The sequence below is a fragment of the Pelotomaculum propionicicum genome (assembly GCF_004369225.1).
Taxonomy (GTDB): domain Bacteria; phylum Bacillota; class Desulfotomaculia; order Desulfotomaculales; family Pelotomaculaceae; genus Pelotomaculum_B; species Pelotomaculum_B propionicicum.
The window spans coordinates 1-56779 of record NZ_QFFZ01000019.1; the positions used below are offsets into that span (position 1 = coordinate 1).

59 protein-coding genes, 1 tRNA gene and 2 pseudogenes are annotated in these 56779 nt (G+C 46.6%); 33 read left to right on the top strand and 29 right to left on the bottom strand.

The genetic code is table 11. The annotated features are described in order from the left end of the window. Window positions 1-207: 207 nt before the first annotated feature. Window positions 208-776 (bottom strand): annotated as a pseudogene (locus Pmgp_RS09735) (fumarylacetoacetate hydrolase family protein); the annotation flags it as partial. Window positions 777-1010: 234 nt separating this feature from the next. Beyond that, window positions 1011-1199, bottom strand: coding sequence for a ferredoxin (locus tag Pmgp_RS09740; protein WP_134213799.1), 189 nt, complete (start codon window positions 1197-1199; stop codon window positions 1011-1013). Between the two features lie 157 nt (window positions 1200-1356). Here Pmgp_RS09740 and Pmgp_RS09745 point away from each other — a divergent pair, with 157 nt between their 5' ends. From Pmgp_RS09745 to Pmgp_RS09810, 14 genes are all read left to right on the top strand, one after another. After that, entirely contained in the window at window positions 1357-2490 is a 1134-nt protein-coding gene (locus tag Pmgp_RS09745; protein WP_134213800.1) for a sensor histidine kinase, read from the top strand. Window positions 2491-2529: 39 nt separating this feature from the next. Next, complete coding sequence (locus Pmgp_RS09750; protein ID WP_134213854.1) at window positions 2530-3177, top strand: response regulator; 648 nt, start codon at window positions 2530-2532, stop codon at window positions 3175-3177. Between the two features lie 183 nt (window positions 3178-3360). Next, window positions 3361-3528, top strand: coding sequence for a Flp family type IVb pilin (locus tag Pmgp_RS09755; RefSeq protein WP_205078005.1), 168 nt, complete (start codon window positions 3361-3363; stop codon window positions 3526-3528). 41 nt (window positions 3529-3569) lie between these two features. Beyond that, window positions 3570-3761, top strand: coding sequence for a Flp family type IVb pilin (locus tag Pmgp_RS09760; protein WP_134213801.1), 192 nt, complete (start codon window positions 3570-3572; stop codon window positions 3759-3761). Window positions 3762-3849: 88 nt separating this feature from the next. After that, complete coding sequence (locus Pmgp_RS09765) at window positions 3850-4359, top strand: A24 family peptidase (RefSeq protein WP_134213802.1); 510 nt, start codon at window positions 3850-3852, stop codon at window positions 4357-4359. Then, window positions 4356-4766 (top strand): TadE/TadG family type IV pilus assembly protein, encoded by a 411-nt coding sequence (locus Pmgp_RS09770; RefSeq protein ID WP_427910028.1) that lies wholly within the window; start codon window positions 4356-4358, stop codon window positions 4764-4766. Before Pmgp_RS09765 ends, Pmgp_RS09770 begins: the two co-directional genes overlap by 4 nt. 11 nt (window positions 4767-4777) lie before the next feature. Next, window positions 4778-5737, top strand: a complete 960-nt coding sequence (locus Pmgp_RS09775; protein ID WP_192902873.1) for a pilus assembly protein TadG-related protein — start codon at window positions 4778-4780, stop codon at window positions 5735-5737. Between the two features lie 21 nt (window positions 5738-5758). Beyond that, the gene (gene cpaB, locus Pmgp_RS09780) at window positions 5759-6490 is read left to right on the top strand and encodes a Flp pilus assembly protein CpaB (protein WP_134213804.1); all 732 of its coding nucleotides are present in this window, start codon (window positions 5759-5761) and stop codon (window positions 6488-6490) included. Window positions 6491-6508: 18 nt separating this feature from the next. Continuing rightward, a complete protein-coding gene (locus Pmgp_RS09785) occupies window positions 6509-7732 on the top strand; it encodes a CpaE/TadZ family protein (RefSeq protein ID WP_134213805.1) in 1224 nt (407 codons plus the stop codon). 13 nt (window positions 7733-7745) lie between these two features. Continuing rightward, window positions 7746-9086, top strand: a complete 1341-nt coding sequence (locus tag Pmgp_RS09790; protein WP_134213806.1) for a TadA family conjugal transfer-associated ATPase — start codon at window positions 7746-7748, stop codon at window positions 9084-9086. Window positions 9087-9106: 20 nt separating this feature from the next. After that, the gene (locus Pmgp_RS09795) at window positions 9107-10078 is read left to right on the top strand and encodes a type II secretion system F family protein (RefSeq protein ID WP_134213807.1); all 972 of its coding nucleotides are present in this window, start codon (window positions 9107-9109) and stop codon (window positions 10076-10078) included. Window positions 10079-10090: 12 nt separating this feature from the next. After that, window positions 10091-11011, top strand: a complete 921-nt coding sequence (locus Pmgp_RS09800) for a type II secretion system F family protein (protein WP_134213808.1) — start codon at window positions 10091-10093, stop codon at window positions 11009-11011. 12 nt (window positions 11012-11023) lie between these two features. Further along, on the top strand, window positions 11024-11398 hold the full coding sequence (locus Pmgp_RS09805; protein ID WP_134213809.1) for a DUF192 domain-containing protein: 375 nt from the start codon (window positions 11024-11026) through the stop codon (window positions 11396-11398). Continuing rightward, on the top strand, window positions 11388-13070 hold the full coding sequence (locus tag Pmgp_RS09810) for a methyl-accepting chemotaxis protein (protein ID WP_134213810.1): 1683 nt from the start codon (window positions 11388-11390) through the stop codon (window positions 13068-13070). Before Pmgp_RS09805 ends, Pmgp_RS09810 begins: the two co-directional genes overlap by 11 nt. A gap of 16 nt (window positions 13071-13086) precedes the next feature. On the opposite strand, the gene Pmgp_RS09815 is transcribed toward Pmgp_RS09810, so the two are convergent. Further along, complete coding sequence (locus Pmgp_RS09815; protein WP_134213811.1) at window positions 13087-14715, bottom strand: histidine kinase N-terminal 7TM domain-containing diguanylate cyclase; 1629 nt, start codon at window positions 14713-14715, stop codon at window positions 13087-13089. Between the two features lie 262 nt (window positions 14716-14977). Between Pmgp_RS09815 and Pmgp_RS09820 the strand changes: the two genes are divergently transcribed. Further along, window positions 14978-15055: transfer RNA gene (locus Pmgp_RS09820), tRNA-Pro, on the top strand. A gap of 148 nt (window positions 15056-15203) precedes the next feature. Here the strand turns inward: Pmgp_RS09820 and Pmgp_RS09825 are convergent. The 5 genes from Pmgp_RS09825 to Pmgp_RS09845 form a co-directional block, all read right to left on the bottom strand. After that, a complete protein-coding gene (locus Pmgp_RS09825) occupies window positions 15204-15932 on the bottom strand; it encodes a class I SAM-dependent methyltransferase (protein ID WP_134213812.1) in 729 nt (242 codons plus the stop codon). Window positions 15933-16275: 343 nt separating this feature from the next. Continuing rightward, on the bottom strand, window positions 16276-17277 hold the full coding sequence (locus Pmgp_RS09830) for a potassium channel family protein (RefSeq protein ID WP_134213813.1): 1002 nt from the start codon (window positions 17275-17277) through the stop codon (window positions 16276-16278). 128 nt (window positions 17278-17405) lie between these two features. Beyond that, a complete protein-coding gene (locus Pmgp_RS09835) occupies window positions 17406-18494 on the bottom strand; it encodes a mannosyltransferase family protein (protein WP_192902874.1) in 1089 nt (362 codons plus the stop codon). 18 nt (window positions 18495-18512) lie between these two features. Then, window positions 18513-18935, bottom strand: a complete 423-nt coding sequence (locus tag Pmgp_RS09840; protein WP_134213815.1) for a GtrA family protein — start codon at window positions 18933-18935, stop codon at window positions 18513-18515. A gap of 47 nt (window positions 18936-18982) precedes the next feature. Next, window positions 18983-19720 carry a glycosyltransferase family 2 protein gene (locus Pmgp_RS09845; protein WP_243119799.1) on the bottom strand — a complete coding sequence of 246 codons (738 nt, stop codon included), beginning with the start codon at window positions 19718-19720 and terminating at the stop codon, window positions 18983-18985. A gap of 221 nt (window positions 19721-19941) precedes the next feature. On the opposite strand from Pmgp_RS09845, the gene Pmgp_RS09850 reads away from it, so the two are divergent. The 3 genes and pseudogenes from Pmgp_RS09850 (at window position 19942) to Pmgp_RS09855 (ending at window position 20728) form a co-directional block, all read left to right on the top strand. Further along, entirely contained in the window at window positions 19942-20169 is a 228-nt protein-coding gene (locus Pmgp_RS09850; protein ID WP_192902875.1) for a DUF378 domain-containing protein, read from the top strand. 97 nt (window positions 20170-20266) lie between these two features. Further along, a pseudogene (locus tag Pmgp_RS20285) lies at window positions 20267-20449 on the top strand (terminase); the annotation flags it as partial. A 6-nt stretch (window positions 20450-20455) separates the two neighbouring features. Next, entirely contained in the window at window positions 20456-20728 is a 273-nt protein-coding gene (locus Pmgp_RS09855; protein ID WP_243119802.1) for a nucleotidyltransferase domain-containing protein, read from the top strand. A 31-nt stretch (window positions 20729-20759) separates the two neighbouring features. Here the strand turns inward: Pmgp_RS09855 and Pmgp_RS09860 are convergent, their stop codons facing one another. The 6 genes from Pmgp_RS09860 to Pmgp_RS09885 form a co-directional block, all read right to left on the bottom strand. Beyond that, window positions 20760-21080 carry a hypothetical protein gene (locus Pmgp_RS09860; protein ID WP_153189202.1) on the bottom strand — a complete coding sequence of 107 codons (321 nt, stop codon included), beginning with the start codon at window positions 21078-21080 and terminating at the stop codon, window positions 20760-20762. Between the two features lie 356 nt (window positions 21081-21436). Then, the gene (locus Pmgp_RS09865) at window positions 21437-21868 is read right to left on the bottom strand and encodes a universal stress protein (protein WP_192902876.1); all 432 of its coding nucleotides are present in this window, start codon (window positions 21866-21868) and stop codon (window positions 21437-21439) included. A 20-nt stretch (window positions 21869-21888) separates the two neighbouring features. Next, window positions 21889-22473 carry a TetR/AcrR family transcriptional regulator gene (locus Pmgp_RS09870; RefSeq protein ID WP_134213818.1) on the bottom strand — a complete coding sequence of 195 codons (585 nt, stop codon included), beginning with the start codon at window positions 22471-22473 and terminating at the stop codon, window positions 21889-21891. A gap of 51 nt (window positions 22474-22524) precedes the next feature. Further along, window positions 22525-24123 (bottom strand): DHA2 family efflux MFS transporter permease subunit, encoded by a 1599-nt coding sequence (locus Pmgp_RS09875; RefSeq protein ID WP_134213819.1) that lies wholly within the window; start codon window positions 24121-24123, stop codon window positions 22525-22527. 9 nt (window positions 24124-24132) lie between these two features. Beyond that, complete coding sequence (locus tag Pmgp_RS09880) at window positions 24133-24828, bottom strand: HlyD family secretion protein (RefSeq protein ID WP_134213820.1); 696 nt, start codon at window positions 24826-24828, stop codon at window positions 24133-24135. A gap of 39 nt (window positions 24829-24867) precedes the next feature. Beyond that, a complete protein-coding gene (locus tag Pmgp_RS09885; protein ID WP_134213821.1) occupies window positions 24868-25995 on the bottom strand; it encodes an efflux RND transporter periplasmic adaptor subunit in 1128 nt (375 codons plus the stop codon). 263 nt (window positions 25996-26258) lie between these two features. Between Pmgp_RS09885 and Pmgp_RS09890 the strand changes: the two genes are divergently transcribed. The 4 genes from Pmgp_RS09890 (at window position 26259) to Pmgp_RS09910 (ending at window position 28845) form a co-directional block, all read left to right on the top strand. Beyond that, the gene (locus Pmgp_RS09890; RefSeq protein WP_134213822.1) at window positions 26259-26534 is read left to right on the top strand and encodes a type II toxin-antitoxin system Phd/YefM family antitoxin; all 276 of its coding nucleotides are present in this window, start codon (window positions 26259-26261) and stop codon (window positions 26532-26534) included. Next, window positions 26515-26820, top strand: a complete 306-nt coding sequence (locus tag Pmgp_RS09895) for a type II toxin-antitoxin system RelE/ParE family toxin (protein WP_134213823.1) — start codon at window positions 26515-26517, stop codon at window positions 26818-26820. Before Pmgp_RS09890 ends, Pmgp_RS09895 begins: the two co-directional genes overlap by 20 nt. A 276-nt stretch (window positions 26821-27096) precedes the next feature. After that, window positions 27097-28314 (top strand): 6-phosphofructokinase, encoded by a 1218-nt coding sequence (locus Pmgp_RS09900; protein ID WP_134213824.1) that lies wholly within the window; start codon window positions 27097-27099, stop codon window positions 28312-28314. Window positions 28315-28437: 123 nt separating this feature from the next. Then, window positions 28438-28845, top strand: a complete 408-nt coding sequence (locus Pmgp_RS09910) for a hypothetical protein (RefSeq protein WP_134213825.1) — start codon at window positions 28438-28440, stop codon at window positions 28843-28845. 77 nt (window positions 28846-28922) lie between these two features. Here the strand turns inward: Pmgp_RS09910 and Pmgp_RS09915 are convergent, their stop codons facing one another. From Pmgp_RS09915 to Pmgp_RS09925, 3 genes are all read right to left on the bottom strand, one after another. Then, the gene (locus Pmgp_RS09915) at window positions 28923-29300 is read right to left on the bottom strand and encodes a hypothetical protein (protein WP_153189203.1); all 378 of its coding nucleotides are present in this window, start codon (window positions 29298-29300) and stop codon (window positions 28923-28925) included. A 72-nt stretch (window positions 29301-29372) separates the two neighbouring features. Further along, window positions 29373-29879, bottom strand: a complete 507-nt coding sequence (locus tag Pmgp_RS09920; protein WP_134213827.1) for a BON domain-containing protein — start codon at window positions 29877-29879, stop codon at window positions 29373-29375. Between the two features lie 159 nt (window positions 29880-30038). Beyond that, window positions 30039-30734: a CAP domain-containing protein gene (locus Pmgp_RS09925; protein ID WP_192902877.1), complete on the bottom strand. Its 696-nt coding sequence runs from the start codon at window positions 30732-30734 to the stop codon at window positions 30039-30041. Between the two features lie 557 nt (window positions 30735-31291). Between Pmgp_RS09925 and carB the strand changes: the two genes are divergently transcribed. Then, window positions 31292-34516 carry a carbamoyl-phosphate synthase large subunit gene (carB, locus tag Pmgp_RS09930; protein WP_134213829.1) on the top strand — a complete coding sequence of 1075 codons (3225 nt, stop codon included), beginning with the start codon at window positions 31292-31294 and terminating at the stop codon, window positions 34514-34516. A 291-nt stretch (window positions 34517-34807) separates the two neighbouring features. Then, entirely contained in the window at window positions 34808-35911 is a 1104-nt protein-coding gene (locus Pmgp_RS09935; RefSeq protein WP_134213830.1) for a GGDEF domain-containing protein, read from the top strand. Window positions 35912-35987: 76 nt separating this feature from the next. Here Pmgp_RS09935 and Pmgp_RS09940 read toward each other — a convergent pair whose 3' ends face one another. From Pmgp_RS09940 to Pmgp_RS09960, 5 genes are read right to left on the bottom strand one after another with little or no spacing between them, the layout of a single operon-like run. Then, complete coding sequence (locus Pmgp_RS09940; RefSeq protein WP_134213831.1) at window positions 35988-37037, bottom strand: two-component system sensor histidine kinase NtrB; 1050 nt, start codon at window positions 37035-37037, stop codon at window positions 35988-35990. Between the two features lie 50 nt (window positions 37038-37087). Beyond that, the gene (locus Pmgp_RS09945; RefSeq protein ID WP_134213832.1) at window positions 37088-37369 is read right to left on the bottom strand and encodes a hypothetical protein; all 282 of its coding nucleotides are present in this window, start codon (window positions 37367-37369) and stop codon (window positions 37088-37090) included. Further along, complete coding sequence (locus Pmgp_RS09950) at window positions 37353-38369, bottom strand: V4R domain-containing protein (RefSeq protein WP_134213833.1); 1017 nt, start codon at window positions 38367-38369, stop codon at window positions 37353-37355. The genes Pmgp_RS09945 and Pmgp_RS09950 overlap by 17 nt, the downstream gene beginning before the upstream one ends. Further along, a complete protein-coding gene (locus Pmgp_RS09955) occupies window positions 38366-39085 on the bottom strand; it encodes an RAD55 family ATPase (RefSeq protein WP_134213834.1) in 720 nt (239 codons plus the stop codon). Before Pmgp_RS09955 ends, Pmgp_RS09950 begins: the two co-directional genes overlap by 4 nt. 4 nt (window positions 39086-39089) lie before the next feature. After that, the gene (locus Pmgp_RS09960; protein WP_134213835.1) at window positions 39090-40475 is read right to left on the bottom strand and encodes an ATPase domain-containing protein; all 1386 of its coding nucleotides are present in this window, start codon (window positions 40473-40475) and stop codon (window positions 39090-39092) included. Between the two features lie 417 nt (window positions 40476-40892). Here Pmgp_RS09960 and Pmgp_RS09965 point away from each other — a divergent pair, with 417 nt between their 5' ends. From Pmgp_RS09965 to Pmgp_RS09995, 7 genes are all read left to right on the top strand, one after another. Continuing rightward, the gene (locus Pmgp_RS09965; protein ID WP_134213836.1) at window positions 40893-42512 is read left to right on the top strand and encodes an ABC transporter substrate-binding protein; all 1620 of its coding nucleotides are present in this window, start codon (window positions 40893-40895) and stop codon (window positions 42510-42512) included. 101 nt (window positions 42513-42613) lie between these two features. Continuing rightward, window positions 42614-43480 carry an ABC transporter permease gene (locus Pmgp_RS09970; RefSeq protein ID WP_192902878.1) on the top strand — a complete coding sequence of 289 codons (867 nt, stop codon included), beginning with the start codon at window positions 42614-42616 and terminating at the stop codon, window positions 43478-43480. A gap of 1 nt (window position 43481) precedes the next feature. Next, the gene (locus Pmgp_RS09975) at window positions 43482-44276 is read left to right on the top strand and encodes an ABC transporter permease (RefSeq protein WP_134213838.1); all 795 of its coding nucleotides are present in this window, start codon (window positions 43482-43484) and stop codon (window positions 44274-44276) included. A gap of 19 nt (window positions 44277-44295) precedes the next feature. Then, entirely contained in the window at window positions 44296-44934 is a 639-nt protein-coding gene (locus Pmgp_RS09980) for an ATP-binding cassette domain-containing protein (protein ID WP_134213839.1), read from the top strand. A 7-nt stretch (window positions 44935-44941) separates the two neighbouring features. Continuing rightward, complete coding sequence (locus Pmgp_RS09985) at window positions 44942-45736, top strand: ABC transporter ATP-binding protein (RefSeq protein WP_134213840.1); 795 nt, start codon at window positions 44942-44944, stop codon at window positions 45734-45736. Beyond that, window positions 45705-47303 carry an aldehyde ferredoxin oxidoreductase N-terminal domain-containing protein gene (locus Pmgp_RS09990; protein WP_134213841.1) on the top strand — a complete coding sequence of 533 codons (1599 nt, stop codon included), beginning with the start codon at window positions 45705-45707 and terminating at the stop codon, window positions 47301-47303. The genes Pmgp_RS09985 and Pmgp_RS09990 overlap by 32 nt, the downstream gene beginning before the upstream one ends. Next, window positions 47300-47680, top strand: coding sequence for a hypothetical protein (locus tag Pmgp_RS09995; protein WP_134213842.1), 381 nt, complete (start codon window positions 47300-47302; stop codon window positions 47678-47680). The genes Pmgp_RS09990 and Pmgp_RS09995 overlap by 4 nt, the downstream gene beginning before the upstream one ends. Window positions 47681-47763: 83 nt before the next feature. On the opposite strand, the gene Pmgp_RS19730 is transcribed toward Pmgp_RS09995, so the two are convergent. The 6 genes from Pmgp_RS19730 to Pmgp_RS10020 all read right to left on the bottom strand — a co-directional run bounded on the left by Pmgp_RS19730 (window position 47764) and on the right by Pmgp_RS10020 (window position 53876). Beyond that, window positions 47764-47919, bottom strand: a complete 156-nt coding sequence (locus Pmgp_RS19730) for a hypothetical protein (protein WP_192902879.1) — start codon at window positions 47917-47919, stop codon at window positions 47764-47766. 39 nt (window positions 47920-47958) lie between these two features. After that, window positions 47959-49305: an NADP-specific glutamate dehydrogenase gene (gene gdhA / locus Pmgp_RS10000; RefSeq protein WP_282432896.1), complete on the bottom strand. Its 1347-nt coding sequence runs from the start codon at window positions 49303-49305 to the stop codon at window positions 47959-47961. A 92-nt stretch (window positions 49306-49397) separates the two neighbouring features. Further along, entirely contained in the window at window positions 49398-50723 is a 1326-nt protein-coding gene (locus tag Pmgp_RS10005) for a glutamine synthetase family protein (RefSeq protein WP_134213844.1), read from the bottom strand. Window positions 50724-51104: 381 nt separating this feature from the next. Next, window positions 51105-51806: a response regulator transcription factor gene (locus Pmgp_RS10010; protein ID WP_134213845.1), complete on the bottom strand. Its 702-nt coding sequence runs from the start codon at window positions 51804-51806 to the stop codon at window positions 51105-51107. Next, complete coding sequence (locus Pmgp_RS10015; protein WP_134213846.1) at window positions 51796-53073, bottom strand: sensor histidine kinase; 1278 nt, start codon at window positions 53071-53073, stop codon at window positions 51796-51798. The genes Pmgp_RS10010 and Pmgp_RS10015 overlap by 11 nt, the downstream gene beginning before the upstream one ends. A gap of 287 nt (window positions 53074-53360) precedes the next feature. After that, window positions 53361-53876 (bottom strand): hypothetical protein, encoded by a 516-nt coding sequence (locus Pmgp_RS10020; RefSeq protein WP_134213847.1) that lies wholly within the window; start codon window positions 53874-53876, stop codon window positions 53361-53363. A gap of 228 nt (window positions 53877-54104) precedes the next feature. On the opposite strand from Pmgp_RS10020, the gene Pmgp_RS10025 reads away from it, so the two are divergent. After that, window positions 54105-54941: an aminotransferase class IV gene (locus Pmgp_RS10025; RefSeq protein ID WP_134213848.1), complete on the top strand. Its 837-nt coding sequence runs from the start codon at window positions 54105-54107 to the stop codon at window positions 54939-54941. Window positions 54942-55197: 256 nt separating this feature from the next. On the opposite strand, the gene Pmgp_RS20875 is transcribed toward Pmgp_RS10025, so the two are convergent. After that, a complete protein-coding gene (locus Pmgp_RS20875; RefSeq protein ID WP_205078006.1) occupies window positions 55198-55326 on the bottom strand; it encodes a stalk domain-containing protein in 129 nt (42 codons plus the stop codon). 257 nt (window positions 55327-55583) lie between these two features. Here Pmgp_RS20875 and Pmgp_RS10035 point away from each other — a divergent pair, with 257 nt between their 5' ends. Then, on the top strand, window positions 55584-56771 hold the full coding sequence (locus tag Pmgp_RS10035) for an MFS transporter (RefSeq protein WP_134213850.1): 1188 nt from the start codon (window positions 55584-55586) through the stop codon (window positions 56769-56771). Window positions 56772-56779 lie beyond the last annotated feature (8 nt).

A 56779-nucleotide genomic window follows, 5' to 3' on the forward strand; every position in this document is an offset into this window, starting at 1 on the left:
AAATTTTGCAATACCACAAATAAGGTCTGAATATACAACATTAATATACCAAAAAGTTAAGCTCTGAAGTCCGCATAAATGCTGTACTTGCAGAGCTTTATAACTTGTTTTTACTGCAAAACTCAGGATAATATCTAATCTTGTCAACAAAATTTTGAGGCTAAGAGCCATAATCTTTGAAATTGTCTCTTATTTCAAGAATTAGGGCTAAAACCGCCTCATATTACTTCTGACCCCGTTGTTTAGGACACCAATCCCTTCGATTTCCACCTCAACTTCATCTCCCGCCACAACAGGTCCAACACCGCTTGGAGTACCAGTCATAATCACATCGCCTGGGAAAAGGGTCATAATTCCTGAGATAAACTTACCAGTTCCGGCACACTGAAAATCAGACGGCTGGTGGAAGAACACTGTTTAAGTTTACCGTTTAAACGCAGTGAAACAGCCAGGTTCGCTAGATCGAGATCCCTTACAATATACGGTCCCAGGGGCAAAAACGTGTCAAATGATTTTGATCTTGTCCACTGGCCGTCTTTTTCCTGAAGATCCCTTGCGGTTATATCATTACCACAGGTATAACCAAAAATGTATGCATCTGCTTCATTTTCATTAATATTGCGGCAGGTCTTTCTTATTACCACCGCCAGCTCGGCATCATAATCCACCCTGCTGCTGCAGGACGGGCAAATAATATTTTCCCCCGGCCCAATTACAGCGGAAGAAGGTTTTATAAACAGCACCGGTTCGTCCAGTATGGCCAGGCCCAGACACTCATAAAAAAAGCCCTGAACCATTTTGATCTAAGGGGCAGGGCGCAGCTTTACCATATTATGGCAATATATCAGGATAAATCCTTTTTTTGGTACCTTTTAAATGTAATCCCCTTGCGAAAATGCGCCATCCTGTTTTTAAATTCCTGTATTTCCAGGGCGCCGGCAGGGTTTGCGTTAATATTAAGTTTGTTTTCCCCTTTTTTTTCACCTGACACCTCCGCCTTTTAACCCGGCTTAATCCAAAGTAATGGCATTGGTTGGACAGCCTTCAGCGGCTTCACGGGCCTGGTCTTCCATATCCGCAGGTACTTCATCAACTATATTGTGTGCCTTATCGTCCTCATTCCAGTCAAAAACTTCCGGACAAGTATCAATGCACGCGCCACAGCTGATACAAAGTTCTTGATCTACTGCTATTGGCAAGGAACAACACCCCCCTGTTATATTTATAGCAGTTATAGTTTGGCTGAAAAGGCACAAATTATGTAGGTATCAAAAAAAAGCAAATTATTACGATATTTATTCTTAGGGACAAAAAACAGGACCAGGTTTCGTATAAACATTTAAGAAGGTGAATTAGTTGGACACAAAGGACCTCGACAGGATTATCAAAGAAACCCTGGAATCCATAGAACGCAGTAAAATCCAGATTTATGACATAGTGGAAAACACCCTGGCCGAGCAGGCCAGGGTTGATCAAGAACTGGCTGAAGTAAAAAACGAAGTTTCCGATATCATTAAAAAAGTCGACAAGCTGTCCCGGGATGAAAAAAAGGCACGCTTAAGATTAGTGGAAGTCAGTAAAGATTTTCGTCAATATACCGAAAGAGATATTAAGGAAGCTTATGATACCGCTTACCAGTTTCAGGCGGAACTGATCAGGCTGAAAGAAAGAGAAAAGCTTTTACGATACCGCAGGGACCATCTTGAGGTAAGCCTGCGGCGGCTTAAAAATACAGCGCAAAGAGCGGAAAGACTTGTTTCCCAGATGGGTGTCGTCTTTAACTTCCTTAGCGGCGGGCTGCGGGATTTGAATACGAAGATTAACGAACTCCAACAGGCCCAGGACATGGCTATAAGCATCATCAGGGCTCAAGAAGAAGAGCGCAAGAGGATAGCCCGGGAAATACACGACGGTCCTGCTCAGTCCATGGCTAATATAGTCATGCGGACAGAGTACTGTATAAAACTTCTTAACATGAGCCCTGAGCAGGTACACGGTGAACTTGTCTCACTGCAAAACCTGGTTCGGCTTTCTTTGATGGATGTACGCAAGATAATTTTTGACCTGAGGCCAATGGTGCTGGACGACCTTGGACTTGCTCCCGCCATTAAAAGGTATCTGAGCAACTACAAGGAACAGTACGGCCTGCAGGTTGAATTTCTTTGTTTCGGCCAGCAAAGACGCCTGGATAGTTCTATAGAGGTCGCTCTTTTCAGAATAGTTCAGGAGTTGGTCAGCAACGTCCATAAACATGCCCGGGCTCAAAACGCGGTTGTTAAAATTGAACTTCTCCGCAATAAAATAAATGTTCATGTAAAGGACGACGGTGTAGGCTTTGACCTGGAAAAAGTGATGTCCGACAAGGACCGTGAGGGTTACGGGCTGATTGGCATGAGAGAAAGAGTCCAGCTGCTCAACGGTGAAATAAACATAGTTACGGCCCCGGGACAGGGCACTTCTATAAATTTATCTGTACCTGTAGAGGATTAAAATATACGCGTATTATACAAGGGGGGAAACAAATTGAAGATGGTAAAGGTTCTGATTGCCGACGACCATGCCCTCATGCGGGAAGGACTGCGCAAGATCTTGTCAACAGAAGAGAGAATCGCAGTCGTGGGAGAGGCCGAAAACGGTGATCAGGCCATCCACCTGGCTTTTTCTCTAAACCCTGATATCATCCTGATGGACATAAACATGCCTGTGGCGAACGGGATAGAGGCTACCAGGGCCATAAAAAGAGAGAGACCGGAAATTGGTATTATCGCCTTAACCATTCACGACCAGGAAGAATACCTTTTTGAACTGATCAAAGCCGGCGTCTCCGGTTACATTTTAAAGGATATCAGGCCCGGCCTTTTGATTCAGACCATTCTGGGAGTTGCCAACGGTGAGTCATTCATTCCTTCTTCAATGACATCACGGATTTTTGCGGAATTTAACAGGCTTTATTCACTCTCTCCCCGCAATTCAAATACCCAGGGTTTGACCAAGCGGGAAATTGATGTGCTCCGCCTGGTGGCAAACGGTGAAAACAACAGGTCCATTGCCAAGAAACTGTTCATAAGTGAAAAGACCGTCAAAAACCACCTGACCAGCATCTTTCAAAAACTTGGCGTAGGCGACCGGACGCAGGCCGCTATCCACGCCGTAAAAAGCAAAATAGTGGATTTATAGCACCAGCCCCAAACCCGCTACGGCGGGTTTTTTTATTTTCATAGGACTATAGTCCTAAAACAACCAGGGACACTTGACTGTACTAAAATGAGACCAGTGCATCATGTGCAAATTTCGACAGGATGCTATTATAAAATACAGCAGTTACCTGGATTTAAAATCAACCCGAGAGGTGGTTGATGAATGGCGGGTATAATTAAAAGATTTTATATCGAAGAGTCCGGGCAGGGATTGACTGAATACAGCCTGATTCTGGCATTTGTGGCCTTAGTTTTAATTGGCGCGCTAAGTCAGGTTGTTCAGGGTATCATGGGCGCTTATCAAAGAGCTGCGAACCTGTTCAGTGATTAAAATGTTTTAAAATAAAAAACAAATGAAAGGTGGTCTAATCAATGTTAAATGCAATTAAGAGTTTTCTTTCAGAAGAATCCGGTCAGGGTATGGCGGAATATGGCTTAATTCTTGCGCTGGTGGCGGTAGTGCTAATCACTGCACTAACGGCTTTAAACACTGGATTGCAGGGGACTTTTAGCAGAGTAACGGCAGCGCTCGGTGGCAGCAGCAGCGGCGGCACTGGACAATAAGCCAAAATTTTTCAGTAACCTTAAATATGCGATATGGACCCTGCTCATGCCACTGAGTGGGGTCCACCTGTAAAAAGAGGTTAAATTTATGATAATTAATACTGTTCTAATCATCTTAATTGCAATTTGCGTTTTCACCGATCTCTCAAAAAGAAAAATTTATAATAAAGTGCTTTTCCCTGCTGCCATTATCGCACTTACTTATCATATCTACACTGCCGGTATAAGCGGTGGGTTTTTTAGCGTCAAAGGTTTATTCATAGGAACGGCGCTACTGCTAATTCCTTATTTCATGGGTGGAATCGGCGCGGGTGATGTAAAATTCCTTGGAGTGATTGGCGCCTTCAAAGGCTGTAACTTCATCTTTGTGACTTTTCTGGCTGGAGCTATTGCAGGTGGCATCATGGCGGTATTTTGCCTTTTTAAAAATAAAAAAATGCTGTTTATATTCAAAAAGCTTCTTGCGCCATTTCTGATCCGTCACGGATTCATTTTAAACAATACAGAAAATGACGAGACCATTAATATTAATTGTACAATCCCCTACAGCGCCGCCATAGCTGTCGGCGCCGCAGCCGCTGCTTACTTTGTGAGGTGATTCTTTTGCGGCTTGTTAGAAAACTGATAAAAAACAAGAAAGGCCAGGCGCTGGTAGAACTCGCACTGATACTCCCCATTTTAATCATGATTATATTGGCCACTATGGAGTTCGGCAGGATTTTATACTCCTACATGATTATCACCAACGCTTCCAGGGAAGGCGCCCGGGCCGGAGTGGTAGGCACAGATGACTACGGCATCAAAACCAAGGTTAAGAACGCGGCAACAACTTTGTCTTTAACAGATTCACAAATTATAATTACACCCAGCCAGGGCTCACGCCCCAGAGGCGCTCCTTTATCAGTCCAGGTTAACTACTCGGTTATTCTGGTAGCACCGATACCCAACGTTGTTGTACCCAACCCCTTCCCTCTAACCGCGACAACAACAATGCGGGTGGAATGACGGAGGAAAAAATGAAAACAATCATAAACCTGCTTAAAGAACTAAAAAATAACCAGCGCGGGTCATCAATGGTAATAGTAGCCATTTCTCTGGTTTCTCTGATTGGCTTTGCCGCACTGGTCATAGATATTGGTATGCTGACCCTGGACAAGTGGAGACTAACCAACGCTATTGACGCGGCAGCCCTGGCAGGTGTGCAGGAATTGCCTACAAGCCCCACCAGGGCCAGAGAGGTCGCGAGCACTTATGCTCTAAGCAACGGGTGTGATAATGCGGTCTCAACAATACAATCAGACAACGGTCATGCCAACTGTAAAATTGTTGTTACAGCATCAAGACCGGTTAACTTCTTTTTCGCCAGGATACTTGGTTTTGGCTCTTCCACTGTCAGCGCGCGGGCCGTGGCCAAGGTTGCCGGACTAACCTCCTTTGTCGGAGCGGCGCCTTTGGCTGTGCCAAACCAAACTTTTAATTTCAATACCCTGTATGTATTAAAGCAAGGGTCCAACAGCCCCAACCCTCCCCCGCTAGGTTCCGGCAACTACGGAGCTTTATCCCTGGGGGGTACCGGTGCGAGAAATTATGAGGACAACCTGAAATACGGCTACGACGGCCTGCTGGCAGTTGGAAACGAGGTTGACACAGAGACAGGCAACATGTCCAACCCAACCCTGCGGGCGATAGAATACCGCATGAGCCAGTGCACCCACAGCCCTCCCTGCACCCCATCTTCTTTTGACCCCGGGTGCAAAAGGATTTTAATCGTGCCTGTTTATGACCCGGTTGTTATCGACCAGGGCCAGGTCAAGAGAATCAGAGTGGTTGGTTTCGCCGCATTCCTGGTGGTGAGTGTCAGCGGTCAGGGCAACGAAAACTATATTGACGGTTACTTTATCAGGATGGTGGCCAACGGTGGCACGAGTAATTACCAGACCGACTACGGTCTCAACGGAGCAAGCTTAATTGAGTAATAATAAGGTGGGAAGAAGAAAATGAAAAACAAGTTGCTTTTGATTCTGGCCATAATTATTGGGCTGGCTGCGGCTGCCGGTATTTATCTCTTTCTGGACAACACCAGAAAAACTTACCAGGTAAACAGTGATTTCGTCAGTGTGGTCGTAGCCCGCCAGCGCATACCGGCCAAAACTCAAATTACAGCCCAAATGGTCGAGATGAAAGATATCCCTGCCATATCACTGAACGATCTAGCGGTAGTGGATACGAAAGAAGTTTTGGGCAAAACAACAAAATCGGAAATTCTGCCGGGTGAACAGGTTTTGCGGGAAAGACTGGCTACTGAGAGGAGTTCATCCGAAGGCCTGTCTTTTCAGATACCACAGGGCAAACGGGCAGTGTCTGTCGCGGTGGACGAAGTATCAGGAGTCGCCGGGCTGGTTAAAGTTGGCGACCGGGTGGATGTCCTGGGTACTTTCGACCTGCAGGGAGCAACCGGTCAGGAAAAGGTCAGCTATACTTCCATCCTGATACAAAATGTTGACGTACTATCTATTGACCAGTCTGCCTCGCCGGATGCTTTGACCAGCCAGGACAGCAAAAAAGCCAGCAATTCAGCGCATACTATTACCCTTTCAGTGACACCGGAACAAGCCGAGCCGCTGGTGCTGTGTTCGGAAAAAGGAACCATCAGGCTGGCACTCAGGCCGGCTGCCGACCAGAATGTTATTTACGTGCCGTCAATAAGAGGTAATCAGTTAATCCGCTAGTTCTAAGGAGGTTGCAAAATGAGCCGGACCAATGTGCTTGTTGTCGATGATATTGCCAATATGCGCGAGGATATTAAACGACTGCTTTATTTTGAGGAAGACATTAATGTCGTGGGTGAAGCCTCTGATGGCAAAGAGGCAGTGCAACTGGCCGAAAACCTTAAACCGGACGTGGTGCTGATGGATATCAACTTGCCCGGTATGGACGGGATCATGGCGTCGGAGGTTATTGTCAACAAGATGCCTGACACTGCCATCGTCATCATCTCCATCCAGGGAGAGCCTGAATATCTTAGAAAGGCCATGGCTGCCGGAGCCAGGGATTACCTGGTGAAACCTTTCAGCGGCAGCGACCTGGCCGAGACTATCCGGCGGGTCAGCAAATCCTACAAAATACGCTCAGCCCACACCCCCCTGCCGCCTACGGCGCTGACAGCGCCTGAACCGCCTCAGAGTCGCAGGATGATCGTTGTTTTTTCAAGTAAAGGCGGTGTCGGCAAAACCACCTTAGCGTGCAACCTGGCGGTATGCCTGGGGCAGGACTACAGAAAAAAAGTGGCGCTGGTGGATTTGAACCTGCAGGGAGGCGACGTGTCGGTGATGCTCAACCTCTCCCCCAGAGGCAGCATTGCCGAACTGGTCCAGGAAGAAGACAGAATGGAATATTCGCTGGTCAACACCTACCTTGTCCCGCACCTGTCCGGCCTGAAAGTTCTTCCCGCGCCCCTTCGCCCGGAGCAGGCTGAAGTTGTTACGGCAGAGCATGTTGAAGGGATTTTGAAGCTGCTAAAAAATAATTATGAGTATGTGGTAATTGACACTTCCCCGCTCTTTAACGACTTAAACCTGGTGGCCATGGAAGCGGCTGATGATATCTTGTTGACCTGCACCAGGGACCTGCCGGCCATAAGACACACCAAGACTGATATGGAGGTACTGGAGTCTCTGAACCTGTCAGGCAAAGTAAAGTTTGTTTTAAATCAGTCCACACTGGACTACGGGATTAAGATCTCAGACCTGGAAAAAAGCTTTAACGCCTCTCCCGCAGCTCTCCTGCCGTATGATGAAAAGACTGTCCTGTCTTCAATAAATAAAGGGCATCCTTTTGTTATGACTCAATCCAATTGCAAACTATCCCAGTCAATTAAACTTTTAGCCGGAGAATTTGAGAAATTATCTTCCGGGTCTGCAGCCAGTGTTGTTTCAAAAAGATCCTTCATAGGTAAACTCTTCAGCTTATAAGAGGTGATAGAGAATGTCTTTATTGGCAAGATTGGAAAAAAATAAAACGGGCGGCCCGGTTATGGGCGAAAGCTCCCCCAGAAGTTTAACTGCCGCCAAAAAAGACCCTTATGAGCAGCTGAAAAACAATGTCCATAAAAAGATTATTGATGAATTAAAAGATATTGCCATTGAAGAAGAAAACCAGGATATTCTTGGAGCTAAAATAGAAGAAATGGTCATCAGGATTTTAGACGCGGACGGAGAGCCCATCCCCCGCGCCGACCGCCTGCGCATCGCCAAGGAAATTTCAGATGATTCCATCGCTTTCGGGCCAATTACTTCCCTGCTTAGAGACGCGGAAATTACTGAGGTGATGGTAAATGGCCCCGCCGATGTATATGTTGAGAAAAACGGTAAAATCATCAAAACCGATGTTCATTTTCGCGATAACAACCACGTCATGCATATCATTGACAAAATCGTGACGCCGCTGGGCAGGCGCATCGATGAGAGCATGCCCATGGTTGACGCCCGCCTGCCAGACGGGTCCAGGGTAAACGCTATTATACCGCCTCTGGCCCTTAACGGCCCGACCATAACCATACGTAAGTTTTTCAAAGACCCTCTCAGTGTTGACGACCTGATCAATTTGGGTACCCTGACCCCTCAGATAGCTGATTTTCTTGAAGCGTGTGTTAAGTCGAGGTTAAACGTTTTAGTTTCCGGGGGGACAGGCAGCGGTAAAACAACAACTCTTAACGTGCTTTCTTCGTTTATACCCGATGACGAACGGATTGTCACCATTGAGGACGCTGCTGAAATACAGCTGAGACAGGAGCACGTAATAACGCTCGAAAGCCGACCGCCCAATATAGAAGGCAAGGGCGCGATCACAATCCGTGACCTGGTGCGCAACGCCCTGCGGATGCGCCCTGACCGGATCGTGGTCGGTGAGGTGCGCAGCGGTGAAGCCCTGGACATGCTGCAGGCGATGAATACCGGCCATGACGGGTCACTGACCACAGGGCACGCCAACTCACCGCGGGACATGCTGGCACGACTGGAAACCATGGTCCTGATGGCCGGTATGGAACTGCCGGTCAAAGCGATCAGGGAACAGATTTCCTCCGCCATAGATCTGATTATCCACCAGAGCCGGATGCGGGACGGTTCACGCAAAATCACCCATATCACCGAAGTACAGGGAATGGAGGGCGACATAATCGTCCTGCAGAATATTTATATCTACAACCAGAGAGGAGCCGATTCCGGCAAATTTATCGCAACCGGGATCAGACCTAAGTTTCTCTGGCGTCTTGAAGCATGCGGCATTAACCTGCCCTTTGAAATATTTGATCCTTCAATCCTATAAAAGATTTGGAGGTTTTAACTTTGAGTATCACAACCATATCTATACTTACATTCTTAACGGTAATACTCCTTTTTCTTGGTTTTCACCAGCTGAAAGCCGGAGAAAAAAAATTAATTGCCAACCGGATGGATTACATTTTCAGTGACAGAATGCGCGGCATGCTGGAGAAGGTAAAAAATAGAAAGAATAAAAACCAGAACGGACATAAAGTTTTGGAATTAGCCGGCAGGCTCTTTACCGCCAGAAAAATTGCGGCAAAGGTTGACTCTGAACTGGCAAGAGCAGATATACCCCTAAAAGGAGAGGAATTTCTCGGCTTGATCCTTATTCTGACAGTAGGCGGAGGACTGATATTCACCTTAATTACAGGAAGTTTGATGTTAGGCATTATTGCCGCTGTATTAGGCGCCTACCTGCCATATTTCACCCTGCGCGCGGCAAAGTCAAGAAGACTGGCAAAATTCAACGGGCAGATAGGCGACGCCCTGGTGATCATGGCTAATTCCCTCCGCTCAGGATTCAGCTTCCTGCAGGCCATGGATATGGTGCGCAAAGAGATTCCTGACCCGATCGCCAAAGAGTTTGGCACAGCGCTGCAGGAAATGACCTGGGGCACACGCACTGAAGAAGCCCTTAATAATATGGTCGCCCGTGTCTGCAGTGATGACCTTGAGCTGGTCGTCACAGCGGTTTTGATTCAGCGTCAGGTTGGCGGCAACCTGGCAGAGGTGCTTGACAATATCGCCAACACAATCCGTGAAAGGATCAGGATTAAAGGTGAAATCAGGACCTTGACCGCGCAGGGCAGAATCTCCGGCCTGATTATCGGACTGCTGCCCATTGTACTGACAATCATTATTTACATCCTGAACCCAGGATATATTAAACTGCTGTTTTCCAGCAAAGCAGGTATTATTATGATTTGCTACGCAATCATGTCCCAAATCGTGGGGCTGATGATTATCAAAAAAATCGTCCAAATTACGGTTTAAGGGGGGCTGCTCTTGCTGACATTTATTGTAGCGTCTGTATTTCTGGAAGTTATTCTGATCTTACTCATCTACTTCAACCGCAAAAATAAAAGCCGGGAAGAACTCGAAAAAAGAGTCAGCGAAGTTGTCGGCACCCGTACTGTAACGGTACGTGAGCAGGAATTGAAAGTTCCTTTTTTTCGCAGGGTGGTTAAGCCAGTTCTGGCCAAAGCCTCGCATCTTTTGATCAGGATGCTGCCCGCCGAAAAAGAAACTGAGCTTAACCAAAAAATCATTATGGCGGGAGCCAGCGAAAAAATTGCGCCCAGGGAACTCCTGGTGGTTAAATACCTGGCCGCGGCCGGAATAGCTTTTCTTCTATGGATGCTTGGCGGTCTCTTCGCTAAAGACATCATCCAGACGACGCTGATGGGCGCGACCGGTCTCGGTCTTGGCTGGGTCCTGCCTGAGTATGTTATCAATAAAAAAAGCATGGCGAGAAAGCTGGATATTGAAAAAGGGCTGCCGGATGTACTTGATTTGCTGACGGTAAGTGTTGAAGCGGGACTTGGCTTTGACGGAGCCATGATGAAGGTGGTGGAAAAAACTAAAAGTGTGCTTTCTGAAGAGTTTAAGACGGCACTGCAGGAAGTTAAAATGGGAAAACCCCGGGCTGAAGCGCTGCGGGACATGTCGAACCGGACCGGGGCGGATGATTTGGCCACCTTTACCGGGTCGGTGATCCTGGCCGATCAACTGGGTATCAGCATCGGCAACATCCTGCGGCTGCAATCCGAGCAGATCAGGCAAAAACGCCGCCAGCGCGCGGAAGAGTTAGCCTTGAAGGCTCCAGTCAAAATTTTGATCCCGTTGATTATGTTTATCTTTCCGGCCATCTTCGTCGTTCTCTTAGGGCCTGCTGTCATACAAATCGCCGATGTATTTCTAAAATAATGAGGTGGAATTGTGCAGCTTATTAATAAAACAAATGGAAATATACTGGCAAACAACGTAGAGATGGCGGGCACCTTTATGAAACGGTTGAAAGGCCTGATGGGCAGGCCCTATTTAAGCAAGGGAGGAGCTATGATCCTCTTCCCCTGCAGCTCAATTCACACTTTTTTTATGAATTTTCCTATAGACGCCCTTTTCGTTGACCGCAACTCAATTGTTATAAAAACCATTGAAAACATGAAACCATCTAAAATAAGCCCCGTGATCAAAAAGTCTTACATGGTGGTTGAACTACCCGCCGGGTCTCTCTCTTCTACCAGGACCAGCGTGGGCCACCACCTGGAAATTATTAAGGATAAACAGGGAGGTAAAAGAATTGAAAATTAAACTGCCGGGTCTGGGTCTCCAGAAAAAAAGACTTTCTGTAACGACAAAAATCGCGGTAGCTTTATGTTTGTTGATAACCTTTTTAATGTCAGCGTTAGGCACATCATTTTTCGTCAGAGAACGTGCATTTTTTGAAAAGGAATTCCAGGAGAAAGGCTGGACTATAGTACATACCCTGCTTCAATTCACAGGCAGTTATTTTCAGAACGGGGATGTACAAACTATGAAGATCCTGCTAAGAAAAGCCGGGTCTTACCAGGATATAAGTTATGTAATGTTACTTGACGCCAACGGCAAAGTTATTGCCAGCACCGATGAAGCACAGGTTGGCTCATTAATTAATGACGAAACAACAAAACAGGCTCTCGCCGCTAATGTGGAGACTGTTAAGCTTCATAAAAACGAACAAGGCGAACAAGACGCGCTTGACTTCTTCTCCCCTGTTACCACCAGCATGGATGGCGTACCCCGGGGCTACCTTCGTTTAGGGCTCAGTCTGGCGAAATTAGATAAGTTTTCCCAGGACACCGTGCTCAACATCATACTCACCTGTCTGGCCGCTGTAATAGCCGGTATTTTCCTGTCATCGTTAATTACCAAAAAAATTCTCATGAAGCCGTTGTCTGACCTGTCCGCGGCCACAGAAAGACTGGCTACCGGTGATTTTACTTACAAAGTGCCCATACGCAACAAGGATGAGCTCGGCGATCTCGCTACCGCTTTCAATACCATGAGCGTCCACCTGGCCAACCTTATCTTATCCGTAAAAACAAGCGCTGACGACATTAACAAATCGGCGGAGCAAATGCTGGGGCGCCTGCGCACCTCGGACAACACCAACGTCAGGCTGTCACAAACATTCGACCTGTTGAAACAGGGCACTGAAGAACAGGTCGCCTTGATTAAGCAGGCAGCCGGATTATCGAACAACCTGTTCGAGCAGTCACAAAAAACGATGGACTGCATTCTCCAGGTGCTGAGTGAGGTAAACAAAACAACGCAATTAGGCGGCAGCAGTGTTTCAGCCATATCCAAAATTACTGCAAGTATTGAAGACACCAAAAAATCGCTTGAAAGAATAAAGGACACATTCAAACAGCTGGAGGATAAAACCCCGCAAATCGACCAAACTATTGGCAGCTTGACAAACATGCTGGAAAAGAACAAGGAGTGCACCGTTCAGATAGCTCTGCTGGCAGCCCGGTCCGGTGACAAGGAACTGGCAGATACAGTGGAGTCTCTCCGCCGTATTTCGGAAGAGTCCTCATACCACCTGAGTCAAATTTCAGAGGAACTGACGGGCATCAAGAATACATGCGGCGCCGCGGAAGCCTCACTGGAAGATGATATCAGCATACTGGCAGATGGGAAAGACACTATCAAGGAAGTTAAGGATTTCATGGAAAAGGTGCTCTTATCCCTGTCCCAGAGCAAGGTTATTATCGAAGAGGCGGCTACGGCTGCTCACGCGCAGTCCAATAGTCTGGATAACATCAGGCAAAGCCAGGCCGGTATCGTAGATAAACTGCTGAAGACTATCAACAGCAGTTCAGGCGCCGGCAGTGACACCAAACTCCAGATGGAAAGCCTGCAGTATCTTGACTCGCTGGCTAAGAAGATGGTGCGGATGGTGGATAGACTTAATGTGCTGTCCCTGCAATTTAAGATTTAGTATATTGCTCTCAAATTTAGTCGGCGGCAACAACGCAGTTGCGTCCGTTTGCCTTAGCCCTGTATAGAGCTTTGTCCGCTTTCGTCAGCAAATCCTCCAAAATTTTTTCTACGGGGCGGGTTTCTGCCGACCAGTCATTAAAGCTGATCAGGCCGATGCTAATCGTAACTCTCAGGCAATATTGATATATTCTGGTTGTATGGTTTTCAACGGTTAACCTGATCTTTTCCGCTAAAGACAACGCGCCCAGCCTGTCAGTGTGCGGCGCATATACTATAAACTCTTCGCCGCCAAATCTGGACACAACGTCCGACCGGCGAAGATTTTTTTTCACCGCTCCTACCACGCCCCTGAGGACATCATCGCCAACAAGGTGGCCGTACGTGTCGTTAATAAGCTTAAATCTATCTATATCCAGAATCATGATAGAAAAGGGTATCTTATAACGGAAGGCGACAGCAATCTCGTCAGTCATGTGCCCCAGCATGTACCGCCTGTTATAACAGTTAGTCAGTTCATCTGTTATAGACATTTGCCTTAATTTCTGATTGGCCTTGTGCAGTTCCTCCTGTACCGCCAGCAATTCTTGATTCTGTTTCTGAAGAACAAAATTATTGACTCTAATTTGTTCAAGTAAGATTTGGATTTCTGTTATATCATTAAATGTGATGATCCTCCCCAGAAATTTATCTTTGTCATCAGTTACCGGTGACACATTGACGGTTACATGTCTGATTTGCCCGTCATGCCGTTTTATCTCGGTTTGCAGGCTTTTAGCTTTGTCATTAAAAAGCTCTCCAATCTCAAGAACATTCGAGGCGTTAAAAATCTGTCCAGGTTTGATGTTGAGAAATTTTGCCGCGCTTGCGTTAATATCAAGGACAAGTCTATCCCTGTCCAGCACAACTATCCCTGTGTCAATATTGTCCATTACTTCACGCTGGGCGGCGTTAATGATTCTAAAAAGATCATACTTGCGAATTGAAATTACAAAACAGACAGCTGAAACAGCTATGCCCAGTGAGGTTAACCCCGGCACGATCACCCTGGTATAAGGGTAAACAATCACATTAAGCAGCACATCAAAAACAGAAAAAAAGATTAGGAGCAGAATCCCTCTGATGCATAAGGACAGTTGTTTTTTAATGTTGCTTTCAGCAACCGTCCTTGCAGTGCGCAGCATTAAATTGGTCGATAATATCAGGTAAAACAGTCCAGAAAGGGCAAAAACCCAAAATAAAGGCCCGTAGATGCGTATTGTCCAACTATAACCGGACGGTATGGCAAATAAATAATGCCAGGGATTGGTGGTCACCAGCACAGCGCTGAGAATAGACGGAACGGCGTAAAGGTAAAGTGTTGACCTCTTTTGTTCATCTATTTTCTTGGTAATAACAAGCGCGAATACAAGCCAGCCTAACCCCAAAAAACAAAGCCCGGCAAAAGCTAAATTTAAAAAAAACCACTGAAAACGTAATTCGGGAACAATGTGCATCAATAAGTGACTGAATGGCCAGATCATCATCAAGGAGTGAAAGGCCAGATAAACTTTATGCAGTGTAGTAATGTTATTTACCGCCAGGACGTATATAAAGATCAAAAGCAAAAAAAGAAAAAGGAAAGAGTCAATCCAGTCCGGCTGCATATGATCACAAACCTTTAATCAATTCACGATAGCCTTAATTTGGCATATCCTCTTATCCATATTTCGCCATTATTAAACATATTCCTGCAATACAGAATATAATATGGCTTTGTTACTATAATATGTTAAGGCCATATTACTGACTTCCTTTAGTCAATTTCAATATGGTCGATAACAACTGAAATTAGAATTGCTTCTTTCCTTGACTTTTAACACTGAAAACGGTAAAATTCTTTATACATGCAAAACAAAACATTTTAGCCGGGGCGTAGCTCAGTTTGGCTAGAGCGCTACCTTGGGGTGGTAGAGGCCGCACGTTCGAGTCGTGTCGCTCCGACCAGTAAAATCAAGGCTTCGAGAGATCGAAGCCTTATTTTTTAACTTTGTAACAGGTATAATTTTTATAGGAATATTCTTAATTGCCTATGGATCATCTATCTAGTATTTTCGGCAGCGACAGCGGCCTTAACGTTGTGAATATTTTTCAGTCACTTAGTATATATAAAGGTCCCCAATCCAAGGTGGCTGCGATTAGCCAGCATGAGAACCTTATATTTGAACAGCAAACATTTCAGCTCCCAGTTTGTTCTCAACTCCGGCGAGACTTCCCGGTGCGGGTCGACATAAAGCATTTCTTTTAGATTATCCAGCACGCCGGGCAATTTATTTTGAGTCACAAAAACCCTCGTAAAACCAGCCTTTTCAAATTTGTCTGTCCATTCACCTAAAAGAGGGACCTGCGGCACACCGCAGATATCCTTGATTTGCTGCCTGGCTTTGGGAGGCAATGTATCATAGGCTGTTAATTCCACATCAACCACAACGCCTCCCTTTTTTAAAACCCGGCAGCACTCCCGCAGAGCTTGTTCAGGCGGTAAAAATATGAGCAGTGATTCGATCAGGATGATATCGGCTACTGAGCTGCCGAAGGGCATATTAAGCGCATCACCTAGAATAAAATTAACGTCGGTCTTCTCCCTGAATGCTCTCCTGCTGGCCTTGGCAATCATCTCTTCAGAATTATCCAGGCCAAAAACATACGCGCCGTATTTTTTCGCCAGGTAACAGGCGCTCCTGCCAGTGCCGCAGCCTATATCCAGAACGACACTGCTTTTGTTAATCGAAAGGCTGTTTAGAATTTTTACTGTGTGCGAGAAACCACCAGGGTGCAGGCTGCCGTTGCCCAGGGCAGTGATAGCTTCAAGGTATGAACTCATCCGGATCCCTCTTTTGGTTTTTAATTCTTTATCCTATGTACTGCGGCTGGTATAGGTGACATTAAACAAACAGAGTTTAGGTTTGGTAAAAATTATCAGGCTGGCGTATAAAAATATAAACAGAGACACTATCTGGATATAATCAATGAAAAGTGAAGCGGACACCCATATGTCTTAAAATCCCGTCAACATATTTTGACAATAATTAAGCAGGCCTTTATGCTGCAGGCGGGGCCTGCTTAAATTATAAAGCGCTCTTTTGTTTAGAGCGCTTTGACATACATTCGGCTTGCCAACACACTTTTTATCACTAAAACGAAACGAGATTAAAATAAGGAGTTGCTTATTCCCCTGCAACGACCTTTTCCAGCAGGTATAACTGCTCCGCCGCTCCAAATAACACCAGGATATCTCCCACCTTGAAAACTTCTGACGGCTCTGGATTGATGATATTCTGGCCTTCCCGCATGATAGCCAGCACCATAATTCCGTAGTCGTCCCTGATCCTGGAGTCCTTTAATCTCATGCCGACCAGCTTGGATTTATAAGTTATAAGCAGCTCCTCCAGGTTCAGGTTGTTTTCGTGGTCATCAATCAAAGTCTCTACCACTGCCACACTTGCGGGTTTCAGTGAAGCCAGCGCCATCCGGCTGCCGGCTATGGCAGAGGGACTGACAACTGTATCGGCTCCTGCCCTTTTAAGCCTTATAACTGATTCCGGGCGGGTAGCCCGGGCTACAATATGGGCTTCCGGATTAAAATCTTTACAGGAAATGGTGATCATCAAATTGCCGGCGTCATCGGGAATAGTGGTAATGATGCCTTTAGCATATGCCACCCCTGCCATTTGCAGAATCCTGTCCTCTGTGGCATCGCCCGCAATAAATAAAACGTTGCCCTCGGCCCGGATATCCTCCAGGATGGAAGGTTCTTTTTCAATTACCACGAATTCTTTTTTCTTTCTGATCAGTTCCCTGATCACTTCCTTGCCGACCCGCCCGGCGCCGCAGACGATAATATGGTCTTTTAGCCTTGTTATTTGCTTAATCATTTTTCTCTTCCCCCATATATCGGAAATCCGCCCTTCGACCATACCGGTCAGTGTTGTGCTAAGCACGTACGTCAAAAAACCGAAGCCCAACACCGAAAGAAACATGGTAATTATTCTGCCGGCACTGGTAGACGGCATCACGTCGCTATAACCGGTGGTGGTAACAGAGCTCATGGTCAGCCACAAGGCTTCCATGCCGCTTTTCCCCTCTATCGTAGCAAAGTAAAAAACGGCAGCGGTGATGATCGTAAACAGCACTAAAACCGCGTAAAGTATTGGGCGAATTGACGGCATAAACAAAACACCTCAAAATTGGTCGTCGGAAGTCAGACGTCGGACGTCGGAATATGCTGCATTCCTCTTTTGTCTTTAAAACCTGCTATGGCTTCCCACTTCTCACTTCCCACTTCTCAGATCCCAATTCAGCTGATCCAGCGGCCCAGAATGAACATTACGCTGACAACTGAAAATACCAGTACGGAGATAATTGAATAAACGACCACCAATCCGTTTTTGTGCAGCAGGTGTGCCAGAGTTATATATCCCGGGAACAGGACGATAATGTACCTGGGCATACCTAGAGGCAGGTTGTCCACAACAGAAGAAAACGGGATCAAGAATCCTAACACCAAAAAAATTAACAGTGACTTATCCTTAATATATTTGAAGCTCCTGATTATTAAAAACAAAAAGAGAAAGGCCATGCCCGATTCAAAAAGGCTGTAAAACTCACTTTTATAAATAAACAGTGACAGATTTGTCAACTGGCCGGCGCCGGGGTATTTAAAATGTCGGAATCCCCAGTAATCCCTGTTCAGGGAGTGGGCAAAAGCCAGGGGATCACCGGTGGATTTCCATAAAACAGCAATAAAGATCAACAGTGAGGCCGGGATTATAAGCAGCGGCAGGGCCTTTTTCAGGTTGATCCTATAGCCGTTGACCTCGTACTGGTAATAAAGAAGGGCTAAAAATGTTACTACTCCCAAATTCCTGGTAAGTGCCGCCAGAGCGCCCAAAATGGCGGCAGTAAACCACTTTTCTTTTCTGGCGTAATAAAATGCCCCGAGTGAGAAAGCAAGAAGCGGGGATTCTGAATAAATCGAAGTGAAAAATATAGCTGTCGGGAAGAAAAGCATGATAAAAACAGTGGTAACAGCTATCTCTTCGCCGCAGTCTTCCCTGACCAGGCGGTATAAAAAGAAGCATGCGATAAAAAGGGCTGTATTGGTGATAAGGAATCCTGATACCACACCGTTGTGGGTAACAAAAGTGAGCAGGCGAATCAGAAAAGGGAGCAGCGGAAAAAAAGGAGCGCTGTCAAAGTCATAGCCCTGCCCCGCTATCCTCAAAAACCAGCCGGCGTCCCAATGAATCAACGAATCAAAGAGAACACTTTGGTGCAGGTTCTCAAAAACAGCCGGCGGAAATGGATTAATAACTTCTCTGGCTAACCATATTAAAAAAATGATGAGCAGTTTGTTCAGTACATACAGGTAGCCGACTCGTTTCAAATCTTCTACTATTACAAACTACCCCCCAGTTGTCTTGACCACCATCTTGTCCTTTCGGAAGACCCAGAACTTATTCAGAGTGTAATTCAAGGCAAAAGTAATTACAGTGGCAAAAATCAAAGCCGTGGTCCTATTGAAAACAAGATTATAGACAATGTAGAAAGAAGCGCTGTTAAAACCCAGGCTAACTGCATTGACCAGAATAAATCTTATGAACCTGCCGCCCTCGTTGTCCGTGTGGCTGTCTTTAAATGTCCAGAACCTGTTTAAGAAAAAGCTGTTGATAATACCGCAAAAGTAACTGAACCCTTTAGTGATGAGATAAAAAAACCCGCTCTCAATAGAAAATACCTCGGATATTATTAAAAACACAGCCCAGTCGATAAACGTGTTCACGCAACCAACAGCGGCAAATTTACATAACTGATAGATATTTACCATAAATTGCTCCGATCATTTATTTTAATGATTTGTACTATCCCCACTGTCTACGTCTTTGAAAAGTTATTTTTTAATTTGAAAAGCTCAATAAAAGCCTTCACGATTACCGACAGTTTCGCGCCTGTCTGTTCACCCGCTGCCCGGGGGTAATGGTTTACGCCCACTTCAGTGATGGTATACCCCTTGGCCTTGGCTTTAGCCAGGATTTCCGTGTCGATCAGCGCTCCCTGCGAGGTAAGGCTGATGTCATCAAATATCTTTCGCCTGTAAAGCTTAAACGCCGAATCCACGTCGGTAACTTTAAGTTTAAAAAGTGAGTTGACCAGTGCGCCCCACATATACGCGTTTATTTTGCGGTGCACGGGATCGCGCCTGCTGATGCGATACCCTGACACTATATCATATTTTTCAATAAATGGCAGCAGTTTTTTGATCTCTTCTATCTTAAACTGTCCGTCACCATCAGTATAAAAGACAAGCTCTTTGGAAGCACTCTTAAACCCGGTTTGCAGCGCGGCCCCGTAACCTTTGTTGGTTTCATGATGAATGGCCCGCACCGGCGGGTTTTCCGCCGCCAGTTTTTCAGCTATTTCAGCAGTACGGTCCCTGCTGCCGTCGTTTACAATAATTATCTCATAATCGTCCGAAATCTGACTGGCTACGTGTAAAGCTTCCCTGGTAACTCTTTCAACATTTTGTTCTTCATTATAACACGGAAAAAAAATAGTAATCGGGTATTTCCTCATTGCAATCTCCATTCCCGTAATGATTAGTAAACAAGGCATATATTACCTTCGACGTAATTGACCAGCATCCTCCTAGCTAATCTGCAGAAGCCTTTTGTTTTTTAATTTTCTTTTTTTAATAATTTTTATGCAGGCTTGGACAACTTTAATGTAAAAATCTAAGAATTTTACTGGTAATTTAGTGTCAGGCTATAAATTGTAGCATAAAATTTGCTCTTTAATACCATAATAAGTTTATCCTAAGATAGGGAGGTTAAAAAATGGAATGGCTGTCTAGATTTGCTCTGGCACTGGTGATTATCGGGGCTTTAAACTGGCTGCTGGTAGGCTTGTTCGAGTGGGATCTTGTTACCGCAATCTTCGGCGGTGACATCTTGAGGACGTCTTCCGGCATAAGCAGGGTAATTTATACCCTGGTGGGACTCGCAGGCATTTATTGCATTTCGTTTTTCTTCAAAGAAAACGCTGTCCTGAGGAATGAAAAATAATCTATGCGGCCAAAATAAGAAAAGCATGTTTTTAAAGGAGGGACAAATTAATGAGTTCTCGTAAAAAAGACAGGCAAGCGCCTGATACAGTTGCTCCAGCTGCCCCCCGCCCCGGGAGTACCTGGCCGCCAAGCAGAAAAACGGTAAGGAAATGTTGGCGGTTGAGATATACGAAAAAACCTGGCAGTGGCTGTATGAGCGCCGGTGCGCGCATCTGATCCCAACCCAGCTTTTGGAGCAGTATGCCATGAGCGTATCCCGCTGGATCCAGTGCGAAGAATGGAGTTTGGCTTTTAACAGAAACATTCGTGTAGAAAAAGCTATATTATTTGGATCTTACGCCAAAGGAAACGCAGGTAAAGATAGCGATATTGATATAGCAATTATTTCTCCGGACTTTGGTCACGATTATCTGGAAGAAGCAGTTATGCTTAAAGAAATCAGTGAAGATATAGATTTAGATATTTCTCCAAGGCCCTACTCCCTGGAAGAATATAGAAATGGTAAACGGGGTCAGTTTCTATATGACGAAATCATCTCAAAAGGAAAACTTTTTTAGCATATAACCGGCAGGTCGGTTTTGGATTAGTTTAGTGTTTATTGTCAAGCATACGATAAGACTGATCAATAATAGTATCGTTGAGAACATGATAAGCAAACAATTTATAATCACTGATTTCTTTTTCGGTGTATCCATTTTCGGCTTTTTGAGAAGGAGGCATCAATCCAAATGCAATGCGTGTTAATCCACAGGCTTGCTGCAACTTGCCTAATCCGTATAAGAATTTGGGTGGGTTTTTAGTTCCTGTTTTTGCGGTTGATGTTGTGTCCAGCATAATAATCGCAGATACTTCATCAGGATATTTTGCGGCATAATATTCGCTGTAAATGCCGGACGCCGGGTGAGGCATTAAGACATAAGGCGCCCTAAAGCCAGCCAAAGACAATGCGTTTCTGATTTCTTCCGTATAGTTTTCATTTGTTCGTGGTGTATCTGTCTGTTCGTTGAACCCAATACCGAATTTCCAAGGATTATGAGGTGCATTTGATTTCGTCGGACAGTGTGATCCGTATTAACAGTGTAAATATTTCCGACACATTTCAAAGTGGGCATTAAGCAGGGTGAGCGTGCCCAGGGCCGGATCGCCGATGGTAAGGAGAAAGGCTTTTTGCCAGTACAGAGTGGTTTCCCGGCAGCCGGAAAAGGCCCCCCAGGGAATCAGCAGAGCATTTGATCCCTTGGAGAACCGTCCCCCTGCTTCTTTTTTTACTTGACTAACAGTACCGCGGGCTGGGCGAGGGAGAGTACTTTATTGCTGACACTGCCCAGAAACAGCTTCTGGATGGAGTTGAGTCCCCGGCTGCCCATGATGATCAAGTCGTAATGGTCCTTTTCCGCTATATGTAAAATGGTTTCTGCCGGGGGGCCGGATTCTATAATTTTTGTTGTTTTGTGATACGGCGCCAGCATTTGTTCCGCTTTATCCAAAACTTCCTGTGCGGTCTTAGTCAGTTCTTTGTAGTATTGGGGAGGGAAAAAGTCCATTATTTGCCCGTCGGCCGGTGCGTTAACGTGGGGTAGGTTAACAACGTAAATTAGAGATATTTCCCCTATACTGCCGGTCATTTTTATAGCAGCCTCCACAGCCCGGAAGGATGGCGCCGAACCGTCCAGTGCAATTAGTGCTTTTTTATACACAATAATTCACCTCGTAACAACTATTTGCTTGTGTGGTTTTCACATATTCCGGTAAAGAATATGCAAATAAGAAAGTCAAACACTTCTTCTTTTGAATAGCCGTGCATATCATCATTTTGGGTATTAATAAGCGCTCTTAACATGCCTATATAGGTGTGCGCCGCCAATTCCGGGTTAATTTCCTTTTTAATAAGGCCGGCAGCCTGGCCTTGTTTGATGTAATCTTCAATTAATTGAACAAATTCGTCCCGCCTGTTTAGTATTCTTTGATTCAGGTTGGGAACGTAAAGACTTATATCTCTGATTAATAATGGGTTTATTGCTATTAGTTCATTTTTTACAAGATAAATTACCTGCCTTAATTTTGATACGGGATCTGATTTAGAGTTTCTTACCTGTAAAATTCCCTCATTGACATTTTGAGACAGCAGGGAAATGACTTCTTCGGCTATATCTTCTTTACTAGGAAAAAGATTATACAAGGTCCTGCTGCTTATCCCCAGGTGATTGGCGATTTCACGCATGGTCACACTCTTGTAACCGCGATAATTAAAGAGCTTCATTGTTTCTGCCACAATTCTGGCGCGGCTGTTATCTTCCATCATCAAGCCCCTCAAATTGAGTCTTGTTTTCTATAATTCTATCATATACAGGGATTAGCCTGCCGGGTGTTCGTTATCAGTGGGGACCGGGGCAGGAAAACGAGCTTTTTGTTTCCATGTTTCTTCTTCTTCCGCCTTCTTGCTCAAAAACATACATAGGGGAATTCCCAAAGCGGTGATAATTCCGGCAAAGATGAAAGCATCTTGTATACCGCAGATAAACGCCTCTTTGCTATTCAGCCCGGCAAGGATGCTGAGAGCCGCCGCTGTAGAATATGGCGCCTGAACCTTCACGCCTGTGATGTATAATACCCCCGCCAGTTTCTTTATTGCACTAACCGCCGCCGGGTTACTCCAGTTAACGGTATCTGCCAGCCAGGCGGTATGATAGACCTGGCGGGTGGTCATTATCGAAACCAGTATGGGAATGCCGATGGAGGCGGCAATTTGACGGAAAAGATTGCTTAAGGCAGACCCCTGAGACGTCATATGTTTGGGAATAGTATTCATCCCCACTGTCATCAGCGGCCCGACGACCAGCCCCATGCCAACAGCCCGTTTGACCAGGATCCAGTTTATTTCCCCAAAACTGATACCGGCTGTCAGGGTGTGTAACTGGTAAGTATAATAGGCTGTGAGTCCGACGCCGATTAACCCTATTACCCGGGCGCCGAACTTGTCAAATAACAAGCCCGAAACCGGCATCATCGCCGCCATTGCCAGGGCCTGCGGCAAAAGCAGCATCCCGGTCTGTGTAGATGTATAACCCATAATATTCTGGGCGTAAAGCGGCATCAGGAACAATCCGGAGTACAAACCTATGGTAAAGAGTGAAACAGCAGTGAGGCTAAAAACCATAGTCCGGTTGTTCAGGAGCCTTAAATCTAAAAGAGGTTCCGGGAATATGGACTCCCATATAACGAACAGAACGAAACCAAACCCGGCTGCGATAATCAGATTGACTATGTATAAGGATGTCCAGCCTTCCTTCTGTCCCTGGCTGAGAGCCAGCAGCAGTGCAAAGCATGCTGCCGAGCACAGGATTACCCCGGGAACATCCAACCTTTTATCTTTTCGCCGCGGTGTTTCCTCAAGCAAGACAAAAACCATTAAAATAGAAGCGACTCCGACGGGAATGTTAATGATAAAAATCCATTGCCAGTTTAGTATATCGACAAGAATTCCCCCCAAGGTCGGTCCTATTGCCGGCGCTACCATCACCGCGATACCGAATACACCCATGGCCAGGCCTATTTTTTCCCTTGGTACAATAAGATATTGTACCGTCATGACCACCGGTATTATTAATCCCCCGCCGACAGCCTGGATTATGCGAAAAACTATCAGTGAGTTGTTGTTCCAGGCAAAAGAACAAAGGACGCATCCCAGGGTAAAAACAATTAAAGAGAATAATAAAGTGCTCTTCGCGCCGAAGCGGTCGCAAAGATACCCGCTTACCGGCACTACTACACCGGAAACCAGAGTGTAAGCGGTCACCACCCACTGTATTGAAGCAGCGTCCACTCCGAATACCGCCATCATTTTGGGGAGAGCTACAGTGATGCTGCTGCCGACTAACGCGGACACAAATACCCCTAATATCAGGGCAAATAAAGTTAGCCAGGGAACTTTAGCGGTGTTTGTTTCTTCCATGTCCTCCCCCTATTTGATATGAATTTTTACATAGGCGTTCATCCCCGGCATCAGTACGCAGCCTTGCAGGTTGTTTATGGTTATCTTGACCGGGATGCGCTGCACGACTTTGGTGTAGTTGCCGCCCGTGTTGGAAGAACCCAGCAGGGAAAAGGAGGAAGTTGTGGCATTAACGATGGAACTTACCTGTCCGGAGAACTTGACTTTGGGGAAAGCGTCAATAGTAAAATCGACAAGTTGGCCTGGTTTAACTTTTGCCAATTCGGTTTCTTTAACATTGGCGGTAATATACACGCTGCTCAAATCTGACACGTAGACGATGGGCTGCCCGGCGATGCCTGTTTCACCGACATTGCCGATCTTCCTGATCACGGTTCCGCTTACCGGAGACTTAATAACCGCCATATCCAGGTTGGTTCCTGAAGCCAGGGTCAAGTCCATCTGGCGGGCAATCAGAGCGCCCTGGCTGACTGTGTCTCCCTCGGATACGTATATTTCTGCGATCCGGCCTGCCATTTGCGGGCTTACACTGACCATGGCGGCATCCACCCGGGCGTCATCCGATCTTACGTAATGAGAGGACATATACCAGTAATAAGCGGTAACTCCAAGAATGGTCAAAATTCCAGCGATTAAAATCAAGACCATCATAAGTTTTTTGTTTCCTGCTTTGTTTTCCTGTACTGCTTCCTGTTTTGCTTCCATTGATGGTTACTCTCCTCAACTATTTGATAAACTGTTTGATTATTCAACGCTCATTATATTTACCCGCATACCCTCTTTTAACTGCTCCAGCCCTGATGTAGCCACTTCCTGGCCTTCCTTGAGGCCTGCTTTAATGCCGGTTTTTACTGCGCTGGATGTTCCTTTTACCACTTCCCTTTTCGATACCGTTCCGTTTTCTACGACCCAAACGTAGCTGTGCCCGCCTTCATTTATTACCGCGCTCTTCGGTATCATTAGTTCAGATCGGTCAATTGCGCTGAGCGAGGCTTCTGCAAACATGCCCGGCTTAAGTAGGTGTTCAGCATTCTCAATTAACACTTTCACCGTGAATCCTTTGCTGGATGTGCTGGCGGCCTGAGAGATATTAGAGATGACCCCAGTGAAAGGCTGATCAGAAACGGCAGCAACCTTAACCGGCAGGGTGTCGCCTTCCTTTAATTTGTTTATGTAACTCTCATCCACTGCCGTTTGAAGAAAAACTTTATCCAGGTTTACTACCGTTACCAGAGTAACACTGGTAGTGGCCAGTTCTCCCGGGTTGATGTTTTTGGCAGTAACTATGCCGTCTATGGGTGAAGTGATGATGCTGTTGGCGTAATTGGCGCGGGCGAGGTCCAAAGCGGCAACTGCCGCCTGCAGGGCGGCGTCGGCGCCGTATTTAGCATAATGTTCGGCCTTCTTAAACGGTTGAGCATAGGTATTTTCAAATACTACCTGGGATATGGCGCCCTGCTCATATAAGATTTTGTTACGCTCGTAGTACAGTTTAGCGGTTTCGTAGTCAATCTGGGCCGCGTCATAATTGTAGCGCGCCACTCCCACCGCGGCCTCGGCCTGGTTAACACTTGCCGCCAGCTCGTTGGCATCCAGGGTTACTAAAACATCACCGGCTTTTACCCGGCTGCCTATATCAATATTTACGGATCCCACCCTGCCGGTTATTTTGGAGACCACATTGGCAGACTGCTGAACTTCCAGTTTACCGCTTAGCGCCGGTGTTTCGTTGCCGCCGCTTATTTCCGCCCGGGCGGTTGTGACATAGACCCCTGACCCTTTTCTTTCACCCGATATTATGTAAAAAGCCGAACCAATAATTACCAATACCAAACAAATAATGGCGATTATGTAGTATTTACGTTTGTTCATTCTCTGTCTCCTTTATCCCACAATCTCTTAATGCAACCCCAACCTGCACAACAACAAAAACAATTGGGTGTTTTTGTTTTTCACTTGGTTATTATAATACCAATTAGTAATATTTACAATAAAAATTTGATAAAACTTACCAACGCCCTAGGTTTGTTATCTACCAGATCGAATTACCCGGGGTGAGGTTTTTATTTTTCATAGGCTTATTTGTCAAAATTATGATATAATATTGATAAATGATTAATTATGAGGTGAGCGATATGCCAGTAATTCGTCCTGTTTCCGATTTGCGGAACAAGACCCCTGAGATTGAAGAAATCTGCATCAAAGAGCAAAAGCCGGTTTTTATCACCAAGAACGGTAACGGTCACTTAGTGATCATGAGCCAGCAGCTTTTTGAGGAACAGCAAGCCCTATTAGACCTTTATGATAAACTGGACGAGGCCGAAGAACAAAGCCGTGTCGGAAAACGCCGCCTGTTCCGAGAGGTTATGGCAGATTTAAGGAGCCGCATCCATGCCAAAGCGTCTGATTAGTATCACTGAGGCGGCAGAGAAAGATCTGGCCGAAATTGTTGATTATATCTCAAATGACAACCCAGCTGCCGCACTTAAGCTGGCTGGAAGCATCGAGCAGAGCATTTTAAAGCTTGAAGACTTCCCGCTGAGTGGCGCTATACCGAAAAATCGAAGATTAATCCGGAAAGGATATCGTATTTTGATAGTCGATAGTTACCTGGTGTTTTACGTCCTGCCGGACAACGAGACGGTAGAAATCCGTCGCATTATAAGCGGGAAAAGAGACTATAAATTCTTACTTTAGTGGATTATAAGGGATATAACCAGGGAACACATGTTTGATATAATATCCCTAGGAACAAATGTTTGCAGGGGGTACTTTATAAAAATTTGGAGCCTTTGGGCTCCGTCTGCTAATCCTGAACAATAACTGTTCGGGATTTGTTGTTTTTGTTGGATTATTTCTGCTGTCTTGGAAGGAAATGCAGCGAAAGATGATGAAAATACTTAATTGGTAATTTCTATTTTCTTTAAACATAAGATTTAAAAAATAAACAACATCAATTAACGGAGGATCGTAATGGCGACTAATGGTAAGGTTTTGATAGCCCAAAGCGGGGGGCCGACCGCAGTAATAAATCAGACCCTGGCCGGGATAGTTCTGGAAGCCAGAAAGTATACCCAGGTGTCCAGAGTATATGGGGCCTTAAGAGGAGTAGAGGGGATAGTAAATGAGGATTTACTCGACCTGACCCAGGAAACCACCCACAATTTGGAACAGGTGGCCTTAACCCCGTCCTCGGCTTTATTGTCCACCAGGATAAAACCGGACAGCAAGTATTGTCACGAAATATTTAAAGTCCTAAAAGCCCACGACATCCGGTATTTCTTTTACATAGGCGGCAATGATTCCGCGGATACAGCCCGTATTGTTAATGAAGAAGCCGAGCTGGCCAAATATGATTTGCGGGTAATCCATGTGCCTAAAACTATCGACAATGACCTGATGTTGAATGACCATACTCCCGGCTTTGGTTCGGCGGCCAGGTTTGTCACCCAGGCTTTTATGGGGGTTAACCTGGATGTCAGGGCTCTAAACGGGGTATATATCGGCGTGGTCATGGGCCGGCATGCCGGGTTTTTGACCGCGTCTTCGGCCATTGCCAGAAAATATGACGGCGACGGGCCTCACCTTATCTACCTGCCGGAAAGGACCTTCAGCATGGAGCAGTTCCTCCTGGATGTGAAAGAGGTCTATGACAGGTACGGGATCTGTATAATCGCCGTTTCGGAAGGGATCAGGGACGCTTCCGGGGCGCCTATTGTCACAAAGCTGAGGGAAAGCGAGAAGGATGCGCACGGCAACGTGCAGCTTTCCGGCACCAGTTCCCTGGGAGACTTGTTAGCGGATCAGATCAGAGCAAAGCTGAACATTGCCCGGGTGCGCAGCGACACCTTCGGCTACCTGCAGCGTTCTTTCTTCGGCTGCGTGTCCGACATTGATCAGCATGAGGCCAGGGAAGTCGGAGAGCGGGCTGTCCAGATGGCGATGTGGAATGATGTGGACGGCTCGGTCACCATCAGGCGGACCGGCAACTATTCAGTTGATTATGTATTGGACCGGTTTGAGGATATTGCCGCGCAGACCAGAGTTATGCCCGATGAATTCATCAACAGCGCGGGAAATCATGTCACGGACGCCTTTAAGTTTTACGTCAGGCCTCTGTTAGGCTCCGGTCTGCCCCAGCCTTCCTGGGTGCGGGCTCCCAAAGTGCCTAAACTGTTTAATAATGATTAAATAATAAGCGGGAAAGGGGTTGTTTTGAGATTCTTTCACTTGCATCCAGCCATTTCGGCTCTGACCGTCCGAATCCGCCCAGAGCCTGGCGGCGCCTGATGAAGAAACGGCACACCACATAATATGGAAAAAGCGCTTAAAGTATCAGCAGGTTTAATCAACAACATACATGATTTTATTATTTATATATCAAGCGCCATGGGCCTTAGTTTAACGGACAAGGGACTGCATTTCTGGACTATCGGAGTAATAGGCCTAGTCCTGTTCCTGGTTGCTGATAAAATCTTCAGGCGTTTAGCCAAGTGGTCCATATCTTCCATATCATTTATTTTTACATTTATATTTTTAACAGTGCTTGTGTTCGGCCTGGAAATAGAGCAGAAAATTACCGGCAGAGGCAATATGGAATTTGCAGATATTGTTTCAGGCTTGTGGGGCTTTATAGTCTTATTTGTTGTTTATTTAATAGTTATCGGCGCCGTATACCTTGTCAAAAGGTTGTACAACCGCAAAAAACACAAGCTGTCTTAAAATATTTTGAAATCATTCTTTCTTGGTTTATAGCCGCTGGATCAAATAGATATAGACAGGCAGCCGGCTCTGCTTCTTTATTTCAAAAAATTTTGGCAGCAGCTCGCGCTTTTTGGCGGGAGGACGGAAACCCGGCCGCCTATGATTGAATTCAATTGCTTTGCTTTTTCATATAAAACGCCTTCATCATTGTTGACAACCAGGTCGATAAAATCCCTTACTCTGGCAGGCAGCCCGGCTCTGTTTGCCCCATAAAGGTTAGCGTACAATTGAGACAAAGCAGCCAGGGCATTCATCGCGCCGGGATTCTCAAAATAGCTGAATTCCCAAACCGAGTTGCTGGGGTAGGGAAGACAGGGCAGGTAATACTCATCCAGCCAGGAGATGACACCATTTTCACCGCTGACGTCACCGACCGAATAATACACCCAGTCCTTATCTGAAGTCCTTAACACCTAGCTTTCAGCGTCACTGTAAACCGGACATGCTTTAACTAATTATAGGCCAGGATTAATAAGGGTAAATGTCTATTCTTCCTTATCGTTATTCACCTGGCTGTGGAAAATATCCTCCAAGCTTGGCTCTTCTTCACCGATTTTGACTTGACTCAATACTCTTGTCACACCACGGGCTTTGGAAGCAGCTTCCCGGGCGGCTTCTATTTCAGCGGGATCATCAGTCCTCCCTTTAAGCACTACTGTTCCGCTGCCGCCAACTGCGCTTGCCCCAATATGACGCAGATCAACACCTGGAGCCATTGCCAGTTCTTCATTAACCTCCATGGTTACATTTTTGTCGGTTATAGCTCCGTCAGTACTTATGGATACGGCATTGGCTACGCCCTTGATGCCGGGGATTTGCCGGACCAGTTCAGCGGCCCTTTCTTTTTCCTTAAGCGTATCCACTATTCCCTGAAGCTGGACTTCACCTTCCACAACATCTGCATTAAGCGCGTAACCGCGTAAATCTTTATCTTCTTCAAGCAATGACCTGACTTGCTCGCGCAGTTCATTATCGCGGTTCTTATTATCCATGTACTTCTCCTTTCAATTTAGGGGGTTTATTTAATGTGTCCCCAAAGTAATAGAGAAATACAGACATACTAAACAAATATTATGCTAACTAATACGTAATTTAAGGCACGATTTTCATCGTGCCTTAAAAAATCACTGAATATTTACAGTTATAAGCGCCTATTTTTTAGCAAACAACTGGGTAACAACCACTCCGGATTGTGAGTCGACAATACCTATACCAACCGTGTTGTACTGTGAGTTCAGGATGTTGGCCCTGTGGCCGGAGCTGTTCATAAACGCGTTTTCCGTATACTGGACTGACGGAGCTTTGGCAATATTTTCAGCGCCCATGATGCTGTAGGACAGACCGGCGTTTTTCTCCATCTGATATGCTGACCCGTAGGTTGGAGAGGTATGGCTGAAATAGTTGTTCTGGTACATGTCCTGGCTTTTCATCCTGGCCAGGTTCACGAGGTTCATATCCAGCGAAAGTGGGGCCAGACCATTATTGATCCGGTCCTGGTTGACCAGGTTGTACATTTGACTTTCCTTGGCAGTAAGGCCGGAAATTGCTGAACCGGTTGTTGCCGCTGGCGCTGATTTTACCGGTGCTGTTTTTTGAGTTGGCGCCGCCTGGTATCTGACTGTGTTTCTGTAATTGTAACTGTAATTCTGAGCAGGTGAGTAATAGTAGTTACTGGAATTATACTGAATACCGTCATATGGTTGGGAATACTGAATCCCGTCATTCCCGTATGAGCCTGACATGCCTGCTGTATCGGCATGTGCAGTAGATGCGATACCGGTAACCAACATGAGGCTGAACAAGAAGCTGGCTGCTGTCATAAATATCACGCGAGCTGTGCTTTTCAAAGACATTCTCCTTTCTCTGACGCCTCCGGGCTGATTTGGATGTGGGTCGTGAGCAATTTAGTCGTGGGTCGTGGGACTTGGGACGTGGGATTTAAATATTCCTCTTGGGTCTGTAGACCCTTAAGACCATCCCTTGTATTCTCACGTCTCACTTCTCACTTCTCACGTCTAATTTCTCATGTCTCATTTCTCACGTCTAAAACAGTTTCCCGTTCCCAGTTGAAAGTTTTCTGGGATTCGGCAATTCTCATGTTCAGTTGACCATTATATATGTGTAAAAAAGTTCAGGCAAAAGTCACCCTGGCTCCTGTACAAGCACAGGATGCAAAGAAATATGCGATCCCCATGTAAGGTGCGGAAAACAAAAAAAACAGGCGGGGTGGTAGTTGCCCCCTGTTATGTTTATTCTTTTATTCACCTTCTTTTATTTCATGATTTTAATTATAAATGTAATACTTACAAACTTAAAATTTTTTGATATAATTTTCATTTAGACAAGCTGTAGTTTATCAATGGAGATAATTGCTTGTTCTATAGTGTAAAGCAGGAGGTATAACATGCCACGACGGAGTGACATCAACAAAATCTTAATTATTGGATCGGGACCAATTGTGATTGGGCAGGCTTGTGAATTTGACTATTCCGGCACCCAGGCCTGCAAAGCCCTGCGAAAACTGGGGTACCAGATTGTTCTGGTGAACTCTAATCCGGCCACTATTATGACGGACCCGGGTATCGCGGATGTAACTTATATTGAGCCGTTAAATCTAAAGAGTCTCACCGACATTATAGCTAAAGAAAGGCCTGACGCGCTGCTTCCGAATTTAGGCGGCCAGTCAGGTCTTAATTTGAGTTCGGAGCTTTATAAGGCCGGCGTTCTGGACAAATACGGGGTCAAAGTTATCGGTGTGCAGGTTGACGCCATCGAGCGCGGAGAAGACCGCATCGCCTTCAAGGAGACCATGAACCGGCTGGGCATTGAAATGCCCCGCAGCAAGCCGGCTTACAGTGTCGAGGAAGCTGAAAAAATCGCCCTGGAGCTAGGGTACCCTGTGGTTATCCGCCCCGCCTACACCATGGGAGGCACCGGCGGCGGCCTGGTGTACAACGTTGAAGAGTTAAGGACAGTTGCCAGCCGCGGTATTTCCGCCAGCCTGGTGGGACAAATTCTGATCGAGGAATCGGTACTCGGCTGGGAAGAGCTGGAGCTGGAGGTAGTACGGGACGCTAAAAATCAGATGATTACCGTTTGCTTCATAGAGAATATTGACGCCATGGGGGTGCATACCGGCGATTCCTACTGCGCCGCCCCGATGCTGACAATCGACCCCGAGCTGCAGAAGCGGCTGCAGAAATATTCCTATGATGTTGTGGAAGCTATTGAAGTTATTGGCGGCACCAATATTCAGTTCGCCCACGACCCCAAAACCGGCCGGGTGGTTATTATTGAAATTAACCCCCGCACCTCACGTTCCTCCGCCTTGGCCTCCAAAGCCACCGGTTTTCCCATCGCCCTGATTTCGTCGATGCTGGCGGCCGGCTTGACCCTGGACGAAATTCCTTACTGGCGGGACGGCACCCTGGATAAATATACTCCCTCAGGCGATTATGTCGTCATTAAATTCTCCCGCTGGGCCTTTGAAAAGTTCCCTGGCTCCCTGGACAAGTTGGGGACACAGATGCGGGCTGTCGGCGAAGTGATGAGCATCGGTAAAAACTATAAAGAAGCCTTCCAAAAAGCCATCCGCTCCCTGGAGATTAATCGCTACGGGTTGGGTTTCGCGAAAGATTTTAACCGCCGCTCCCTGGATGAACTGCTGGCAATGCTGGCCGAGCCGTCCAGTGAACGCCAGTTTATCATGTATGAGGCCCTGCGCAAAGGCGCCGATATTGAACACTTATACCGGCTGACCCACATCAAACCCTGGTTCATCCAGCAGATGAAAGAACTCGTAATGCTGGAAGAAGAGATCATGACCTATAAAAACCGGCGCCTGCCGGACGAGCTGCTGATAAAGGCTAAAAAGGACGGTTTTGCCGACCGTTATTTAGCAATGCTGTTAAACCTGCCGGAAACAGAAATACGTCAGCGCCGGACGGCTTTAGGGGTAGTAGAGGGATGGGAAGCTGTACCGGTAAGCGGTGTTGAAAACGCGGCCTACTATTTTTCCACCTACAACGCCCCGGACCAGACTGCAGCGAGCGACCGGCAGAAAGTGATGATCCTCGGCGGAGGTCCGAACCGGATCGGCCAGGGCATCGAGTTCGACTACTGCTGCGTGCACACGGCGTTCGCCCTGCGCGATTTGGGCTACGAAACTATTATTGTCAACTGCAACCCTGAAACGGTTTCCACCGACTATGACACATCGGACAAGCTGTATTTTGAACCGCTCACAGTCGAAGACGTTTTAAGCATCTATGAAAAGGAAAAGCCGCTGGGGGTAATTGTCCAGTTCGGAGGCCAGACTCCTCTGAATATCGCCGCCGAACTGGCCCAGGCCGGTGTTAGAATACTCGGTACGACACCTGAAACGATCGACCTGGCTGAAGACCGTGACCGGTTCCGCCAAATCATGAACCAGCTTGGTATTCCCATGCCGGAGTCCGGTATGGCGGTAAATATTGAAGAAGCACTGGATATCGCCAACCGTATCGGCTATCCTCTAATGGTTCGCCCTTCATATGTTCTGGGCGGCCGCGGCATGGAAGTGGTTTACGATGAGGAAATGCTCCGGCAGTACGTGGCCGCCGCGGTAGGCGTCACGCCGGAAAGGCCGATCCTGATCGACCGCTTCCTGACCAATGCCGTTGAAGCAGAGGCGGACGCCATCGCCGACGGGTCTGACGCTTTTGTGCCGGCGGTTATGGAGCATATTGAACTGGCGGGCATCCACTCCGGAGATTCAGCCTGCGTGATTCCGCCGATCAGCATTCCTGACCGGCATATTAAAACCATTGTGGAATATACCAAGAAGATTGCCGGGGAGTTGAACGTGGTGGGGCTGATGAACATGCAGTACGCCATCGCCGATGACAGGGTTTACGTGCTGGAAGCCAACCCGCGGGCTTCACGGACCGTCCCCCTGGTGTCAAAAGTCTGCAACGTTTCAATGGCCCGGATTGCTACAGAAATCATGCTGGCTGCAGAAACAGGTAAAAGTTCATCTGTCAAAAGTTTGGTTTCAAGAAAAATCCCGCATTACGGGGTAAAAGAGGCGGTCTTCCCGTTTAATATGTTCCAGGAAGTCGACCCGGTGCTGGGACCGGAGATGCGTTCCACCGGTGAAGTTTTGGGAATTGCCGATTCATTCGGCCTGGCCTATTATAAGGCACAGGAGGCAACCCAGACCACTCTCCCCACATCCGGCACAGTCCTGCTCAGTGTACCCGATCAGGATAAGCCGGCCTTGCTGGAAGCAGCCAGGGAATTCGCCAAGTTGGGCTTCAAAATAAAGGCGACGGCGGGGACCCACAGTTTTCTGAAAGAAAACGGGGTAGCATCTGAAAAGATCAAAAAATTGTATGAAGGCCGCCCCAATATCGTCGACGGCATTACCAACAATGAGATTAATCTGGTCGTTAACACCCCAACCGGGAAACGCAGCCAGCATGATGACTCTTATATCCGCAAAACAGCCATTAAAAATAAAGTCCCGTACATCACCACACTGGCGGCGGCCCTGGCCAGCGCCAGAGGTATAGCGGCCTATCAAGAAAATGCTTTTAAGAAAGCCAATGTAAAATCCCTGCAGGAGTATCACGCGGATATTACTGAATAGGGTTGAAAAAGATATCCAGGGAAGAATTTCAAAATTGATTGCTTCCCTAAAGGGGTTTCATGCTCGTCAGGTTACTATGACGAGCATGAAATTTTTCTATATATTTCAGCAAAAAGTTGACTAAATGCCGCTGAAAATTTCCCTTCTTTTTTGATAAAAAATTGAATGTTTTAGATAGTTTGCGCTACTTAAACAGGGTTAGACAATTTCCCGGTTCTCCTGTAAGCTATACGTAGAGGTTATAAACGCAAAAAGTAAGATGATAATATTGACGAACTGGAGGTAGTTGGTATGATAGAATTCCTTAAAAACATCATAACTCAGCTGCCTAAAGAAAATAAGGATGAGTTTTTACGTGAAATATACGGGGAGAACCTGTTAAAATTGATTGTTTCTGCAATAATACTGATAATTGCAGAAACAGTGATATCCTGTTTGTTGTGGGACCAAATATGTAACGCGGATGGCGCTATAATTGTTTTTATTCTGTTCAATGTAATTATGCTGCCGGTTTTATATATGGTTTACAAGAGAATCAATGTGGCCAAGGATGTTATTGTAAAAAATGTCCAACGTATATATTTGTTTGGAGCTCTTATTTATGGTTGCGCTCTGACGCTTATTCTTCAGGGGGAGTTTGAATCAATACATGTTTATATAATTGTTGTGTTTGCCATTGCTGCATTTATCTATATGCAACCAGTAGAAAGTCTTATTATGTACTTTTTGGCATATTTGGTTTTTTGCTTTGTTTTGCCATATTACCAGACAAATACATATATAGTAACGATATTAACGGTCAATGCGCTTATAATGAATATCATAGCTTGGGTTCTAAGCAGAATGGTGTTTAGGTTGAGAGTTAAATCATTTATTGATAAAAAAATAATTCTGGAACAAAACCTTCAACTAAAAGACCTGTCGATTCGTGACTCCATGACAATGTTATTGAATTATAAGCATATATTTGAAAAGCTCAGTGAAGAGATTGGACGAGCAAAACGCATAGAATATCCCCTTTCGATTATAATGATGGATATTGATGATTTTAAATATATCAATGATAATTATGGTCATTTAACAGGTGATAATATTATTATTAAAGTAGCACAAATTCTTGGTAATACATGTAGGATAACAGATATTATCGGAAGATATGGTGGAGAGGAATTTATAATAATTATGCCAGGCGCGGCTTTAAAAGATGCGGCATTTTTGGCCGAGCGTATTCGTATGACAATTAATACGGCTGAGTTTGAAAAAGGCATAAATATTACTGTGAGCGGTGGGATCAGGGAGTGGCAGGGTGATTCTGCTGAAGAATTAATTAAAAGAGTCGATCAGCAACTTTATATAGCCAAATCTAAAGGAAAGAACAGATTTGAAACGATGTAACTGATCCGGAGCCTGGCAGCATAATACAAACAAGCGAGAGCCAAAAAGGCAACCCGCTTTTTTGCATTTCATATAACTAAGCAACAGGCAGCAGCACTGTGACTGTGGTGCCCCTTGCGGGTTCACTCTGGATTTCTATATGGCCGCCATGATTGTCGATAATTTTTTTGCTGATAAACATGCCCAGGCCGGCGCCGCTGTCTTTAGTGGTAAAGAACGGGTTAAACATATTGGCCAGAGTCTGTTTGTCCATACCCTTCCCTGTGTCCCTGATCACTACCCGTACGATATCCTGCTGGCGGTCTTTTGAGACCCGGAGGGAAAGTTCCCCTCCAGCCGGGAGGGCTTCGAAAGCGTTCCGGGTGATGTTTAGAAAAACCTGTTTTAGCTGCCCGCTGTCAGCGTTCACGATTGGCATGTCTTCCGAGGTTTCCAGGTTAATGGCAAGTTTGCGGATCACAGCTTCGCCTTCCACCAATGCGACTACTTCTGTAATCAGCTGGTTGATGGAACACTGCGCGCGTTTACAATAACCCGGCCTGGCCAGCTGGAGAAAATCAGATACTAACTTGTTTATACGTTTCAATTCGGCAGACATGATATCCAAGTATTCTTTTTTAGGACTCCCCTCTGAATGCTGCTGCAATAATTGCAAATAACCACTCACAGCGGTAAGCGGGTTCCTGATTTCGTGGATCATTTCTGTTGCCAGTTGGCCCAAAATAGCCAGCTTCTCAACTTTTACAATGGTGCTTTCCAGTTCCTGCAGCCGCCGTTCAGGTGTAAATATGGCCATAGCGCCCGCCGTGAGGCCGCTTTTGTTTTTGATAGCGTATATGTTGGCCAGGAAATCAGTTGAGGTGTTTACAGGAATTACAAACTCAGGCTTTAGATTTTGAAACTCCTTGCCCGTGGCAAGTGTTTGAAGCAGTTTGTTAAAGCCGGGATTTTGACCGTTTAGCAGTTTAAGAAATGACTTACCTAAAATGTGATCACCTTTTATACCGGTCAATTTGGCCAGTAAGCGGTTGAAAATCCGGATGCGGCCCTCCCTGTCAATGGCAATAATCGCTACAGGCAAATGATCTAAAGCCAGATGGGACCAGCCATCCAAAGATTCCACCATAACGGACACCTCCCAATCAGTACAGGATACAGCCGTAGTACTAAATCTAATTAGGTATTGTCTCCACAATGTTTTTGAAAATAGCTGCTAATCAAGTCGGCGCTGCGCAAGCGGTATATGGTCACCTTGCTGGTACCGCCTATTTCCAGGATACCGATGGCGCTGAGAGCCTGCAGCGCAGGTTCAAGCTGCTGGCAGGGACGGTGCAGGCGGAGGGATAAACCGGCTGCCGTGTCTCGTGTATAAGGGTTCGCTTGAAAAAAGGCCAGCAGTTCAATCCGGATCACCGTTTGCAGGATTGAATCCAACTCTTCATTAATCTTTTCCGCCACGAGGCTCCTCCTTCCACAGGTTGTTTGGAAGGGGCATTGTGAGGAACTCACAGTAATTTCCCTTTACCGACTGACAGCTCATTTCTTCACAAATAATCTCCTGATCCAGCAAAACACTGAAGTAAGCCGCGAATATTCCTCTGAGCAGGTCGCAAGTGACCTGGGGAGAGCGGTAAAGGCTGCCGTATTCATTGGCGACTGATACCTGAAAAGAATCATAACAGATGATCCTGGCCCTGCCCTCACTCTGGTTAAAGGAAACAAGCTCCACATTACCCAGCCCGTCATTTTTGATCACTTCTAAAAGCAGCTGCAGGCATTCTTCCGGGTCGGAGTAAAGAATCCGGGTTTTACGGGCCAGGTTCAAAGCCGACCGGAAGCCGGCATCATAAAGTACGTGTTTTAAGGCATGAGGAGCGTGTTCTTTTATCGACATAAACAGGGAGGCGTATGTTTCCTGCGGCAGCAGGATGGCCCTCCGCCCGGCAACCTTTAGTATATGTCCTTCCCGGGTGACTATTTCTTCCTTGGGCCGGGTGGCTGGAAACAGCATGCCGCGGCAGATGCCGCGCTCATCTGTCTCCATTAAGGCTGAAAAATCTTTATCAAGCACATGGCGTAAGACCGCTTGAAATGAACTGAGGCGGGCACAGTAGAGGGGCAGCCCTTCTTTGGGCGCCCTCATGCAGTAGTCCCGGTAGACGCAGTTGTCGCGCTCGACTTGTACCAGCAGGCTCTCCCCGGAATCTTCCAGACGGTAGTCCCTTGCCTGTAAGAAACCCTCCTCATCCATTAAGTTGAGAAAAGTACGGCAGGCCTCAGACGGTTTCTTTGAGTCAAAATGCAGCTCATCAAGCCGTTCATCCAGGACATATTGCGCCGTGCTCATCATAAACTGCTCCAGCCAGTGGCTGCCGCTGAAAGGAAGCTGTTTCATAGTCTTGCACATGCTCATTTGCATATAGTTGATCAGTCTTCTGGTAAATTCGTTTACTTTCATTCGTTTACCCCCATTTCAGCAGAAACCAGGATACCGTAGACGGGACTAATGGTAAAAGCGTGCCGGGAGGATACGAACTGCTGGCTTTTCACCTTGCCTATTTGCATCATGCGCATGGGGTTGTATCTGGAGCCGCTGAAATTCATTTTAAGTATAAAATTATAAAGGTGGCCGCTTATGGTCATCAGCTTGGTGTCCAGGACCCCGCTGACGAATATGTCCATGGCCAGTATCCCGCTTTTGCGCAGCCGCTTGATCCGGGTGCGGTGAAAATCCAGAATATCAGCGGTATCTATCGAGGTAAAGAGTGTACTCAAACTATCCACCACCAGCCTTATCCTCCGGCCGTGACACCCGCGCAGGATCTCCGTTTCCAGGGCGAAATACTTGTCCAGGTTTCTCAGGTCGGCCAGCGCGTATTCCTCTTCAGTCTCACCTTCTTCATAGGCGTCAACGAAAATCAGCCTGCCCGCCTCTTCATAGGCGGCGGTCCCCACTTTAAAGCTTAGAAGATGCTCGCGCATAGCCAGGGGAGGCTCGTCGCAGGCCACATAGATGCAGGTGTCGCCGCAACGCAGGCCTTCTTTGATGAATTCTCCCGCCAGTACGGTTTTGCCTATGCCGGATTCCCCTTCCACCATAATCTGGGAACCGTACATCAGTCCTTTTTCCAGGTTCCGGTCCAGACCTTCAACTCCAAAATAAGCTCTAGGCATGCGTCTACCCTCCTAACCGGGGGAATACCTGTACACCGGAAGTGTTGATTTCAAGCAAGTGATTGCCCATGGCATGATTGACTCCCCGCATCTTGTAAATTTCCAGCTGCCTGACCCTGCGGTTTTTCAGCAGTACCGACTTGAGCAAGATAGTCCCCTGGACTACCGAGTGAATTACTTCCACTTTCCCGCTGTCGGCCAGTTCCCAGGCTGGGCTGATTAATAGGGTGGTGCAGTTAAGACTGTTGAGGTAGCTGACCAGACAATAGAATTTTTCATGCAGGACAGCGGGGTTGTCGATGCGGGAGAAAAAACCGTAAATTGAATCAATAACCAGGCGGCGCGCTCCAAATGCCTTTGCTTTTTCTCCCAGCCAGATAATAGTTTCATCTATCTCCATGGTGGAAAGAGGTTTATACAGGACTTTGATCAGGCCCTGCTCCTGCAGGGAGGTTAAATCCCAGTTGAAACGCAGGGAGTTGGTCACTAACTGAAAAGGGGTTTCCTCCATTGACAAGAAAACGCCTTTTTCCCCGTAATCCATCGCGCCTCTGGCCAGGAACTGCAAGCCCAGTACCGTTTTACCGGTGCCGGAGCCACCCGCCACAGCCACGCTGACACCACGGGGCAGGCCGCCCTGCAGTAAATCATCCAGCCCGGCCACACCGGAGCAAAGCAGCCCATTTTCCTGCTGAGACTCACTATAGACATCAAAGCCGCCTAACAGGGCGAGTACTTTAATACCGGTGTTAGTTATACGAAAGGTATGCTTGCCCGGAATATGCTCCTGTCCTCTCGTTTTGCATATTTCCAGCACGCGGTGGCGGCGCAGCCCGGGCCGGTCCTTATTTTCAAGGCGTATTATCGCGTCGACCACGTATTCCTCAAAGGCATATTCCCGGTTGCCCTCGTTTTCCCGCTCTTTAACCAAAAAGGAGGTCAGACCCAGGCGGCGCAGGCCGTTGCAAAAACTATATATTACCCTGCGCATGGACAGGTGGTCGTCAAGTATATTGCGAAAGTGGCTGATGCTGTCCACCAGAATCCGCCTGGCGCCGACTTCCCGGGCAGCCTCCTCGACCAGGTTCACTTCCGGATCCGTCAGCACTTCGGGAGAAGTACACAGGATGCGCAGTTTATTTGTTTCTTCCAGCGCCCTGAGGTCCCAGCCGAAGTTAAGAGCATCGCGGTATATGGACTCGGGTAATTCTTCGCAGGTAACAATCAATCCCGGCTCACCAAATTCGGTGACGCCCCGGTAAATAAACTCAATCCCCAGTGTGGTTTTACCAGCTCCGGGGATGCCTTCGATCAGGACCGAGTTCCCGCGGACAATGCCACCGAGTAATAATTCATCAAACCCATTTATACCTGTGGGTGCTTTCTCCAAATGATTACCCCCTTTCTGAAAAATTATGATGTAATTAGTTCTATTACAACATATAACCTTACAATTCCTTTGTTAATTTGGATATTTTTTAATTTTTTTGAAACTAAACCATTATTAGACAAAGATCGACAAAAATGTATAACTAATGACAAATATCTTAACTATTCAGTATGGATAACACTCAACAAAACAATGATTTAGTGGATAATGTTCATCATTTAATTAATTATATTTAGCACATTTAATTAGATTTGTTTATTGCTAACAGCAATGCCATAAGAAAATAAAATATTATATATAGAGGTATTTTATTATTCAACTTTGAATATAACATTCCAATTAATAAAACATTCCCTGGTTTAATTACTCAGAATAGTGTTTTGGTCAAAAAAAGTGATATTGCAGGAGGATGAGAAGATGAAAAAAAGATTGTTATGTTTTATAGCCGCGCTAATGATTATTACCGCTGCTTTATCTATCGCGGCATGTTCGAACAACAAGACGCAATACACTGCCGGGCAGGCTGAGAAAGTACTGAGAATTGATGAGGAGAACCTCGGGTACCCGTCAGTTTACACAGTTTCATCAAGGGGCAGGGGCTATCTGTTGATGAGCTTCATTTTTGACACTCTGACCTGGAAGGATGAAAACGGCATTATCCCTTTACTGGCGGAAAAGTGGGATGTTTCTTCAGACCAGAAGGTCTGGACCTTTCACCTCGTGAAAAACGCCAAATTTACGGACGGTAAGCCGCTAACCGCGGCGGATGTGAAGTTTTCTTTTGATTACCTTAAAGCTCACCCGCACCCTTGGGTGTACCTGAATATGATTGATGAAGTTAAAACACTGGACGACTATACAGTGGAAATAGCCCTGAAACAAGTTTACGCGCCTTTTGTTACTGATGTGGCCGGCAATGTGCCGATTATGCCTAAACATATCTGGGAAAGTGTAAAGGAGCCTGAGAAATTTAATACGCCGGAAGCGGTAATCGGCTCGGGACCGCTTAAGCTGGCAAAATATGATAAGGATGGCGGGACGTATATATATGAGGCGAATAAGGATTATTTTTACGGCAAGCCGGTAATTGATAAACTTATTCTCAGTTCTAACCAAAACTCTCTGCAAGCGCTGGAAAACGGGGAATTGGACGCGGCGCTGAGGCTTAAATACGGAGAGGCGATAAAACTAAAAGAGGGTGGCAAGTTTAAAGTCATAGAAGGTCCGGGACTATGGGTGGCCAGGGTGTATTTTAACTTTGACATCCCTGAGTTTAATCAGCGTGAATTCAGGCAGGCGCTGTATTATGCCTTAAACCGGCAGGAAATAGTGGATAAGGCCACCAGAAACAGCACCATCATTGGCAACCCGGGACATATCCACCCTGATTCCGAATGGTACTTCAAAGATGTCAAACAATATGAATTCGATCCAGAAAAGGCCAAACAGCTTTTAGATGACGCGGGTATGAAGGACACCAACGCGGATGGGATCAGGGATTATAACGGGAAGGCGCTGGAATATGAGTTCCTGGTTACCGACGACAAAGTGAACGAAGCGGAAATGACCAAGAATTACCTTGCCGCCATCGGCATCAAAATCAATGTCAAAGCTATGGACCAAACAAACGTGGATTCTTTGATTAAAGAAGGAAAATTCCAGCTGGCTCTCAGCGGCCACGGCTCATTCGGCGGGGACCCGGTCTTGCTGGCCAGGTTTGCCTCGAAAAATGTAACGGTAGGATCAACCCCAACGGTAACGGCACAGGGCGGCCGGAACTGGTCCAGTGCAAGATTCGACCAGCTTTTTGCGGAGCAGCTCAAGCAGACGGACAAAGCAAAACGTTATGAGCAAGTGGCTGAACTACAGAAAATTATCGCTGAAGAACTGCCGACCCTAACCCTGTATTACAAAAAGATTATTCTTGCTTACAACCAGAATAAATTTGACGGCTGGTTCTTTACCAAAGACGGGGTGGCTATAGCTGTCCCCACTGTGGAAAACAAACTTGTTTTTGTGCGGGGGCATTGGAAATAAAATACAACATGTTTATAACAAGAATTTTAAAAGGCTTACTATATATATCTCTCATTACTTTGTTAAGCTTTGCGCTTCCCAGGTTAATCCCGGGAAGTCCTTTGTTTGTCTCGGCTTCTGATCTCCATGTCTTGAATACGGTATTGCCGGAAGAAACCTTCAACAGCTTTAAAGAGTATTACGCGCCGGAAAAACCAGTAGCTGAGCAACTGGCTATTTATATAAAAAACCTGGTCCGCTTTGATTTGGGGAGTTCCTTTTACTATAAAATGCCTGTCGCTGAAATAATAGCGGGGCGTATCGGGTGGACTTTACTTTTGTCCTTTGTTTCCATAAGCATTTCAGCATTGCTGGGCATCCCCATGGGACTTAATGCCGCGCGCAGAGGCGGCAGGGGTGGCAAATACCTGCTCAGTTGTTTCATGGCGCTGCAGTCCCTGCCCGTGTTTGTGCTGGCTATTGTGTTTCAGCTGCTTTTTTGCTTTAAATTTCATATTTTTCCATCGGGAGGGGCCTATACCCTGGGGATGAACGCCAATATCATCGATTTAAGCGTAGATGTTGTCAAACACTCTGTTCTGCCTGTAATCATATTAGTGCTGGTTGAACTTCCGCCTATTTTTTCGCTTACTTACAATGTGTGCGCCAGGACCAAGGAAGAGCCTTACGTGGAGATGGCCCGTTATTTTAACTTGAGCGACCGCCTGATTAAGTTTAAATATGTGCTGAAAAACAGTCTGCCGGAGATTTTGAGTAAAATGAATATACAGTTTTTGTATGCCATATCCGGGATTTTGTTTGTGGAGGTAGTTTTCTCTTACCCCGGCATCGGCACGCTGCTTAAAGTTGCCGCGTCAAGCAGGGACTATCCTTTGCTGCAGGGCATTTTACTGATAACGGGGTTTTACGGGGTAGTGATAAACCTTATTTTTGAGTTGATCATAAAAAAAGTAAACCCAAGGTTTTAGCATGAGCAAGAAAATAGCGAACAAAGCAGCCTGGGCCATTGTCATAACCATGTTGTCAGTTGGTGCGTTTTACCCCTTCATTTCACCTTACAACGCGGCAGACTTCAGTTTCCGGCCGTTAATGGATCCTTCAACGGCGCACTTGTTAGGGACGGATGAAATGGGGCATGACCTTTTATCCATGCTCCTGGCGGGGTTTCGGATAACACTGACTATAGCCCTGGCCGCGGCCCTGATCTCAACTTTCATCGGTACGGTGCTGGCGGTTGCCTGCGCCTATTATAAGAACTGGGTAGATACGGTTATTGTTAAATTGACTGAGCTGTTTATTATTGTGCCGGAAATAGTGGTCCTGCTGTTTTTCGCGGTACTGGCCAAACCCGGAGTATATAACACCATCCTGGCCATAGCGTTGTTTTCCTGGAGTAAGGTTGCCAGAATTATCAGGGCTAAGTCAATAACAGCTATTGAGAAAGAGAAAATCCAATATACCCTCCTCCTGAAAGGCAGTATTTGGCATGTCCTGATCAAGATGTGGCGGGAACTGTACCCTGCCGTGGCGACGATGTTTATTTTTCAGTGCAGCAAGGCAGCGGTTTATGAGTCAACTCTCGCATTTTTTGGGATCGGTGACCCCCTGGCCATAACCTGGGGCAGGATGATCCGGACAGCGTTGAATTATGAGGGGATTTTTACCGGAGGGGCCTACCTTTGGTATCTGCTGCCTCCCATTGCTTGTGTTTGTATCTTTGTAGTGGCTTTATCAGTACTTGCTTATGACTTCGAAAGGGAATAAGCCGGGGGATAACTGAGAGATGATCGTGGAGCTCAGAAAATTTAAGGCCAGACATGGTGGTCAAGCGGCCTGGTTTAACTACCCGGATCTGGAATTGGAGCAGGGCCAGTGTGTTGTGCTTATGGGCAAAACAGGCTGTGGCAAAACCACTCTGCTAAACGCTCTGTTTCAGTATTCTTTCCCGGGTGAAGTTGATTACGAGAAAGCGGAGATTCTTGGCGTGGACTGGAGGGACCGGGGTAAGAACAGTTATGGATTAGTCAGCTATATGCCCCAGTATGCTCAAAGCGGCTTGAACCCTTCGCTTACTGTGGGAGAACAAATTGATCTGGTCAGGCGGTGCTGTTTCCATCCTGTTGAGAATCCTTATGCTTATTTTGAGGAGCTGGGACTTAAAAAAGATATAACAGAACGCTACCCGTTTGAAATCAGCGGTGGGATGAAGCAGCGGGTTGCCCTTTTACTTGGCTTTATTAAAAAACCGGCCCTCTTTGTGCTGGATGAGCCTTCATCGGCGCTGGACTATATCACCCTGGTCAAGACGGTAAACTTTCTTAAAAGAAGGAAAGAAGAAAGCTGCGCCATATTGATGGTATCCCATCACAGTGGTTTTGCCGCCGGCATTGCCGACAAAGTCAAAGTGCTGAGGGAGGGTTGACGCTCTAATGAATATACTTTTGGAAGCTGTGGGGTTAAATAAAAAATTTAACGGCAACACAACGGTACTAAATAATGTATGCCTTAAGATAAGAAGGGGCGGTATCGCAGCTTTGATCGGAGAAAGCGGGGGAGGTAAGACCACTCTTTGCAGGGTCTTCACCGGGCTGGAAAAAGCCAGTTCGGGCAAAGTGCTGTTTAAGGGCAAAGAGTTAGGGACTCTGCGGGGGCGCAGTTTTGACGACTGCGCCTCGCTCCAGTATATTTTTCAGGACCCCTATGCCGCGCTGGAAGAAGAAAGCACAGTCAGCAGTGTCCTGCAGGAACCGGTCAATATGTGCAGCAGGCGGGGAAGGGATTACATGCCGCCGCAGGAGGCTTTAACCTGGGCCGGCCTTGCCGGGGCAGCTTTCTTAGGCAGAAAAATAAAAACTTTGAGCGGGGGGCAGCGCCAGAGAGTCAGCCTTGCGCGCTCTTTGATTACCCGTCCGGATTTAATAATCGCCGATGAATGCACAGCAATGCTGGATGCGCAAGCCGCGGCGGAAATAGGCCGGATCTTCAAAAAGCTTAATCAAAAGTTGGGGCTGAGCTTTCTTATTGTCACGCATGATGCGCAATTTTTGTACCAGGTGGTTGATTACATCTACGTGCTGCACGAGGGTGCAATTGTGGAGGCCGGGCCGAAAGACCGCGTTTTAAATATCCCCAGTGCCGGTTATACCAGAGAATATATGGAGAGCATGTGGGAGATAGAAGGGGGAGGTTTAATTGAGCAGGATCATTTATGTCAACCTCAGTGATGAGACCATAGAAGAGAAGGAACACGACCTGGCAAAACTTTATCACTACGGGCGTGGTCTGGCCGGCTGGTTAATGGAGGAGCATGTGCCTCCCGGCACCGGCAGACACAGCCCTGAGAACTGTATCGTTTTAGCCGCGGGACTGTTTCCGGGGACCGAGGCTCCCAGTTCGGGGCGGCTGATTCTTGCAGCCAAGCGGGCTAATGACTCAGGTATTCAGTATTTAAATTTAGCCGGACCCTTTTCTCAAAAAATGGCTTCTCTTGATATTAACGCGGTAGTAATTACAGGTAGAAATAATAAGGATGCGCCAGCCGTTTTAACCATCTGTGAAAACGAAATAAAAATACAATACGTACCTGATTTAAAAGAAAGAAAAGTGTCGGTAACTATTCAATACATCAGAAAAGAACTTGGTAGTGAAAGCGCGGTGATCGGTGTTGGTCCGGCCGGAGAACATTTGCTGCCGCTGGCCTCGGTCTTTACCACTTACCCTGAGGGTGTGCCGGTGTACAACTGTGTACGCGGCGGCATGGGCGATATTTTCGGCTCAAAAGGGTTAAAGGCTGTTGCTGTAACAACGAAAGCATACTTTCAGGCAAAAGTTTTCGACCATGAAAAAATGAGGGAATCATCAAAAAAACTGGCCAGAATGATAGTTGATCACCCCATTTGTGGTGGGGCGCTGCCATCCCATGGATCAATCACCCTGATGAAGATGATGAAAAGCGGGCGGCTGGACTTTACTGGAAAAACTGCTGCTACGGAACAGAAGGGTGAAGTGTCGAAAGAGGCCGGTAGCGGTTCAGTGACCTCTTCTGTCAGAATTAACAGAGCCTGTGCCCCGCGCTGCGTTGTGGGATGTTTAAACCGGCATGCCGGGGGCAAGCAAAGCTTGCTGAGTTCTCCGGCTGACAATGAAGTGTTCGCGGCGTTAAAGGAAGCCTTTGAGATTCAGGACCAGGAATTTGCCTCGGCCTTTAATAGAGATGCTTTCGAGTTAGGTATTGATTCTGTTGAGTTTGTTTTTACCTGTGCCTTGCTGTTTAAAATTCTGAACAAAAAGGTTGGCAAAAATGAATTGATGGAGGCTTTGGATGAAGTACGCAGGCTTACTTCGCTTGGCAGAATCCTGGCCGGCGGGACTCATGGGGTTTACCGTCTTTTTCAGGATCGGCCGGCGCTGGAGCCGATGGTGACGCGGCCTTCAGTCACGGAGGAAGGACGTTTCAATGTAAAGCTGCCTTTTAAGATCAGCGGTTTTGAGGACATGAATGATACGGAATACCTCTATGCCCTGATGATCACATTCGGCAACCTGGGTTTGTGTCTTTTTACCTCGTTTGCGCTGATAGAAAACAAAGAAGCCTGGCGCTTGCTGTCAGAGATGTTTTATTATAAAACAGGATTGCCTGTACACGACCGCGACCTGATTGACTACAGCATTCAGTGCTTAAAGGCCGAACAGGCATACGAACTGCGGGCCAAGACGCAAAGCGTCCAAAAAGTTATACCGGAATTCGTTAAAGTATTATACAGGTATTTTGGTAAGGAAGTGGCAGATTGAACGATAGGATTAACTTGACGATCCTGCCCATGGGACTGGCGGCATTTTCAGCGGCGTTGGACAATAATGTGCTCAATGTTTGCCTCCCTATTATAGCGGGCGAGTTTAATACTGATATCGGAAAGGTCCAGTTTGTTTCTTCCTCTTATGTATTTACCATCTGCAGCCTGCTTTTGTTTTTTGCTTATGTCTCATCGGCCGCCGGCACGACTGTCGCAGGCTTATTCTACGCCCTGTTGATGAAAATAGGGTATGGCACGGTAATGGCGGCTTTTTACGGTCTGGTTTTATTTATTATACTGAGTATGGTTGTGTTAATAAGTGATACTCTAAGTTATATAGGTCAAAGATATATAAAGCGCCAGACCAATGTTTAACATAACTGATGCGAGAGCGCTGAACAGAATAAAAAAATGAGACAGGGGAGCGGTAATGTGCTCCCCTGCCTCATTTTGGTGTTTTACTTGTTATCAACCAGCTGCTGCAGCATCTTTTTCAGGATGCTTAGTTCGTTTTCGAGAGCGTTAAGTTTCTGGAGGGACTTGCTTGGGCTGCAGTTGCCAAATTGGTTGCACTCCGAGCAGCAGTCTTCAAAAGCCATTGGACATTGCACCATGGTTCAAACCTCCCTTAACTCACCTATAATCTGGCTAAACTAAACTAATCCCTGGGCCATCATGGCATTGGCCACCTTGAGGAATCCGGCGATGTTCGCACCTGCCGCCAAATCACCCTCGCAGCCGTATTCCCTGGCTGCCTGGCTGATCTGGCGGTAAATGTTAACCATAATGTCTTTTAGCTTGGCGTCTACCTCTTCAAAGGTCCAGGAGAGTCTCATGCTGTTTTGTGACATTTCCAGGGCGGAGGTGGCGACCCCGCCGGCGTTGGAAGCCTTGGCAGGTCCAAACAGTACTCCGTTATCCTGGAATGTTTTAATTGCTTCGGGTGTTGAAGGCATGTTGGCGCCTTCCGCTACTGCCCAAACGCCGTTAGCCACCAGTGTTTTGGCTGACTCCCCGTCAATCTCGTTTTGTGTGGCGCAGGGCAGGGCAATGTCGCACTTGATCGTCCAAATGCCCTTTGAACCTTCATAATACTGGGCTTTAGGATGTTCTTCCACATAAACTTTAATTCTTTTTCTCTCGATTTCTTTGATCCGCTTGATAGTATCCAGTTTGATCCCTTCCGGGTCGAATATGTAGCCGTTGGAATCGCTCATGGCCACTACTTTGGCGCCCATCTGCCGGGCTTTTTCCAGCGCATAGATGGCTACATTGCCGGAACCCGAGATAACCACCGTTTTGCCGGCGATATTTTTCCCATTATCCTTGAGCATTTCCTCAAGAAAATAAAGCAGCCCGTAGCCGGTAGCCTCAGTCCTGGTCAGGCTTCCGCCATAGCTTATGCCCTTGCCGGTGAGAACTCCGTGGTACAGCATGGTGATCCTTTTGTATTGGCCGTACAAGAATCCTACTTCCCGGCCGCCAACTCCTATATCGCCCGCCGGAACATCAATGTCAGCTCCGACGTACCGGAAAAGCTCGGTCATGAAACTCTGGCAAAAACGCATGACCTCACTGTCAGATTTCCCTTTAGGGTCAAAATCGCTCCCGCCTTTGCCGCCGCCAATGGGCAGGCCGGTCAGGGAGTTTTTGAATGTTTGTTCAAAACCGAGGAATTTAATAATGCCCAAGTTTACCGATGGGTGGTAGCGCAGGCCGCCCTTGTATGGACCGATGGCGCTGTTGAAGTGAACCCTGTAACCGCGGTTCATCCGCGGCCTTCCCTGGTCGTCAAACCACGGTACCCGGAATATGACTTGCCGTTCCGGTTCCACGATTCTGCTTAAGAGGCCGGCTTCCACAAACTCAGGATGTTTTTCGATGACAGGCTTCAAAGATTCCAGCACCTCTAAAACCGCCTGGTGAAACTCCGGTTGGTCCGGGTCCCTTTTCTTTACCTGCTCCATAACCTCGTCAATAACTTTTTGTGACTGCCCCAATAATGAAACCCCCTTTTTATTGTATTTTTGAACGCTTGGCATTTCTTTGGTTATTTGTGCCGATCACCTCTCATTGTTGTGGAATCATTTATTTAGAAGCGGGAAAGGTACTCTTGCAGTTCCCAGGGGTGCACAAACTCCTGAAAACGCTCCCACTCTTCACCCTTGACTCTGGCAAACCACCGGTAAATATACTCACCCAGCGTGGCCCTGGTCAACTGGTCGGAGGCCAGTTCCTGCAGGGCTTCTCCCAGGGTGTGGGGCAGGCAGGCCGTCCGGCTCTTACGCTGGCCGCCGTTGGCCTGAAAAATGTTTTCGCCCAGTGGAGGGGGGAGGGGAAGTTTCTGCCGTATTCCCTCCAATCCCGACTTTAAGATTACAGCCAGGGCGAGGTAGGGGTTGCATGCCGGGTCCGGGTTGCGCACTTCCACCCGCGTTTCCCTCCCGTGGTTGTTAACTACCCGCAGGACAGTATTGCGGCTTTCTTCCGACCAGGCTACGTTTACAGGCATGGTCGGGCTGTTGGGGACCAGCCTCTTATAGGAGTTAATCAGTGGATTGGTGATGGCGGTATTAGCCCTGGCGTGGGCAAGGACCCCGGCGATAAAGTGCCCGACCTCCTGGTCGAGTTGCAGCGGCTGCTCATCATCGGTAAAAAGGCCGGAATCCCTGTGGTGAAGGGAAAGGTGCAGGTGCAGGGCTGAGCCCGGCCTGCCGTTCAGCGGTTTAGGCATTAGGGAGGCATGCAGCCCGTGCCGCTGGGCGATAGTCCGCACAATAAATTTGAAAGTAACCAGTTTATCTGCAATAGCCAGGGCGTTATCCGGTTTTAGTATTATGCCATGCTGGCCGGGCCCTTTTTCATGATGGCTGAAGCCGATGTCGGTGCCCATTTCTTCCAGGGTCAGCACCATATCCCGCCGGGCGTTTTCCCCGAGGTCGACCGGGGTAAGGTCGCAGTACCCGGCGTGGTCATGCGTATTGGTAGTTGGGTTGCCGTTGTCGTCTGTATAAAAAAGATAAAATTCCACCTCTGTGCCCACCCATATTTCAAACCCCATACGGGCGGCTTCACCCAGCACCTGTTTCAAAACACTGCGCGAGCATCCGGGGTAGGGAGTTCCGTCCGGGTTGGCCACATCACAGATAAAGCGGGCTACAGCTTCCTCCCGGGGGCGCCAGGGGAGCACTAAAAAGGTGGACGGGTCCGGCCGGAGGATGATATCCTGCTCCTGGTTGCTGACCACTCCGTCAACAACAGCGCTGTCAAAGGCAACCTTGCCGGCCATGGCTTGTTCCAGGTCTTCCGACGTTACAGCGATATTCTTTAATGCGCCGAAAGTGTCAGTGAACTGCAGACGAAGGAATTTTACTCGTTCCTCTCTAGCTTTTTCCAGTACGTCTTTACGGGTTAGCATGAGCAACCTCCCAAACACAAAAAAGTTTATATTTCACTGCATACATGTCCGGGTTATTTTTAATCTAATTGATTTACCGTAAAAAAATCATAATAGAGGGTGTCAGAAATATAAAAATTTCATAAAAAAACTCTGCCTATATTGGCAGAGCGCTTGCAAGTCTTCTGTAAAAAAATAAAAGGATTTACAGGATTATATAAATAGACAAAAATTTTTATGATTATTCCTTAACCCCATTAACACGCTTTAAGGTTATCTTGAAAAAAATTGTGTAATAAGAATTAAATGAAAATGTGATTTTATAATCCTGTTAATCTTCTTAAAATCCTGTTAATCCTGTCAATTTGTTTTATCTTTACACTGAGATATAATCATTATTTTCTATTGATCTTCTATCGCCAGTTGATATCCTATACCGTGTTTACCGAGGATATATTGGGGGTCCCCGGGATCGTCCTCAATTTTTTTGCGCAGGCTGCTGATGTAGTTTCTCAGGTAGTGCAGTTCATTGCGGTATTCAGTGCCCCAGACCCGGGTCAATAAATCTTCATGCGTAATGACCTTTCCAGCGTGACAGCCCAGGTGGTACAGGATCTGGTATTCGGTAGCGGTCAGCCTTACCTCCCTGCCCCTGAGAAAGACCCTTCTTTGAGCAAAATTGATGACCAGGTCACCATAATTATAGGTAGTGCCTTTGGGGAATTCCTCGGACGGGTGAGTCCTTCTGAGAATTGCTTTTACCCGAAGCAGCAGTTCCTCCACGCTGAAGGGTTTGGTTATATAATCATCCGCCCCCGCGTCGAAACCGCGGATCCTGTCCTGTTCGCGGGCACGGCCTGTGAGCATAATAATCGGGATATCGGAGAATTCGCGGATTCTTTTGCATGCCTCAAACCCATTGAACGGGCCGGGCAGCATAATATCTAAAATCAGCAGATCATAACTGGCGGATTCCAGCATCTCTATGGCTGTTTTTCCGTCAGAAGCTGTACTAACCGTATACCCGCTGGCCAACAGGTTAACTTTAACTAATCGCACCAGGCGGGGTTCGTCATCCACGATTAAGATTGCTTTACGCTTCATTTTGAGCCCCCTGGCCGCCCTGTGCATGGCTGTCCATTTTTTTAGCTGTTTGTTGGCTCATAGGCAGTGTGAAGTAAAGAGTGGTTCCCTGGTTTACCTTGCTTTTAGCCCAGATCCTGCCACCGTGGCTGATTAATATCTGACGGGCAAAAGGCAATCCCAGTCCTATTCCTTTTTTATTTTCCTGAATGCCGTTGGTCACCCGGAAAAATTTTTCAAACAGCCATTTTAAATGTTCGCTGTTAATACCGATGCCCTGATCGGCTACCGAAACAACCACTTCCCCGGGCGCTACTTTCCCTTTAATGACGATTTTAGTGTCGTCCATGGAATATTTGACCGCGTTATCCACGAGGTTGCGCAGCACTTGCTCAATCCTGCCCGGGTCTGCTTCCACAAGCGGGAAATCTTCCGGAAACAATACGGTAAACTGATGATTTTTGACATGGTAGGACTTGTCCCTGAGCACTTTCTTCACTATTCGGGGTAATGAAATGGGTTCTTTTTTCAGTTCCATTTCACCTTTCCAGCTAAAAGTCGAAGAATCTAACAAGTTATTGATTAAGCTTTCGATATGATCGGTTTCCTCAACAATTATGTTCATGAACTCTTTTTCAGTAGCAGGGTCCCAGGTCACGTCATCCCGCATCAAAGTTGTGATGTAGCCTTTAATACAGGACAGGGGCGTCCTCAGGTCATGGGACAATCCCGCCAGCATTTCTGACCACATTTGAGCCATATTCTCTGAGGGAAGAAAATATGAGGCAGCTTTGCGGGTCCTATTGACATTATCCAAACTGCAGGCGATGATATGAGTTATCGCCTTGAGAATTTCCGTAACTGGGAAAGAATTGAGCAGCAGCGCCTCTCCGCAAACCATTAAAAAGCCTTTCTTGCCGGACATGGGGAAACATGTTACTTCCAGACCAGGCCGGCCGCACCTGTCGATCACCCTTTGCCGCACCGGACAATCTAATATATGGCACGGTACATCCCTGTGGCCGAATGAATTTTGGCGGGAGCACCAGAGGCCCTCCACAGCGACCTCCATAGAATCGGTTTCACTCTCTTGGTCAACCCGGGCGAAATGAACTATACATTGCTTTCCCACTATAATTCCCACAGCTGAGCTGTTGACATCCAGGGTTTCAATGAGCCAGCCGGGGACCTGTTCAAAATTGCCGTGCTCCTGCAGCAGCTTGCCGGCCAAATAAAGCATTTTGATTGAGATGTCAAATGGGTAATCAAGTTTTGATGTTTGATTCATGTGACTGGCTCCTTAATTGGTAGTATATACCATTTAGGTCCATAAATATTTTGACAGGCCTGCCGGCTGAGGTAAGATCCCTATCTGTGAGCAGTATAAGTTGATTAAATAACCAGGGTTTTTTAATATTCGAGATTTATCTTTAATTTCCTTCCTTATTACATTATATAAACATAAGCTTCGTTTTCTTAGCTATGTGATCGTGGGAAATTTCCGCTATAATGTGAAAAAGTTTAACCACGCGAGGCGGTTAAACTATAATGAGTTGAAATTACTCCTGCTAAATATTATTTTTTACCCTTATCAAAGGAATGTTTGGCGGAGGCTGTTTGCAGGCTTAAAGATCTCAGGCGCAAAGGCTTGCCTTGCAGTAGTATTTGAAAGGCATATAGTGCTAAAGCGTGCCCGATGTTAATTAACCATACCTGGAAACTAGTAATGTTGGCGAGCGCGTAGATACCCCTGCCGGGGAAAAATGCATTCAATAGAAAAAAGGCGAACCCTATGTCCAGGATGGCATTAAAAAACAGGTATAACCAAAAATATTCATAGGTAAACTTGAAAACCCACATGGTCAGCACTGGTATTAAACCATAAAAATATGGGAGCATTTCATAAAGAGGATAAGCAGCATCCCAGACCACCCAGAAGCCATAAGTAATACCAACGTCATGGATAATGGTGGTTAGTACCGCGGCAAATATACCAACCGGCAGGTAGTATTTGATTTCTTCTTTTTTCATAAAGAAAAGTGTTAACCAGGGCAGGATTAACATGGACCATGAAATAAACTGGTTGCTCATAGTGACCTCCCGTGACGTTTTATTTTAGTATGTCCGGCATAAACCAAAAAAAATCAGATAAGACCAACTAACTTGAAAGTTGCTGGTCGCCTGGGCTACCCAGATGGTATAAGAGAAATTGTAATGTTATATCACGATACATGTTGTGTATAATATTTTAGAAGGAAATACCTGAAAATATTAGAATCTGTAAAACAATATGCAGATTTATAAAAGGGATGATAATTAATGGAATTAGCATATTATAACGGTTGGCTGGGCCCTCTTGAGGAAGCTGTGGTTCCGGTGAATGACCGCGGCTATATCTTTGGGGACGGTGTTTACGAAGTTATCAGGGCTTATAACGGGGTGATGTTTGCCCTGGCGGAACATTTAAAGCGCCTGGCGGCAAGCGCAGGTGCTGTTCAGATACCCCTGCCCTGGGGTCTTACTGAACTGGAGGACATTGCAGCGGGTGTACTCAGCCAAAGCGGGATCAAAGAAGCGGTAATCTACATTCAGGTAACCCGCGGCACGGCGCCCAGAAGCCACCTGCCTGCAGCCGTCCTGCGGCCCAACCTGTTGATTACCGTCCGGCATATTACCGGGATATCTCCTGAAGTATACAGTGAGGGAGTTAAGGTAATAACCATGCCGGAGTTCCGGTGGGAGATGCGCCATGTGAAATCCATTTCCCTGCAGGCCGGCGTGCTGGCCAAATATAAGGCCCAGCAGGCCGGGGCGGCTGAGGCTGTTTTTATACTGCCCGACGGGACAGTTACTGAGTGTGCCTCCAGTAATATCTTTATTGTAAAAAATGGTGTTTTAATGACGCACCCGGCTGACCAACGGATCCTGGCGGGCGTCCTCCGCCAATCAGTCCTTGAAGTGGCTGCTTCTCAGGAGTTGGAAGTCAAGGTCAAGCCTTTTAAAATCTCAGATCTGATGCTGGCGGAAGAAGTATTCATTACCGGTACAGTAACGGAAATAATGCCTGTGGTAAATGTGGATGGGAATATTGTAGGGGATGGAAAGCCCGGTCCCGTGACCCGGCGAATTCACGCCGGTTATGCCGCGCTGCGGTAGTTGGTGTAGGGTTTCCATTGCAGAAAAACAGGGGACGGTAATCAACAGTCAGGTCGATTACCGTCTAAGTTTGCCATAACACTGGCGCAGTACCAGCAGAACATGAAAATCAGCTTTGTAGGTTCGATTTCAATCGAACAAGGCGCGTAGCGCCGAATTGTTTTGAGGCCTTGGGGACATATCTCGTCAAGAAAGGAATAACCCAAAACAGAGATGTGTCCCCATTCCGCTGACGAATAAATCCGCACCTACAACATTATGGGGCGGGGTAGGTAACAGTAACCTCTTTTTGGCCGGCATCCCAGTCAACCTTTGAGCCCAGGTTTTCGGCAATGAACCTGAGCGGCAGCATGGTTCTGCCCGGTTCTACGATAATCGGTGTCACCTGGGGTTTCGTGTTGCCGGCAAGCCCCGTGTTGATAATGTTGGTAATGTCCTTGCCGACTGTGGCAATCAGGGTGAATAAATTATTAGCATTCGTGTATATAAAAGGAAGAATGATTTATTAAAAAAAAGTTATAAATTAATTTTAAAACAATTATAGATAATCAGGTTTTTTGGAGTTATTATTATATGTATGGTATTTAGGCGGGATTGGATTTAGCCAGGGCTTGACTAGCTTGAAAGCGACAGTGAAAAAAGATGGGTCAGCAGAGTATATATACAAAAAACTTCATTATCTGTTTCATCGGGACGTTTATCTTTAGTTTTTCATTTTATTACCTGATTCCGGTAATGCCTGTTTATCTTGAAGGGATAGGAAAAAACAAATCAGAAATCGGTATTATCGTAGGAGCCTTCTTTGCCGCTTCTATTTTCTTGCGTCCGGCAGTTGGCGTAGTCCTTAAAAAATATTCCAACAAAAGCCTGATGATACTTGGTTCGGCAATCTTTGCCGTCGCTCCCGCACTTTATCTTACTACCACCTCAGGAGTGTTACTGACTTTGATCAGGATATTTCACGGCATGGGAGTGGCGGCCTTCATGACCTCCGCCGTGATCATGGTGGCTGACACGGTTCCCAGGGGAAAACTTGCTCATGCCACAGGCGTTTACTTTACTTCGGCCAACGTCGCCCTGGGTATTGCCCCCCTGATGGGGTCAACCGCGGGAAGGTATTTCAGCTTTGCCGGGCAAATGATTTTTCTGGTTATAGCGGCGCTGTCAGTCATTCTTCTATTAATAAACATAAATGAGCAGCCTCAGGCAAAGGATGTTTACGAGGCTAAGCCCTTTTTGGGGGTCTTGAAAGAGCGGGATGTGCTGATACCGACTTTTGTATTTGCAGCCTGCACCTTTGCCAACGGCACCATCAACGCTTTTCTGCCGCTGCAAACGCTGACCTGGGGATACCATAACTCCGGCCTGTACTTTTCAGTATTTGCCGTTACCATAGTGGCGGTAAGGCTATTGGGCGGGGGACTGTCCGATTCATTCGGCAGGAAGGCGGTAATTTTGCCATGTCTTGTAATTGCCTCTCTTGGTACGATGTTCCTGGCCCTGGTTCACACGCCGTTAGGCCTGGCTTCTTGCGCCTTTTTTTACGCCGCCGGTTTTGGACTGCTTTATCCTTCCCTAAACGCTATTGTAGTTGAAAGAGCCGAGCCTGAAAACAGGTCTACCGCCCTCGGTATATTCTCAACATCGGTGGACGGCGGCCAGTTTCTAGGCCCTGCCGTTATGGGTTATGTCGGGCAGTATTTTGGCTTCGGGCCAATGTTTATGACTGCCGCCCTGGCGCCTTTAACCGGCCTGCTTGTTTTTCTGCTGTGCCTGACGTCCGCAAAAAAGGGTTCCGGTTTCCCTGCGCCGGGGCGTGCGGAGAAATAGGACGGATC

What these genes read in the sequence shown, in the direction of transcription:
- Pmgp_RS09750 (WP_134213854.1), top strand. Translation starts at nt 2,530, where the DNA reads ATGGTAAAGGTTCTGATTGCCGACGACCATGCCCTCATGCGGGAAGGA.
- Pmgp_RS09755 (WP_205078005.1), top strand. Translation starts at nt 3,361, where the DNA reads ATGGCGGGTATAATTAAAAGATTTTATATCGAAGAGTCCGGGCAGGGA.
- Pmgp_RS09760 (WP_134213801.1), top strand. Translation starts at nt 3,570, where the DNA reads ATGTTAAATGCAATTAAGAGTTTTCTTTCAGAAGAATCCGGTCAGGGT.
- Pmgp_RS09765 (WP_134213802.1), top strand. Translation starts at nt 3,850, where the DNA reads ATGATAATTAATACTGTTCTAATCATCTTAATTGCAATTTGCGTTTTC.
- Pmgp_RS09775 (WP_192902873.1), top strand. Translation starts at nt 4,778, where the DNA reads ATGAAAACAATCATAAACCTGCTTAAAGAACTAAAAAATAACCAGCGC.
- cpaB (WP_134213804.1), top strand. Translation starts at nt 5,759, where the DNA reads ATGAAAAACAAGTTGCTTTTGATTCTGGCCATAATTATTGGGCTGGCT.
- Pmgp_RS09785 (WP_134213805.1), top strand. Translation starts at nt 6,509, where the DNA reads ATGAGCCGGACCAATGTGCTTGTTGTCGATGATATTGCCAATATGCGC.
- Pmgp_RS09790 (WP_134213806.1), top strand. Translation starts at nt 7,746, where the DNA reads ATGTCTTTATTGGCAAGATTGGAAAAAAATAAAACGGGCGGCCCGGTT.
- Pmgp_RS09815 (WP_134213811.1), bottom strand. Translation starts at nt 14,715, where the DNA reads ATGCAGCCGGACTGGATTGACTCTTTCCTTTTTCTTTTTTTGCTTTTG.
- Pmgp_RS09825 (WP_134213812.1), bottom strand. Translation starts at nt 15,932, where the DNA reads ATGAGTTCATACCTTGAAGCTATCACTGCCCTGGGCAACGGCAGCCTG.
- Pmgp_RS09830 (WP_134213813.1), bottom strand. Translation starts at nt 17,277, where the DNA reads ATGCCGTCAATTCGCCCAATACTTTACGCGGTTTTAGTGCTGTTTACG.
- Pmgp_RS09840 (WP_134213815.1), bottom strand. Translation starts at nt 18,935, where the DNA reads ATGGTAAATATCTATCAGTTATGTAAATTTGCCGCTGTTGGTTGCGTG.
- Pmgp_RS09845 (WP_243119799.1), bottom strand. Translation starts at nt 19,720, where the DNA reads ATGCCTTGTTTACTAATCATTACGGGAATGGAGATTGCAATGAGGAAA.
- Pmgp_RS09850 (WP_192902875.1), top strand. Translation starts at nt 19,942, where the DNA reads ATGGAATGGCTGTCTAGATTTGCTCTGGCACTGGTGATTATCGGGGCT.
- Pmgp_RS09860 (WP_153189202.1), bottom strand. Translation starts at nt 21,080, where the DNA reads ATGCCTCACCCGGCGTCCGGCATTTACAGCGAATATTATGCCGCAAAA.
- Pmgp_RS09870 (WP_134213818.1), bottom strand. Translation starts at nt 22,473, where the DNA reads ATGATGGAAGATAACAGCCGCGCCAGAATTGTGGCAGAAACAATGAAG.
- Pmgp_RS09875 (WP_134213819.1), bottom strand. Translation starts at nt 24,123, where the DNA reads ATGGAAGAAACAAACACCGCTAAAGTTCCCTGGCTAACTTTATTTGCC.
- Pmgp_RS09880 (WP_134213820.1), bottom strand. Translation starts at nt 24,828, where the DNA reads ATGGAAGCAAAACAGGAAGCAGTACAGGAAAACAAAGCAGGAAACAAA.
- Pmgp_RS09885 (WP_134213821.1), bottom strand. Translation starts at nt 25,995, where the DNA reads ATGAACAAACGTAAATACTACATAATCGCCATTATTTGTTTGGTATTG.
- Pmgp_RS09890 (WP_134213822.1), top strand. Translation starts at nt 26,259, where the DNA reads ATGCCAGTAATTCGTCCTGTTTCCGATTTGCGGAACAAGACCCCTGAG.
- Pmgp_RS09895 (WP_134213823.1), top strand. Translation starts at nt 26,515, where the DNA reads ATGCCAAAGCGTCTGATTAGTATCACTGAGGCGGCAGAGAAAGATCTG.
- Pmgp_RS09900 (WP_134213824.1), top strand. Translation starts at nt 27,097, where the DNA reads ATGGCGACTAATGGTAAGGTTTTGATAGCCCAAAGCGGGGGGCCGACC.
- Pmgp_RS09910 (WP_134213825.1), top strand. Translation starts at nt 28,438, where the DNA reads ATGGAAAAAGCGCTTAAAGTATCAGCAGGTTTAATCAACAACATACAT.
- Pmgp_RS09920 (WP_134213827.1), bottom strand. Translation starts at nt 29,879, where the DNA reads ATGGATAATAAGAACCGCGATAATGAACTGCGCGAGCAAGTCAGGTCA.
- carB (WP_134213829.1), top strand. Translation starts at nt 31,292, where the DNA reads ATGCCACGACGGAGTGACATCAACAAAATCTTAATTATTGGATCGGGA.
- Pmgp_RS09935 (WP_134213830.1), top strand. Translation starts at nt 34,808, where the DNA reads ATGATAGAATTCCTTAAAAACATCATAACTCAGCTGCCTAAAGAAAAT.
- Pmgp_RS09940 (WP_134213831.1), bottom strand. Translation starts at nt 37,037, where the DNA reads ATGGTGGAATCTTTGGATGGCTGGTCCCATCTGGCTTTAGATCATTTG.
- Pmgp_RS09950 (WP_134213833.1), bottom strand. Translation starts at nt 38,369, where the DNA reads ATGAAAGTAAACGAATTTACCAGAAGACTGATCAACTATATGCAAATG.
- Pmgp_RS09955 (WP_134213834.1), bottom strand. Translation starts at nt 39,085, where the DNA reads ATGCCTAGAGCTTATTTTGGAGTTGAAGGTCTGGACCGGAACCTGGAA.
- Pmgp_RS09965 (WP_134213836.1), top strand. Translation starts at nt 40,893, where the DNA reads ATGAAAAAAAGATTGTTATGTTTTATAGCCGCGCTAATGATTATTACC.
- Pmgp_RS09975 (WP_134213838.1), top strand. Translation starts at nt 43,482, where the DNA reads ATGAGCAAGAAAATAGCGAACAAAGCAGCCTGGGCCATTGTCATAACC.
- Pmgp_RS09980 (WP_134213839.1), top strand. Translation starts at nt 44,296, where the DNA reads ATGATCGTGGAGCTCAGAAAATTTAAGGCCAGACATGGTGGTCAAGCG.
- Pmgp_RS09985 (WP_134213840.1), top strand. Translation starts at nt 44,942, where the DNA reads ATGAATATACTTTTGGAAGCTGTGGGGTTAAATAAAAAATTTAACGGC.
- Pmgp_RS19730 (WP_192902879.1), bottom strand. Translation starts at nt 47,919, where the DNA reads ATGGTGCAATGTCCAATGGCTTTTGAAGACTGCTGCTCGGAGTGCAAC.
- Pmgp_RS10005 (WP_134213844.1), bottom strand. Translation starts at nt 50,723, where the DNA reads ATGCTAACCCGTAAAGACGTACTGGAAAAAGCTAGAGAGGAACGAGTA.
- Pmgp_RS10010 (WP_134213845.1), bottom strand. Translation starts at nt 51,806, where the DNA reads ATGAAGCGTAAAGCAATCTTAATCGTGGATGACGAACCCCGCCTGGTG.
- Pmgp_RS10015 (WP_134213846.1), bottom strand. Translation starts at nt 53,073, where the DNA reads ATGAATCAAACATCAAAACTTGATTACCCATTTGACATCTCAATCAAA.
- Pmgp_RS10020 (WP_134213847.1), bottom strand. Translation starts at nt 53,876, where the DNA reads ATGAGCAACCAGTTTATTTCATGGTCCATGTTAATCCTGCCCTGGTTA.
- Pmgp_RS10025 (WP_134213848.1), top strand. Translation starts at nt 54,105, where the DNA reads ATGGAATTAGCATATTATAACGGTTGGCTGGGCCCTCTTGAGGAAGCT.
- Pmgp_RS10035 (WP_134213850.1), top strand. Translation starts at nt 55,584, where the DNA reads ATGGGTCAGCAGAGTATATATACAAAAAACTTCATTATCTGTTTCATC.